The following is a 57671-nucleotide window of genomic DNA, read 5'->3' on the forward strand; positions in this document are numbered from 1 at the left end:
TTAGGTGCTACGACAGATACCGTATCACCTTCGCCAATACCGGCTTTTACCAATGCGCTAGCTAACTGACGCGTACGCTGATATGTCTGCGCCCAGTTTCGGGTTGTGTCTTGATGAATAACAGCCGTGCGTTCAGGGTACACGGCCGCAGCACGCTCGATAAACGACAGCGGACTTAACGCTGCATAGTTCGCAATGTTTTTCTCTAAACCCATTGAGTAAGGAGTGTGATTATTATGTGTCATTATTTTTCGCCTTCAATACTCTTAACTAACGATAAAAACACGGGTTTATACCTAGCCGCTGAGCGCTATATGTCTTAAATCGAGCTAAACAGCATCCATAAATCCGCTTACCCTTTCGCATGATACGCAGTTTCCCTTATTACACAACCTAACCGAAAGTCATAAGATATTCGGCTTCAAACGCGAGTATGAAAACTGGGTAACGCAATGTGGGACGCTACAGAAAACCAAGATCAGCTATCTGTTTGCCAAGAGGAAGCCGACCGTTATCGCCTGATGGCGGAGCAATCAACGGATATGATCTCACGTCATACCGCAACGCTTGATTGGACCTACATCGACGTAAACCCAGCAGTTGAAAAGATTTTGGGCTACCACCCAGAGGAGATTATTGGCACTCGCGGCTACGATCTGTTTCATCCTGATGATGCTGACAACTTAAAAAAGCGCGCAGACTCCGTCAAATATCGCGAGGGTATGTATACCAATACCTATCGCTATCGCCACAAGAAAGGCCACTACATCTGGCTCGAAACCACCAGCCGCACGATTCGTGAGGAGGACGGCACCCCCCTTGAAGTGATTTGTGTGTCCCGTGACGTAACCGAGCGCGAAATGGCACAGCAAGCCATTCGTCGTTTGGCACGCGTCGTGGAAGCATCCAGCGATATGATTATGTTCTGTAACCACAATACGATGCGCCTGACCTACATGAATGAGTCGGCCTATCACACGCTCGGTACCGAAAAAGAGAAGCCGATTGCGCTCTATCTTCCGCAAATTTTTAGCGAGGACAACTTCAACACCCTTGTACAAGATGCGCTCAGCCATGCTGCCGCTCACGGCACATGGTACGGCAGTATTCCTGTGCAAGTACCCGAAAACCACGAGCGTATCGCAGAAATTCGCGAAGTGATTGCCCATCGAAATCGCACCGAGAACATGCAAGTAGAGTACTACTCGATCATCGGCCGGGACATCACCCTCAAACGCCGCGCCGAAGAGCAAGCAAAACGACAGCAGCTTGAGATGGCGCACATGTCGCGTTTGCTGTCGGTGGGCGAGATGGCAACAGGGCTTGCTCACGAGATTAATCAGCCACTTGGCGCTATTTTAAACTATTGCCGCGGCACGCTGCGTCGTCTTGAAGAGGGGCACACCCAAGAGAACTTCGAGCAGATCACTCATTCAATGCAGTTGATCACACGGCAAGCCAAGCGAGCAGCAGAGATCGTCAAACGAATGCGCAGCTTCGTTAAACGTACCGAGTATCAACGGATTGAGTTCTCAGTAAACGAATCTTGTACAGATATTGCAGGCTTTTTGCACCAAGAAGCCATGGATCACGATATCACATTTGAGTTTGATCTAGACCCAAGCGACCCCAAACTCTTGGCTGACAAAATCCAGATAGAACAGGTATTACTTAATCTAATGCGCAACGCCATCGAGGCGTATAATGAGTCGGAACATACCGAACGCCCCGTGCGTATTTGTTCGAAGTTCAAGAGCGGCTATATTTATATTACTGTCAGCGATGAAGCCTCGGGCATTACTGTTGAAGAGCTTGGTACATTATTCGAGCCTTTCACGACGTCTAAATCCTCTGGGCTAGGCATGGGCCTGGCAATCTCACAAACAATAATAGAAACCCACGGCGGGCAGCTATGGGCAGAAAGTGACGGAAAAACCGGCACCCAGTTTCACTTTAAAGTACCGGTAAGGGCAAATTAATGACACAAAGAGTTAGTGGAACCGTTTTTATTGTCGATGACGACAACGACTTTCGTGATTCGATGAAGTGGCTACTTGAAGCCGACAATTTTCATGTGGTTGGCTTCAGCTCCGCACATGACTTCTTAGACCGCTATGACGGTGAAATGGGCTGTATGCTGCTCGATATCCGAATGCCTGAAATTAACGGGCTGGCGTTACAGCAGATTATGATCGAGCGCGGTATCAAGTTACCTATCATCATTATCAGTGGCCATGGCGATATTCCAATGGCTGTCAATGCGATGAAAAACGGCGCCTTAGACTTTATCGAAAAGCCGTTCGACGATGAGGTGCTGCTGCGCTTAGTCGAGCAAGGTTTACAGCGCGCCGATGATATGTTTAAAGACAGCAACGAGCTAAAAGTTATTCGCAGCTATTACGCCTCGCTGAGCAAACGCGAGAAAGAGGTTATGGCGCTTGTGGTCGGTGGTAAGTCAAACCGCGAAATAGCCGAAGAGCTGGGAATCAGCCCCAAAACGGTCGAGGTGCATCGTGCTCGTGTCATGAGCAAGATGCGGGCAGAAAATCTGCCCGTGCTCGTTCAACAAGCTAACCGTTTAAACGTTGCATAAATTGGCTAACCGCCGTTAAAAATGGCTCACGTGCCTCGAACTGTGGCACGTGGCCGCAACTCTCCAGAAAAAGCGGCTCAGCGCGCGGGCCGATGCCTTCGCAAATATCTGTTACTTGCTCCGGTACGCCATATTGGTCTTGTCTACCTTGTATAATTAGCGCTTCACAAAGAATGCGAGGCAGCCAAGGTCGATAATCCATTGGAGCTTTACGCTCACGCAACCACGTCTCTGACCATGCCCGAAAAATAGTGTCGGTCCGCTCGCCATGGTATTTAGCTAACCGCGCAGGCAAGTCTGTGGTTTGATAACGCTCAACCGCTTCGATAATCCCCGCTGTCGTAAGGTCGTCAATGTAGATGTGTGCCGCTGCAGTGACAACACCCACTACTTTTTCAGGCAATGTCGCGGCCCCTATCAATGCGATTGAGCCACCATCACTGTGTCCTAGCAACACACATCGCTGGATATCTAGCACCTCCAACAGGCGTGGCAGCCATACTTCTCCTTCATGTACGAGATAATCGTCATCACGCGGCAAGGAGATCGGCGTCGAGCAGCCATAACCTTGACGCTCGTAGACCAGCACATCATGGCCCGTCAACTCCGCGAGCTGCTCTGGAATATCTTTCCACATCGCAATACAGCCAAGCGCCTCGTGCAACAAGATGATAACCGGCTGATTCGGATCTTGATCGTCGTGACGACCAAACTTCACACCCAGCTCGATACCGTGTCCTACCGCTACTCGTGTCTCTTGCCAACTAACGGCCATGTTTTTCCTCTGGAATCGAATAGGTCATAGTAACGTGGGCGACCGGGTCGTCCTCACCTCTTGAGTTAATGTACACCTCGCCTACCGCGAGGCGCTTACCTACTTTTAAGAGCTCCGCTCGCGCCAGGATATCTCCGTCGGCTTTTGGCTTGCGCAAGAAGTTAATATTTAAATTAATAGTCACCGCTAATGCGACAGGCCCTATCTGGCTTAGCAAAGCAGCATACATCGCAATATCAGCCAACCCCATCATGGCGGGACCAGATACCGTACCGCCTGGTCTTAAATGAAGGTCTGACACTGGCAAGCGCATTTCAGCCCATCCATCGCCCAGTTGTTCAAGCACTCCCCACTGCTCTCCCTGCGGAAACTGCTCGTTGAGAAACGCCTGCATCTCAGCAAAGTTCATCACTTGCGTCATATGATCTATCCCGTTCGTTGAAATTCCCAAAGCGAAGATTTGGCTTTTTTATTTGTATGGCTCATACGCTAGCACTACCACGCCGGAGCGCCCTAGTTTTGCAAGCTATGTTGACTGCAATACCGCTAACGTCACCGTCGCTTTTGAAACCAAAACTTGCTGGCCATCGTCACGTTCAACAAAGACCTCAGACTCCACCACAGATAAACTTCGTCCAGGTTTTAAAACCTGACTACGGCACAATAGATAGCGGCCCTTGGCTGCCCGTAACAGGTTGATCTTAAACTCTGCTGTTAAGACAAGTTCGCCTTCTGATATCAGTGTGACTGCTGCTGTACCCGCGGTATGGTCAGCGAGTGTCGCTTGAACACCGGCGTGAACAAAACCATCTTGCTGTTGATGGCGCGTTTCAAGCGCGATTCTTGATTCGCAGAAACCATCATCCAAAGCGATCAGTTGGCAACCTAGATCACGAATAAAAGGAGCGACTTCGAACACACGTCGCGCTTCGAGAAGTTGAGTACTCATGTAGCATCCCAATTTATTAATTTTATTGTTGGGAAACCCACGGCGCTAGATGCGCCGTAGGATGGTAAAGCCGTTTTAGTTAGGCTTCATCGCGCGCTTGGTTGCGCAACATAAAGCGCTGAATTTTACCGCTAGGCGTCTTCGGCAGCTCTTGTACGAACTCAATTTCACGCGGGAAAGCGTGAGTCGACAGACGGCTACGCACGTGCTGCTTCAGCTCATCCGCTAACTCATCGGTTGGATCCCATTGTGGCTTAATGACCACGTAAGCTTTGATGATGGCACCACGCGATGCATCCGGCTTACCAACAACACCCGACTCCGCAACAGCATCATGCTCCAGCAACGTACTCTCAACATCGGCAGGACCAACACGGTATCCCGCTGTTGTAATGATGTCATCGTCACGGCCAGTAAACGAGTAGCTTCCATCACCATGGCTGATAACCACATCGCCAGTAAGGTAGTACTTGCCTTTGAACGGGTCTTTCTCATCCCATGTGTAGCCTTGGAAGAAGAACAGAGGAGAGTTCTCGACATCCACTGCCAACTGACCCACTTCACCTTCAGTGATCTCTTCAAAATTACCATCCAGCGCGACAACACGGTGCCCTGGCATTGAGAAGCCCATCGAGCCTACGCGAACAATCGACTGCTCGAGGTCGTGATGGTTGCAGCAAGTCATACCGGTTTCTGTTTGGCCGTAGTGATCCATCACATCACAGCCCAAACGACGCTTCACCCAGCTGATAACTTCAGGGTTGAGTGGCTCTCCAGCACTACTTGCTGCGCGCAGGTTAAAGCTCTCGCCCTCAGCCAAGACTTCATCGTTCGCCATCAACATACGGTAAGCGGTAGGTGCTGCAGCTAAGTTTGTGATCCCGTACTTACGCAACATATCGTAGGTAGATTCAGTGGTGAAGCCATTCTCATTGAAGTGCGTCGCATTACCGAGCAGCAGAGGCCCGACTACCGCGTAATAAAGTCCGTATGCCCAACCTGGATCTGCAACGTTCCAGTAAACATCATCCGGGCGCAGACCAATCGCATAGCGCATGTAAACATAGAAAGACATGATCGCACGTGCAGGTACGGCAACGCCTTTTGACTTACCCACTGTGCCCGATGTAAACATCTGCAGGAATGGATCATCAGCACCCACTTTAACCGGCTCAAACTCAGTCGATTGCTCAGCCATGACCTCATCGAATTTGAAATCACCTTCAGCGCCTTTACCAACAGCAACAATCGGAGGACAACCATTAACGTCGTCTAATTTGCTACGGTTTGCATCATCAGACAGCACCAGTTTCGTTTGCGCCTTCTCGACACGATACTCGATCGCACCCGGTCCGAACGCGGTAAATAGCGGCTGATAAACGGCACCCGCACGCAATGTACCTAGGATAACAACGAGCAACTCTGGCGTGCGTGGCAACAGCGCCGCGACACGGTCGCCTTTTCCAATTCCCTGTGATTTCAAGAAGTTTGCGAAGCGTGCCGATTGCTCTTTAAGCTCAGCAAAGGTGTGCTGCGATGCTTCACGCTCTACACCCTCATAGAAAAGGCCAACTTTGGCAGGATCTGTCGCCCAGCGGTCACAAATCTCTTCACACACATTGAAGCCTGATTGACGATCGCCAATCAACTGAGCTTCAAGTTTTTCAGGGGTAAATTCATCGTAAAATGACTGATAGTCCATAATGCTCATTTTGTTGTCTCACTTGTTATCGTTATTCTGTTTAACCGATTTTCATACCGGCTTAATCGAACAAGCCGCTTGCTTTAAGGGCTTGGTAATCCTTTTCGTTAATTCCTATCTCAGCCAAAACAGACTGAGTATCAGCACCCAGATCAGGTGCAGGAGAAAGGCTATCGTGGCTCATACCACTTAGAAGCGGCGTAGGACGTACCTGAATATCACCTTCGTCACCTTGCACAAACAGAGCACGCTCTTGATGGTGCAACTCTTTAGGTACTTCCTGAGGTGTCAAAACAGGTTCTACACAGGCATCAATGCCAGCAAGCTCTGATACCCAATGGCTGCGCGTTTGCTGCTTGAATAACGCCTGCAATACGCCCTTCACTTCGCTGTCGGGTTTATCATTCAGCGCTAACTGATCGAGTCTTTCGAGCAGGCGATAGCGGAACTGAGGTTCAAGGCTGCCGACTGCAATATGGTAGCCGTCCGACGTTTCGTAGTAGTCGTATATTCCGCCACCGCTGAGGAAGTGATCATCGCCAACAAAGTCTGCGTCGCTGTTAAGGCTGACTGGCATCATTAGCGGCTGCAGCGCAACACATTGGTCGCTCATGGCGATATCAATAAACTGCCCTTCTCCCGTTGTTTGACGCTGGATAACGGCAGCGAGTATCGCCATCACGGCTGGTTGCGAACCGCCGGCGACATCCGCTATCTGAACGCTGCTCAGGTGACCGTTAGACGCAGATGATATGCCGCTGAGTGCAAGGTAATTAATATCGTGGCCAGCCGCATGAGCGCGCGAGCCATGCTGCCCAAAGCCTGTGATTGCGCAGTAGATCAACTTAGGGTTGATCTGGGCCAGTGCTTCGTAGTCCAAGCCTAGACGCGCCATCACGCCCGGCCTGAACTGCTCGACGACAATATCAAACTCTTCGATCAGCGCATGAACAATCCGCCGAGCCTGCTCATGTTTCAGATTCAACGCGATAGAGCGTTTGCCACGATTTAAGTAGGCAAATGAAGCTGACTGCCGCCCTACTGAAGGCTTCATCTCACGTACAAGATCTGGGCGTGAAGGTGACTCCACGCGCAAAACCTCAGCCCCCATATCTGCCAACAACATGGTCGCGTATGGGCCGGGGAGCAGTGTCGAGAGATCTAAAACCTTAAGGCCTGCCAGTGGCTTCATTGTCATCACCCCTTAACGTAGCTCACGCAAGATTTCGCGGGCGATAACCAAACGCTGCACCTCGCTCGTGCCCTCGTAGATAGAGGTGATGCGCACATCACGGCTCATGCGCTCCAACGGATACTCCTGCATATAGCCATAGCCGCCTAATAGCTGCAGAGCGGTGTAGCAAGCTTGGTTCGCTTTTTCACTCGCAAACAACTTCGCCATAGAAGCTTCTTTAGCAAACGGTTTACCCGCTTCTTTAAGATATGCTGCATTCATCAAAAGTAGACGAGCTGCTTCTAGCTCAGTCGCGCGGTCGGCGATCATCCATTGCAGGCCTTGGAAATCAGCAATAGGTTTGCCGAACTGCTTACGCTCTAGCGTGTACTGGGTGGCATAATCCATCGCCGCTTGGCCAATACCTAACGCTAGTGATCCAATACCAATACGTCCGCCTGCTAGCTCGGCTACGGCAATGCGGAAACCGTCATTGAGTTTACCTAGCACCGCACTGTCGGGTACTTCACAGTTCTCGAAGTGTACTTCATTGGTAGCCGAGCCATGCTGGCCCATCTTCTTCTCTCCGGGGCCACAGGTGATCCCTGCAGCATCAGCATCTACCAAGAAACAGCTGATCCCTTTACCCTTCGGCGCCTCTGCATCGGTTACCGCCCAAACAACAAAGACACCAGCAAATTCAGCGCTTGTAATCCACTGTTTGGTACCGCTAATCGACCAACCGCTCTCGGTTTTAACCGCGCGAGTGCGCATTGATGCGGGGTCTGAACCTGCACCGGCTTCGGTCAAGCAGAAACTTCCTGCATAAAACTCGCCCGAGCAAATCTTCGGCAAATACTTTTGCTTTTGCTCATCGCTACCCATCGCCTGGATAACCTCGGCAACCATATTGGTCACTGACATCGTCACCGCTGTCGAGGCACATGCTTTGGCGATCTCAGTCACTGCCAAACTAAATGCAACAACACCTGCTTCGGTGCCGCCGTATTCAGCATCAATATTTAAGCCCATGAAACCTAGCTCAGCTAAGTTACGCACATGCGCTTTCGTAATCTCATAATCTTTTGTCTGATCCAGTTTCTCTGCCGTTGCTTGCAGTTCAGTCTCGGCAAAGCGTTTCGCCGTTTCCTGAATCATTTGTTGTTCTTCTGTTAGCGACAAATTCATAGGTGATTTCCATTAAGTGTTTACCCCTAATTTATATCGCCATTTTGAGTTTGGGTAAAGGGACTCGTACAGATTTCAGCCTACGATTATGGTCGACTATAGGAGTAGAAGAGATGCCAAGTTGATTGACGACAAGCAAATAAACCCGCTTCTCATTTGAAGTTCCTACTCATGACGTTAAAATGCGTCACCACACGAACTCAAGGAAGCCAATAACAATGAAAAAAATCCTAATGAGTGCCTGTTTTTTAGGTCAAAAAGTCCGTTATGACGGGCGTCACAGCCTAATAGAGCATCCGTTAATCAAGAAATGGCAAGAGGAAGGACGTTTAATACCATTCTGCCCTGAAGTCGCTGGTGGTTTACCGATTCCACGCGCACCCGCCGAGATCAAAAACCACCATCCGGTCTTGGTCGTCGACCAGAATGAGAAAGATGTCACACCGCAATTCGTAACAGGTGCAGAGCTGGCTGTAGAGCGCGCCAAGCGCGAGGGAGCATGCTGCGCACTCCTTAAGAGCCGCAGCCCATCATGTGGTAACCGCGAGGTCTATGACGGCAAATTCAGCGGAACAGTGGTCCCAGGTGCTGGGGTTACCGCAGCTGAGTTACAACGCCACGGGATACCGGTTTTCAACGAGCGAGAGATCGACCAGATCGAAGAGTTTATATCCAATCAGCTCTAATATGAGTTGGCGATTACGCCATCGATACCGCTGAAACTAAAAAACCTGCACTTGGCAGGTTTTTTATTCACTCATTAACGCTTAATCGAAGTTGATCCCTAAGCGGCGGCCAACTTCTTCGTAGCCTTCAACAACTCCACCAAGCCCCTGGCGGAAACGATCTTTATCGAGCTTTTCACGCGTCTCTTTGTCCCAAAGGCGGCAACCGTCTGGTGAGAACTCATCTCCCAGTACAACTTCACCCTTGAACAAACCAAACTCCAGTTTATGGTCAACTAACAACAGGCCTGCATCATCAAACATCTGCTTGAGTACAGCATTTACTTTAAAGGTTAGCTCTTTCGCCGTTTCGATATGCGCTTTTTCAGCCCAACCGAAAGATTCGATATGATGTTCGTTAACCATTGGATCGCCAAGCTCATCGTTCTTTAGGAAGAACTCGAACGTTGGCGGGTTTAACTCTAGGCCTTCTTCAACACCCAAACGGCGGCAGATTGAGCCTGCAGCATAGTTTCGAACAACACATTCGATCGGCATCATATCTAGCTTTTTAACAACACACTCTTGATCTGAAATCAGCTTTTCAAAGTGTGTGGGAATACCCGCTTCTTCTAGCTTGGACATGATGAACGCGTTGAACTTATTGTTGACCATTCCCTTGCGCTCAAGTTGTTCCACTTTCTTACCATCAAACGCTGAGGTGTCGTTGCGGAAAAACATGATCATGTAATCAGGGTTGTCTGTCGAGTAAACAGACTTGGCTTTACCGGAATATAGCTCTTCGCGCTTTTCCATTAATATCTCCAAAATAACTCTCTTCGATCTACCAAGCTAGCGCTTAGCAGGGATGTTGTCTTTGATAGCCCACAGGATCTCTTCAGCGACAATCGCTGGTGCGGCAAGACCCTCGTCATCTTTAACGGTGATGTAAACACCTGAGCGTGAACGCGTCATTTTCAGCTGATAACGCCCTGTGTGCTCATACGCATCTGTCTCTGCGTTGTAACTGCCTTTCTTATTACCGCCGCCAAACACGTAAACAACACGTCCGGCGAACCAAATTTTGTAGCCGTCTTGGTTAGCTGCATTATTAGGATCATCCAAAGCACGCGCTTGCCCCTCTTCTAATGGCTCTTGAGGCACTTCGTTCGCGCTGTAACGGATAACACTATCATCGTCGACGCCAAACACGCTGGCGATGGTGCCAGTATCAATTTTAATCTCTTCGCGGTCAGAGAATAGCCACTCGAAGAACCCCATCTCCTTCTTGCGATCAATAGGTGTCGAGGTTGTGTAGGTCATGTACATCATGCCAAGGGATTGATCACGCGTACCAACATCAAGATCAGCACGATCCACCGCTGTATTTAGCAGTGACCAAGACTGATCTGCCGATGAGCCAAACTTCAATACGGGATTACCACGGGAGTCGCGACCCAACTGAGGGCGTGTCTGGCTCGGCTGTTGTTGGTAGGCCAGCAACGAGCGCTCTGATGGTTTAAGCGTTGCCTTGGACAGATACCGCAGCATCTCAAACATCATATCGGACTTGTAGCCAACATCATGCGACGTGTTGTCCCAATCGACCGCAGCAACCTGCGCATCCTCAGGTAGAGCAACATGCTGCAACGCGATAGATGTGCGGCCATAGTCGGCAGCGTCAGGTTTGACGGAGAACTTCAGCTTGTTCTTCGTGCCACCTTCGATGGTTTGAAATGTCAGCCTCTTAATCCAGCTGTCGACCATGTTGTATTCAGGACCGCTCACCAAGATCCAATCGGACTCGATCTCGCCTGTCCGTGGGTTGGCACTGGCAACAGGAATGGCATTGAACTTCATGAAGTCCAAGGTTTTTTCCCATACCGCAGCGATAGGCTCATCAACAACGATCAGCTTCTCATCGCCTTGGCGTTTTAAGTTAACCGCTTCACTGCCGGTATCCGCATAGAAAAATTCAGGACGCGGTACTTCAAATGAGCCAACACGAGCAGCTGCAGTTTGGCCTGCGGTAGGCACAACCAGTAAATCTTCTGTTTGGCGCACTTTGAGGTGCGCCGGTATCTCGAGTTTCCTATCTGCGCTTGCTTTCTCGTAGTCCTGAGAGCGGTCACGTAGCAAGCCGTCTTCCCCATAGATTGGGTTTTTGTCCATCATGCTACAACCAGCGCTAACCAACATGGAAGCTGCTAGAACGAGAGGAAACAAACGCATCAGGTTACTCCTTATTCTGAAATGCCACTGTCTACCAAAGCTTGACGCACCACTGCATGATACTGGCTCGATAGGAGGGTCAAAGGTAATCGAATGCCGTCATCGATTAGGCCCATATCATACATAGCCCATTTAACAGGGATTGGATTCGCTTCAACAAAGAGCTGTGTATGCAACGGCATCAAGCGCGCCTGCAATTCACGAGCAGCTTCTGTTTCACCTGCCAAACCTAAACGGCAAAGCTCTGACATCTCAGCTGGCGCAACGTTCGCTGTCACAGAAATATTGCCGTGACCACCCGCCAGAATAAGCTCAATAGCCGTTGCATCGTCACCGGAATAGATCGCGAAATCTTTTGGTGCTTTAGCGATTAACTCACGGGCACGGTCTACATCGCCGGTCGCTTCTTTAATACCGATGATGTTGTCAATTTCCGCTAAACGCAGAACCGTCTCGGGCAACATATCGCAAGCTGTACGGCCCGGCACGTTGTAAAGAATCTGTGGCACATCAACCGCTTTCGCAATCGCTTTAAAGTGCTGATACAAACCTTCCTGAGTCGGCTTGTTGTAGTATGGCGTAACCAGTAAGCACGCCGCAGCACCCGCATTTTTTGCCTCGCGTGTTAGGTCGATAGCTTCTGTTGTTGAGTTTGCGCCAGTTCCCGCGATAACAGGGATTTTGCCTTTGACGCGCTCAACCACACGTTTGATTACCGCACAGTGCTCGTTGCAATCTAGCGTTGCTGATTCACCCGTCGTGCCAACAGCAACGATCGAGTCCGTGCCCTTCTCCAGATGAAAGTCAACAACCTTATCAAGACCGTCCCAATCGATCTCACCGTTTGCTTTCATCGGGGTCACTAGCGCTACAATACTGCCGGTAATCATTTTGTTCTCCATCTAAAAAGCCCAGATTTAAGATTTAACAGAGTGCTCAAATCTAAACTTTGATCTGATATCGTATAGGGCTCAGTATTCTAAACGATTTATGCCGAATAAGCGTAGTAGCGATAACGCTTTTTTTAACGTAAGGATGAAAACCATGTCTACACCTGAAGTTGGCCAACCCATTGCGGACACAACCGCTCAAGCCACCAGCGAGACCACCGTCACACTCTCTGAGCTGAAAGGCAAAAATGTTGTGATCTACTTTTATCCGAAGGACAACACGCCTGGCTGCACAACAGAGGGACAAAACTTCCGCGACCTCTACGCCGAGTTCGAAGTGGCTAACACGGTGATATTTGGCGTCAGTAAAGACAGCATGCGTACCCATGAGAACTTCAAGAAAAAACACGAGTTCCCATTTGAGCTGATCAGTGACCCTGAAGAGGCCTTCTGCAAGCACTTTGATGTCATTAAGTTGAAAAAACTGTACGGCAAGGAATATATGGGTATCGAGCGCAGCACCTTTTTGATCGATGCCGAAGGTATCCTGCGCAACGAGTGGCGCAAAGTTAAGGTCAAAGGTCACGTGGACGAAGTCCTGGAAGCAGTTAAAGCGCTATAGCGCCTGAATCTGCCCTAGCCCACCGACAGGCTAACGTAAAAAAACCCAGCATTTAGCTGGGCTTTTTAGTTTTACGCAGCCTCTTCCAGCTCTTTCTCATCCCTCTCTAAGGGCCCGGGCCAAGCATTGATCACCGCTTTCACGAGGGTCGCTAGTGGAATCGCGAAGAATACACCCCAAAACCCCCACAAAGTACCAAATAGAAGCACTGCAACAATGATTGCGATGGGGTGCAAGTTGACAGCCTCTGAGAACAGCAGCGGCACCAACACGTTACCATCCAAAGCTTGAATGATGCCGTAAGCGATCATTAAGTACATGAACTCACTACTCCAGCCCCACTGAAAGAAACCCACCAGAGCCACCGGCAAGGTTACCAGCGCCGCGCCGATATAAGGGATAAGCACCGAAAGCCCCACCAAAATCCCAAGTAACGCCGCATAATTGATGCCCAAGAACAGGAAGGTTACGTACGTCACCAAACCAACAATCATGATCTCAATGACTTTGCCACGAATGTAATTAGCAATCTGGTCGTCCATTTCATCCCAAATTTTGGTCATCATCTGGCGCTTGCGCGGTAGAAACGAGGTCCACCACTTCACCAGACTGCGGCCATCTTTAAGAAAGAAGAACACTAATATGGGCACCAGCACCACATAAACAAGCACTGTCACAATACTTGTTAAGGAGTTGACCGAGTAAGTAAAGACCCATTGGCTCGCAGTTGTTAGCTCACTGGTCGCCAAGTTCATGATATCGCGCACTTTGTCTTCTGAAATCCACTGTGGATACGTTTCGGGCAATACCAGCAGTAGCGCTTGAACCTCTTGCACCATATTGGGCAGATCTTTGAAAAAGGTCGATAACTGCTGCCAAGCGAGCGGTATAACCACCAGCGCCAAGGCAAGCACAAAACCGATAAAGCCGACAAAGACAATAGAGACTGATACTAAGTGAGGGACTTTACGCTCCTTTAACCAGTCCACACCGCCCTGCATCAAAAAGGCGATAATCAAACCTGCAAATACAGGGGCAAGCGGCTTCCCTAGCGTTAGGATAATAACGAGCGATACACTGAGTAGAAGGAAGAGAAACAGTGCCTCCTCATCCGAAAAGTAGCGTTCGATCCACTTCGAGAAAATTGCTCTCATAGGTAGTTATGCCTTGTATTGTTCTAGTTACCCGCGACGAATCACGTAGATATAGTCACCACCCTCGGTGAACATTTCAATCAGCTCATGGTCGGACTGATCAGTAAATGCTTTAAAGTCTCGTTGCGAGCCGCCATCCGTCGCAATCACTTTTAATAGCTCGCCGGGTAGCATCTGATTTAGCTTTTGCTTCGTTTTCAGCAGTGGCATCGGGCAATTGAGGCCGGAGGCATCAAGAAACTCGTCAACTTCAATATCTGGCATATTCTGGCCTTATATCAATACATTACGTATGTTACTTTGGCTGAAAGGTGTCTCAGCTAAAAAATGCCACGATAATGACATGGTTATCACCACCTTAAAAGCCAGTGAGATCTTTTACATGCGATTCGTTCATCTTTTTTTCTTCATCCTTGTGCTCTCAGTATCTTCCCGAGCAATTGCGAACAGCGACCTACCGGTACTCACAGACGCCGCATCCTCCACGATCTCTCTGGATCAGGAGCACCGTCTTGGCCGCGCATGGGTGCGCTCATTACGAGGAAGCGTCAAGCTCTTGGACGATCCACTCGCTGTGTCCTATCTACACGACCTCAGTTGGGAGCTGGTTGGTCATAGCCAGCTGCAAGACCGCCGCATCGACTTGGTCGTTGTTGATAATCAAACGTTTAACGCCTTCGCGGTACCGGGCGGCATTATCGGTATTCACGGCGGCCTGCTGCTTGCTGCAGAACGGGAAGACGAGCTTGCTTCGGTACTTGCACACGAGCTGGCGCACCTTAGCCAGCGCCACTATGCAGCGAGTTTAGAGGAATCACGTCGCAATCGCCCACTGGCCATCGCTAGTTTCTTAGCCAGCGTACTGATTGCAGCCGCCGACTCCCAAGCGGGCGCAGCGGCGATCTCTACATCTATTGCCGCTCAACAGTCCGCCCGTCTCTCCTTTAGCCGTCAAAACGAACGTGAGGCTGACCGAGTGGGTATGCAAACACTCGTTTCTGCTGGTATCGACCCCAGCGCGATGCCTCGTATGTTCTCCCGTATGCAAGCATCACAGCGCTTTTTAAGCAAACCACCTGAGTTTTTATTGACTCACCCCGTTACCGAAGCACGTATTGCGGACTCTCTCAACCGCGCTGAGCGGCTCGGAAAGCCAACACTGACCCGCCGCAGTATTGAGTTCGCAGCGGTTAAGGCGCGTATGGCGGTGTACTATGAATCAAACCCTCAAACTGCTTACAACCATTTCCAAGACAAACATCGCTCTAGCGGCAAGCCCGAAGACCTATACGCCTTTGCTGTCGCAGCGATCCGTTTAAGCCGTCCAGATCAAGCGAAGCAGGCACTAGCTAAGCTTCCCGATGAATGGCGAAAGCATCTATTTACACAACTCACGGGCGTTGAAGCCGATATTGCAGCTCTACGCTGGAGGCAAGCCGCGCAAACACTCGATGGCCTAGCCGCGGTATACCCGGGTAATTTTGCCGTTGAACAACGCCGCGCAGAGGCATATATGGGCGCAGGTTTAGCCGATAAAGCGGTACAGGTTCTCAATGATCTTAAACGTGAATACCCAAATGACGTTACAACCCACTACCTACTAGCAGAAGCTCTCGGGCAAGCTGGACGAAACATCGCTGTACATGAAGCCCGCATCGACTATTTTCTGCTGACCGGTCAGATCGATCGAGCCTTGACGCAAGTCCAGTATGCTCATCGTGAGCGCAACCTTACAGCCTCTGATAAAGCACGTATCGACCAACTAGAACAAGACGTCAAACAAGTACGTGCCGAAATGGAAGCGGCACTGTAAGCGAAAACGAGTGAGAGCAAGGCCTTGCATAGCCAAAACTAGCAACTGGAATTCAAACACAAACCATCTATACTGAAATCGTGACACTCCGCCTAAGAACAAGCAAAAGGAGCTGTTATGAAACATTTAATTCAAACAGTTTACTCTGTTTTCCTATGCACGGCTTTTGCCCAATCAATTAGCGCGACCGAGTTGCTGGTAGGCAAAGTCTGTCCAGTTATTTACGACAAACAAGCACTGGGCATTTTAGTGTTCTCGCGCGAGTGGTATCACGACAGTCGCCACAACGCGGCGTACACGCCACGGGATAACGCAACAGGCGTTGGCCTTGAAATACACCTTTTTCCAAGTCGGCAAGGGCATTTACAACACGGTAACTTCGCCCAATGCGACCAATATCGTGTTATTCAGGTGCGCCACACCAATGCGCGACTAATTCCACCCGAACGGTCAGTACAGATCGATGTACCTGATGGCTTCCTGCACCCGTTTTACGATGCCGCACCACTTGAGCATGGCTACAACTCACACCAAACCCCCATCGACTCGCGCGACAAACCTTGGCAGGGTCGGCACTCGCGTGCATCGGAAGTCGCCATCTACGATACCCCTTACATATCAGATGGTTATGGTATTGAAGGACAAGACATTTTCGTTGGTTTTGAAACCTGTGCAGTATGCACTCGCAACCAACGATACGACACCATTTTGGCGTGCGGTACGTGGGGCTATCAGCGGGACTATCTCGGGGGAATGACGGGATGGACAGAACCCGAGTTCCACCCAGTCAAGTGCAGTAACACACCCTCAGCGCAGTTCCAGCAAGCCTTGCATGAATCCACACGTATCGATTACAGCTACTGGCTAGACTGGCGTACAGAATAGACTTCTAAATTAGACAAAAGCCAAATAGGAACCTATCGCAAGTCGACGTAACCTCAAAGCAGAAGAATAAGAAACGGGAGCCGCTCATGCCAAACAGCCCTTTCGGTCACGATACCGCTCACACCGTGCATACGGTCATTGAGGAGGATCACCAGGAGGTTTTTCGTCGCATCGACCAGCTTGAACAGGTTCTGCGCACGCCCAGCCCTGAGCAAGAATCGTTAATTTCGCTGCACTTTCAAGCATTAGTCCAGCACCAAGCTGACCACTTTTCGCGTGAGGAAGAGCTCATGCAAGCCTACAGCTGCCCTAACTATCTGCGCCACCGCCAAGAGCATCGCCGCGTCATCCGTGAACTGCGGGCAGCCCTAGATCACTGGCAGCAATACACCGATATAGACGCCATACGCACCTATCTCGTTGATGTTTTCCCAAACTGGCTACACCGACACATAGCCACTATGGACAAGGTAGCACTTCCCTACTCGAAGGTGCTCTAGCAGTGCTTTAGCAAGCCAGACAGCGCACGGCGCACGGCACCCTCATCAGGATCCATCCCCATAAGCGCAGGTAGCATAAACCCCTGTACCAAAGCTCCCTGCAACAACATAGCCGAACCGCTCAACCTTTCTAACGGGTTCGGCGCTTGAGCCAAAACCCAGCGTTCGATTTGCGACTGATAGTCTGCAAACGCAACCTTGAGCTCATCTGATAACTTATGCTCCTCGCCAAGAAAGATGCGATAGATCGCCAGCCGTGCCGCATCTTTAACAAGTGCTTGATAAAACGCCAGAATGCGCTCCAGCCCATCACTATGTTCAGTTTCTGCTTGGCTGAAGTGCTTACTAAGCTCAGCCGCCTGCTGCTCCAGCACCGCTAATAACAACGCCAACTTACTCGGAAAATTATTGTAAACCGTCGGCTTAGATACACCGGCAACCTGCACAACAAGGTCGATAGACGTACCTTGATAACCACGCTCAGCAAATAACTCAAATGCCGTATCGACAATGAGCTGACGTTTTGATGGACGCCCTCTCGCCATAAATCCCCCATTGACGCGCAAAAAAAAAACGATTAATTTAACTAAACCGTTTAGTTAATAATTTATATCAGGATCTGATCATGAGTGATGAAGGACGTTTTGGTCAATATGGGGGAAGCTTTATTCCCGAAATACTGTTCAATAGCCAACAAGATCTGCTCAGCGCTTACCGAGAAGCGATGGTTGATCCCGAATTCAAAGCTGAAATGCTGGCACAGATGCAACAGTATTCTGGACGCCCAACACCGCTAACCCCCTGTCCGAACTTATCTCAGCAGTTGGGCGGCGCTCAAATCTATCTTAAGCGCGAAGATCTAAACCACAGCGGCGCGCACAAGATGAATAACGTGATCGGCCAAGGCTTGCTCGCGAAACGCATGGGCAAAAAACGCGTGATCGCTGAAACGGGTGCTGGTCAACATGGCGTGGCTTCCGCATTGGTTTCTGCCCGTCTAGGCCTTGAATGCACCGTTTACATGGGTGCCCACGATATTGAACGCCAGTACCCTAATGTGTTCTGGATGAAGCAACTGGGCGCAACGGTAGTACCTGTCACAACCGGCGCGGCCACTTTAAAGGATGCGCTAGATGAAGCGATGCGCGACTGGTCGAGTAGTTTTAATGACACCCACTACCTGATCGGCACAAGTTGCGGATGCGCCCCCTACCCTGAGATGGTCGCCGGATTCCAGTCGATCATTGGCGAAGAAGTGTTCAGCCAAGCGCCGGAAGTACTCGGGCGTCAACCTGATAAGATCTATGCTTGTGTTGGCGGTGGCAGTAACGCCTGCGGAATCTTCCTGCCCTACAAAGGCACAACAACCGAGCTTGTGGGTGTCGAGGCCGGCGGAATTGGTGACGGCGTAGGAGAGCACGCGATGCGCTTCAACACCGATCAAGCACGCTTCGGGATCGCACAAGGTTACGCTACTGAGTTCTTGCAAGACGAGCAAGGCCAGCTACTGCCAACGCAATCGATCTCGGCGGGTCTGGATTATGTCGGCGTTTCCCCGATTCTTGCGGATATGGTCAAGCGCAATGAGCTACGCATGACAGCCGCACGCGACGAAGCCGTACTAGACGCCTTTAAACGACTTGCCACAACAGAGGGCATTATCGCGGCACTCGAGTCCTCTCACGCTGTTGCAGCGGCAATTGCTGAGGCACCAAAGCTTTCGCGTGACGAAAAACTCGTTGTGAATTTATCAGGCCGCGGCGATAAGGACCTGTTTAACATCGCCAGCGCCCTAAAAGACGCCCCATTTAACGACTTCCTAGCAGACTATCTAGCGCGGGAGAAGCAAGCATGAGCACCCTGCAAACCTATATCAAGACTCAGCGCGAGAGCCGACCGATCCTCCTTATGACCCATGTTATCTATGGCTATCCAACGATAAAAGATAGCCTAGAGATCATGGAGACATTGCTGCGCGAAGGCACGGATATTCTTGAAGTTCAGTTTCCTTTTTCTGACCCAGTCGCCGATGGGCCAACGATCACTAACGCCTGTCACGTCGCGCTAGAGAATGCTCCTACACTTCGCCAGTGCTTGGCCGATATCAACGCCCTTGCCACACGCTACCCTGACAGCAAACTCGTACTTATGAGCTACCTTAACCCAATGTTACAATTTGGTTTTGAAGCCTTAGCCGACGCCGCAGCGCCTGCTATAAGTGGCTTAATCATCCCCGATCTGCCGATAGAGCAAGCCAGCTTCGTTGAGCCACTAAAGGCTGCGGACATTGCACCGATCTGGCTAACCATTCCACAGATGGACTCCGCTCGCTTAGCCCAAACCCTCAGCGCTGCCAGCGGTATGCTCTACTGTGTAAGCCGATCAGGTGTTACTGGTGGTGCTACTGCATTCGATGCAGTAACAGACAACTTAGATACGCTAAAACAGCAAACGTCAGTACCGCTCGGTGTTGGCTTTGGAATTAGCAAGCCGGAACATATCACGGCGCTGATTGGTCATGCGGATATCGCCATCGTGGGCTCTGCGTTACTCGACGCCTATAACGAGGCAGGCCTAACACAGCTGGTGACACGCTTTAAAAGCTTGCAAACGGCTGCACGGTAACCAACGACATGTTGGCATAAAAAATTCAGCTGGCGCAGATATTCTCGACAGCTGAATTTTGCTATTCTGTTTTGCCATTTAAACCAATTGGTTAATTTAAACGAGAGATCAAATGAGCAAGTTCTGGAGTGCAGCGATTCGTGACCTCACACCTTATGTTCCTGGTGAACAGCCTAAGGTTACTAATCTGATCAAACTTAACACCAACGAGAACCCTTTCCCCCCCTCGCCGGCTGTTGAGCAAGCACTGCATCATTACGATACTGCTCGACTCACTCTGTACCCAGACCCTGACTCGACAGAACTTAAAGAGGCACTCGCAAACTGCTACGGTGTTGAGCGTGCCCAAGTCTTTGTTGGGAACGGCTCAGACGAGGTGCTCGCACACGCGTTCATGGCATTTTTCCGCCAAGATAAGCCGTTGTTGATGCCGTCTATCACCTACAGCTTCTACGATGTGTATTGCAACCTTTACCAGATCGACTATCAACATATTCCCCTTGAGGATGACTTCTCAATTGCACTAACAAACTACACGACTGAGAACGGCGGCATCATCTTTGCAAATCCAAATGCACCCACGGGCAGGTCACTATCGTTAGATGAGATTGAAGCACTTCTGCAGCGCAATACCGAATCCGTTGTTATTGTTGATGAAGCTTACGTTGATTTTGGCGCCCAAAGCGCAGTCGCGTTAGTGGACAAATACCCGAATGTGTTGGTCATCCAAACCTTCTCTAAATCGCGCTCACTCGCAGGTATGCGAGTTGGCTTTGCCATCGGCCATACAGAGCTGATCGATGGCTTGGAGCGCGTAAAAAATAGCTTTAATTCCTATCCACTTGACGCGCTGGCACAAAAAACGGCGGTTGCTGCCCTGCAAGATCAATCCTACTTTGAGCAGTCCGTGGCGCAGATTATGACTACGCGCCAATGGACAACCGAGCAACTATCAGAGCTAGGCTTTAAGGTCATCCCATCGGCTACAAACTTTGTATTCGCTGAGCATCGCTTTATTGAGGGCGCTGAGCTAATGGGCTACCTGCGTACCAACAATATTTTAGTGCGCCACTTCAGTCGCCCAGAGATAGACAACTTCTTGCGTATCACCATTGGTACTCAGGAACAGATGGAAGCATTGGTCGCATGTCTTAAACAGCATCCAGACCTTAGCTAGACCACAGCCTGAGCGCTGAAACACCACCGCACAATTCAACATATTCGCGAGCGCTATTGAGGCGCTCGTTTTTTTGATCCCGCAACAAGGACGTCACTTTGAACGATTCCCAACGAGGCCTGCTGCTTGCGCTTGCCGCTTATGGTATTTGGGGCTGCTTCGCGCTCTTCTTCCACCTTGTTAAACACATCCCCGCTGTAGAAGTACTGGGCCACCGTGTTCTTTGGTCGCTGATTTTTGTCGCGATTGTTTTAAGCGCCACCCGCCAATGGAAAAAGGTGCGCTATGCGTTTAATGATCGCCGCTTACTTCTGCTGCTGGCAGGCTCCTCGTGCATGATCGCAATTAATTGGGTGCTATACATCTGGGCCGTGGGGGCAGGCCGCGCGGTCGAGGCGAGCTTGGGTTACTTTATTAATCCACTGGTGGCCGTCGCGCTGGCGGTGATTTTCTTGAAAGAGACGCTATTCGGTTTTCAGAAGATAGCGATCGGCTTGGCGCTTGCAGGTGTGGGCTATAAGCTAATTAGCGTCGGAGAGCTACCTTGGATATCGCTAACGCTGGCAACAACCTTCGCGTTTTACGGGTTAATCCGAAAGCAAACACAGGTGGATGCCGTATCGGGGCTATTCATCGAAACGCTGATTCTCGTACCTGCAGCATTGGCGTATTTAAGCTATTTGCTGCTTGCTGGCACCGGTTCATCGTTATCCAGTTACGATTGGGGACTACTCATACTTTCCGGCATTATTACGGCATTGCCACTCATTGCCTTTTCAGCCGCGGCGAAACACCTTAGTTTAACCGTACTCGGGTTTATGATTTATCTCGCACCGTCTCTGCAGTTATTATCTGCAGTGTTGATACTCGGCGAGCCTTTCAATCAGGATGACTGGGTCACTTTTGCTCTTATCTGGGCAGGGCTTATCGTGTTTTCAGGTGGTGCAGCACTGAAGCACCAGCGCAGCCGCACTAAACATAGCTGATTAGAGCAACAAAAAAGGAGGCTAAATAGCCTCCTTTTTTCATGACAAACGCTTAAGCCTCACTCTCGCCTTCAATTCGATTGGAACCACTTTGCTTGGCGATAAACAGGTTCTCTTCTGCACGCTTTAAGATATCTTCAGCCGAATCTTCCGCATCTTGCAGCGTTGCCGAGCCTATACACACCGTAATCTTGAGTGTGACATCTTCGAAATCGATCTCTAAGTTTTCCGCTAGACGGCGCACCCGCTCCGCTGCCAACAACGCCTGATCGTGATTAGTTTCAGGCAGAAACATCACAAATGCATCATCAGAGAAGCGCGCAAAGAAATCGGCTGTACGTTTAAAGTTTTGCATCGCTTGCACAAAGGCTTGCAACACTCGATCACCCGCATCTAAACCATGTGTGCTATTGATGTCGCTGAAGTGATCGATATCTATTTTCAGGAATGAGCATACCCAGTCATAACGTTTGGCTTGGGCAACAGACTGCTTGAGAATGGTCATCAAGGCCCGGCGGTTGTATGCGCCTGTGAGAGGATCACGCTGTGCTAATGTAATCGCTTTTTGCTCTGAACGCTTCGCATCTGCAATATCGCGAGCAATCCAGAGCAGCTCATCATCATTTACAGCAACGATACGTGTGTCCCATACCTGCGCATCAGTAAGACCGGCTTCACGCCAGTCCAATGAATGCTCAGGGTTCATCGATACTAACAGTTTTTGCGGCTCACGTGAGGCTAGCGCACTTTCGATTTGAGCATCAATATGCGCGCTAATATCCGATGAGAAAAGGCTTGAGAACGTACGGGTTAGGAGTACATCAGGATGCAACCACTGAGCATCCCCAGCTCTGACATCGGTCACCTCACCAGCGGCATTAAGGTGCACAACAATTTGCTCTAATGCGCTAGAGAGTGCATCGAAGCGCTGCTGATAGTTGCTGCCAGAGTCAGCCATAGTGTTCTCCTACCCTGTATTATCTTTTCCCTAAGTTATAGCACAGCTGTTTTTGTTTGTTAGCTATAAATTTAAATTAATCAGCGACCTAGACTAAAAGCGTTATGCCTCAGTTGCCTGATTTGCGTTGCTGTGCTTGCTGCTGACGCTCACGATCTGCCTGCTTTTTCTGACGACGTGTTTGCGTACTTTCATTGGCTTCTTCACCCAGGTGCCCCTCACCGCGTTCTCTGGCGAGGCGCATTTGTAGTTCACGCTGTCGAAAGCGCGCTAGCTGATCTTCACTATGCGTACCAAAACAGTGCGGGCAGCTAACACCCTGCTCAAACTTATCGCTTGCTTTATCCTCAGCAGTAATAGGTAGGCGGCAAGCCGCACAGGCTTCATATTGGCCTTTCTCCAACTGATGATTGACTGTCACACGGTCATCAAATACGAAGCACTCACCTTCCCATAGGGATTCCTCTTGATCCACCTCTTCGAGATATTTCAAGATACCGCCCTTGAGGTGATAAACCTCTTCAAAGCCCTGCTCAAGCATAAAGGCCGTCGACTTTTCACAGCGAATGCCACCGGTGCAAAACATCGCAACCTTCTTCTGCTTTTCAGGATTCATGTTTTCTGCAACATACGCTGGAAACTCACGGAAGGTATCTGTCTCGGGGTTCACTGCATGCTTAAAGGTACCGACTTGGACCTCATAGTCATTACGCGTATCGACAACGACGACGTCTGGGTCAGAGATGAGAGCATTCCAATCCTGTGGCTCGATATAGGTACCCACGACACGTTTTGGGTCGATGCCCTCAACGCCCAGTGTGACAATCTCCTTCTTGAGTTTCACTTTGCCACGCTTAAACGGTTGTTTTTCATGGTATGACTCTTTGTAGTCAAGATCGGCCAAACGCGGGTCTGATTTCAGCCACGTCAGCAAGCTATCAATACCTTCGCGAGATCCGGATACAGTTCCGTTAATACCTTCATTGGCCAACAGTAACGTGCCGCGAATATGGTTGCTTTGCATCACTTGTGTCAAAGGTTCGCGAATCTCTTGGAAATTATCGAGCGTCACAAATTTGTAAAGTGCGCAAACAACGATATCAGCCATGCTGGAGCTCCAGTGTAAATCAATAAAAGTGCGCAATTATAAGCGTTCAGCGCTCTGGTGTCGTTAAATCGATCACCTATTTTCGCAATGGCTATTCACCTGAGAAGCCAATAGAATGAAATCCTATATTCAGCCGACCTAATTAAAGGACATCACTATGCGTTGCCAACGCTATCTCTGCGCTTCATTGCTCGTTTGTGCCTCAACGTTAACCAGTGCTGAGGGCATTCCCGTTGAGCCGGGTTTGTGGGAGTCCACAACCGTTATTAAATCATCGATGCTGCCACAACCGATGAAAGAAACGACGCGCGAATGCGTTACCGAAACTGAGGTGACCCCAGAGCTATTTATTGATCAAGAAGACCAGTCTTGTGCTGTCTCAGATGTTAATGTCACGAGCGATACCATCACATGGAAAATGGTGTGCCAAGAGGAAGGTGGTCAAGCAAAAGGTAATGGTATACTGAAGGTTAATGGCGACGCGATGTCAGGAAAGATGCAGATGACTATGTCGGTGCAGGGAATGGAAGTGAACATGGATTCATCATGGACAGGCCAGCGAATCGGCCCTTGTCCATAATGATGGCGCCCGCGCTACGCATTTATCTAGCTGCGGGTGCATCTGCTATGCAGGGATCAACATCACTGCTGCCAGTAAACCCATGGCAAATACCGCAACGACAAAAGAGGCAACGCTGCTCTCGGCAGCTCGGTCAGTGGAGTGGTTCATATCTGCTCCTTGTTTCGCTTATTGAAGCCATTCATTAAAAGACATACAAATGATAATCAATATCATTATCGATAACAAGATATATCTTTTATGTTTTGCGTTACGCTATCAATAAACCTTTAGATCACCAGTTATCACTGCAGTATCATTTCGGGTTTATGTCACATTACCGAAGTCAATCGGCACTGGGGTTCATCTCCTTGCTAGACTCGCCTAATGCTGCAAAATTCTCAGCAAATGCGCGATATTCCGACGCCTTGTGAGCGGCTTTAGGAATCATTTCTAATAGATCTGCCATCAGTATGTAGGCTCCGTTGAGGTTGTCATAATCAGGAAAGCGTCGATGCAAGCCATTCAGCAAACGGACTCCTAGCTCGGGATTCCCATGAGTCATACAAATGCCTGCAAGCTGATGGCACCCCAACGGCGTCTCAGGCAGAAACTGCTTATCCACGTGTAGCGTTTTGCGGTAGAGATCATAGATCTGACGCTCCCGACCACGGCGAATCAAATACCCCATATATTGCGGGACTAAACGCCGCAACTGGTCTACCGAGCGGCTCGCAAAAGCAAGATCAAAATAGCGCTGGTAGAGACGCTCTGAAGGTTGACTCTTTACCGTTTTAGAAAGCTCCTCAAAAGCTCGCGAAAAGTCCCCTTCTTTGACAAAAATCGCAACCGTGGCCAGAAGGCGCTCCTCTGCACTTAGAGGAATCAGCGGTTGCTGCTCATCATCTTCGCGCCGAGCTTCATAGCCAAAACCATGCTGATTGATAAACAGGATGTATCCCATCACATGGAAAAGAACAACCATGTAGTAATCGGACACCATACTCTGTAGTGCAACGGCCACCACACTGTAGCCGTCACCAATAAGGCCATGTATCGTGGCAACCGATACCGACATCATGGCGATAAATGCCAGTAGCAAAGCGTAAGGAAACCCAATGGTTTTAACGGTATGCAGAATGTTAAGGGGGTTGATCGACGCTAAAACGCTGTCCGATAGCGCGTAGTGCATGAGCACAGCGGGAAAACACACCATATAAAACAACCCAAGCACTGCCGCCGCATACACACCAAGCTGGCTATAAACCGTAAATACGATGGCAGTCATGATGATCAGCATACCGGTCAAGCTAAGGATAAGGCGAACCCCGCCCGTAAACGCTTCAGATATGGGGGGCGCTTGCATATGGCCGTTTGCCGTGGCCACCATGCAGATGAAGCTGTATTTCATCATCGCACCGGTTAACAGCAGCACCACCACAAATGCAATAAAGCCGCCTACATTAGCTAATACAGCCGATGTCACGGCAACCCCTATGATCAACATTAGAGTCTCTTTGCTGATGGGGTATTTAAAGCTTTTATCAATGCGCCGCCAAAACGGCTCCGCGTTCGTCGCATCACCAAGAAATTCTAGGCGCGATCCGCATAGAGGGCAGCACTCGGTACCAAAAGTCTCTCCGCCGACAACGCACTCGCTGCAGCAGTTGAGTTCGCATTGGTGACAAACATATTGAGCATGCTCGGTGGGGTGGTATTTGCAAAACGACATCGTATCACTCACAGCCAGTGTCCCTGGTTCAAACGTTCAGCAATCGCTTGGTAGTTCGCACTCTTGTTCTTGTTACCCAACTTCGAGTGCAGATTAGCTAAGCGGGTTGCAAGATCAGCAAAAAGCGGAGATTTCGCTTCACGCGACTGCAACTGCTCACAAATGGCTTCAGCATACGAGCGGTCGGGAAGCTGTAAAAACTTCACACCCAACTTAGCGAGCGCATCATCATCAAGTGTCGCGAGCAGCTCTGGTGTCTCGCGCCAGAGCGCATTCAGTTGCCGCAACTGGCGCTGCGATACACTTGGCCAATTCAAAAGCCTTTTTAGTGCGTCTTCATAGGGCTTACCCAGCTGAGCTGATAGCACAATGTGCATACGGGATAACTCAAAATCATCACCAAAGCGCGATTGAAAGCGTTCGATCTCCGCTAAAGCTGACTCAAACTGAAACTTCTCCAAATATTGATAGATGAGGGCTCGTGCTTTTTGTGCAGCGGGCACCTCCTGATCTTCTTCAATATAGGCCTGATCAATCACAGGATGTTTGAGATTATTAGTGACTAAAACCAGCACTGCTCCAACGACAAATCCACCGGTATGGGCCATAAAAGCAACATTGGAATCAGGCTGGTTAACATAGTTAAGCAGCTCATTCGCTATGTACACCGGAAGTATGAACAGCGCAGGCGCGCGGAAGTAACCTGCAAACACAAAGATCCAGTAAAAAAACTCGATGCGCCGAAGGCGAAAAATACCGAGATACATCGCCATGACACCAGAGATAGCTCCTGAGGCCCCTACCAACGATGAAGGCCCTGTGTTGAAAGCGCCATATAACAGCGCGCCAGCCGTACCCGCTAACAAGTAAAAGAGCAAAAATAACCCGTGCCCTATCGAGACCTCAACCGCAAACCCACATACAGCGAGAATAAACATATTGCCCACCAGATGAAGTAGGTCTCCGTGCAGAAACTGGTAAGTAACAAGCGTCAGCGGGTTAAACTGCTGCGAGTTAAACCCATATGCGACCACACTTACCGACGCAAGTTGCTGATGCAGCTCATCACGCTGTTGCCAGTAATAGTCCCGCACCCTTGGATAGAGGGCTTCTCGCCGTTCCCCAAAGTGATCAGCAAATGCCGCGTCACTCAGCAACCAATAAGCAAGCTGGTAATGATCTCCTTGATCGTAAAAGCTCTGGAATTCGTTTAGTTGCTCAGTTTTGCCCTGTGAGGTGAGGAACTTTTGGTAGGCAGGCCACTCAAGGTCTAGGTAGTCGTCATTGACATATTGGCCAACAGAGCGATCAATCTTGAGCGAATCTCCCGATTGATAAAAGCTAAAGATGATGATGTTAAGACCAATCAGTGCAATCAATATGATCGGCGTTCGGCGCCAATCGATATGTTTTTCTGTGGGGATGATAATCATCGCCTTGCGTATCCTTTCTCGCGTCTAAACGCTTCAGCACATGAACTAAGGAAAACACGTGCGGAGACCAGCGCAACGGCCAATATCAGCACCCGTTCTCAATCCAAACTAGCATGAGGCTATGTAGCTGCAAGCCTCTCAAATAACTCATTGAATAGCAAAGGAAACAAAGCATCCATGAAAACAATAGGACTATTGGGCGGCATGAGCTGGGAATCGACTGTCACCTATTACACCCAGATTAATCAGGGCATAAAGAACGCACTAGGCGGTTTACATTCAGCCAAGATCGCCATGGTCAGCGTTGATTTCGCAGAGATAGAAGCCCTTCAACACAAGGGAGATTGGCCCGCAACCGCGGATATTCTCTCCCAAGCCGCTAAGCAGCTGGAAGCTGCGGGGGCAGACCTAATACTGATATGTACCAACACCATGCACAAAGTCGCGCCGGCCGTGCAAGAAGCAACTCAGATTCCACTACTCCATATCGCTGATGCCACCGCACAACAGCTCAAAGCAGCTGGTGTACAAAAAGTCGGCTTGCTGGGTACCCGCTTTACCATGGAGCAATACTTTTATAGAGGCCGCTTGGAAGAGAAACATGGTATCAGCGTGATTACACCTGATAGTGACAGCCGAAGCGAAGTACACCGCATCATCTATGAGGAGCTCTGCCAAGGAGAGATCAAACCCGCGTCCAAAGATTATTACTGCCGTGTGGTTGAGGATTTAAAACGCGCTGGCGCAGAGGCCGTAATCCTTGGATGCACAGAAATTGGATTGCTGATTAATGCAGCAGATGTGACTCTGCCCATTTTCGATACGACTCTAATCCATGCGGACGCAGCGGTAAGTGTCGCTTTATCTACACGTTAAGAGCCGTTATCCTCTGTAGTCCGTGCAGACTTGGCCGATAACGCTAAACTGTAATGGGTCTGGTGCGCTGTATCATGCGCCGACTTGAAACGTACCTTACGCGGTATTGTAAGCATAGGTAGTCCTATATCACATGGAGATTCTACAGCAATGAAGCGCTTTAGCTCTGTATCATTACTCACGAGCGTATTATTGGCAGCCCCGCTTGGCGCAGCAGCCAATTCGACATTATGGAATGATGTTACTACCCCGATTGTCTCCCCCCATGCAAAGCAGACAATTCAAGCAAGTGCAGCCCGATACGTTGATACAAACGTTGCTGCGCTAACTCAAATGCTCGAAGGCGAAACGGTTTCACTTGAACTACCGCTTCCAGATGGCAGCTTCGTGACCTACCAACTTAGCTATACACCGGTTACTGCGCCGGAACTCGCCGCTAAGTACCCTGCTATTCGTACCTTTAGAGGTGTGGATGTTAACGACCCACGAAACCGTGGTCGCTTTGATATCACCCCGCAGGGTTTTCACGGCATGTTCAAGCACAATGATGAGTGGGTGATGATCGATCCATCCAACATCGCGACAGAACGCCACATGGCTTACTACTCTAAACATGCCAAGGCGCTGAACCGCCGCTCTGCCGACCAATACTTCAAAGACACCGCATCGCTAGCCAATGACACCCAAGCTCTGGAGAAAACCGTCGCCGGAGATCAGCTCATTACTTATCGCATGGCGATCTCAGCGGCAGGCGAGTATACCCAGTTCCATGGCGGCACGAAGGTTGGTGGACTCGGTGCGGTAGTGACATTACTCAACCGTATCAATGAAGTTTATGAGCGAGAGCTATTGGTTCAATTTGAACTGGTTGCAGATAACGACCGCGTCATCTTTACGAATGCCAATTCAGACCCATTCGCAAATGACGATTCCGACGTTGAAACCAATGCTGGAGTTCTCGACAGTTTTATCGGCACGTCCAATTACGATATTGGCCATGTATTGAATACACAAGGCGGTGGTTTAGCCTACTTTGGAGTCTGCAGTCCGCAGCTCAAAGGGCGCGGTATGTCGGGCAGCCCGTTCCCATCAGGGGATTTTTTTTATGTTGACCTCGTAGCACACGAGATCGGCCATCAACTAGGTGCGAATCACTCGTTTAATGGCAGCTCTGGTTCATGTGGATCAAACCGCAATGATGGTACTGCTTGGGAACCGGGTAGCGGCAGTACAATCATGTCTTATGCGGGTACTTGTGCTGATCAAAACTTGCAACGAACCGCCGATCCATTCTTCCACTCAAAATCTGTAGAAGAGATGATGGATTTCATCAGCTCTCGCAGCTGCGGAACCCGGACGAATGTCCTAAACACGCCACCAACAGCCTATGCAGGCGTCGACTATACGATTCCAGCAAATACTCCGTTCATACTGGAGGGCACAGGCTCGGACGTAAACCCAACACCCGCTCTGAGCTATCAATGGGAGCAGATCGACTCTGGCGCAGCATCGACTGATTCACTCGATATGGTTGATGATGGCACACGAACATTATTCCGTTCATGGGCACCCACTAGCGACAAAACTCGTTACTTCCCTCGTCTGTCAGATTTAGTGAGCCGCACATCTACGTTGGGCGAAACCCTCCCAACCACGACACGCGCCCTCAACTTCCGCTTTACCGTGCGCGATAATGCCGGTGGAGTAGCGAGTGACGATGCACGTATCAATGTTACTAACCAAGCAGGTCCTTTCAGGCTGCTAACGGCACACAATAGTAATTACCAACCAGGCGCCAGTATGGAAGTGCGTTGGGATGTCGCGGGCACAAGTGATGCACCCGTCAACTGCAGTGCCGTCGATATTTTACTCTCCAACAGCAATGCCACCGCTTTCAACACAGTGCTGCTATCAGGTACTCCAAATGATGGATCTGAAAGCGTCACTCTGCCGAATCAAGCGGTTAGTAATGCCCGCGTCATGGTGCGTTGTGTTAACAATATCTTCTTTAATATCAGCCAAGGCGCCCTGAGCATCTCAACGAGCACAACAACAGATCCGACAACGCCTACCACACCGACAACGCCAACGGACCCTACCACACCTGATAGTAGCTCCGGTGGTGGCGGTAACCTTCCACCTTGGACGCTCCTATTGTTGGCACTTTCAGGGCTGGTACTGTCAGGCTGCAAAGGCAATACAAAACCGAATGATGAACGTTTTGACGCTGACCTAACATGGGTTGACGATGCTGACGCTAAAGCCGATGCAGCAGCTGCGATCGCAAAAAAAGACTACCGCCTTTTAGCATTTTCGGGCCGGCGTCAAACTCTACCAGGCATCCATAGCGACCTCGTCGAGCAAGCCAAAAGCCAATGTGGTTACTTACTTGTTCCTGGGACAGGTGATGCACTCAATTCCGTTGAGAAGGGCGAGCGCCGCGCTAAAGCGTTTGATTACGCTAAAGCGTTTAATCGGTTCGTACTAGCCAAATGTAAAGAAGCTGCGCAATAACATCAGTGGTTGCGCGATTCCGTCAAGAGCGATGGCGCATCTGCGTCGTCGCTCTTTTATTTTTAGCCTTCGCCCCTTGGAATGAAGCATGGGTGCGTAGGCTCTATCTATTAACAGCCGAGCCCGCAATCTGGCAGCTAGTTACCGCTCATCTTACCCACTGGTCATGGCCGCACCTGCTAAATAATTTCATCGCCGCTTTTTGCTTGATCGGACTCTACGGCCGCTACTGGTCAAACAGAGAATTGCTCTACTGTGTTGCCGGAGTATGGGCTGCGCTGACGATTTACCTAACCTTACTCTACACTCGAAGCTTTTATCTAGGCGCATCTGGACTGCTTTACAGCCTATTTTTCTATGCTGCATTACGCTTTTGGCGGCAACAGCCTGCGATAAACTCACTGGTGGTCGGATATATTATCTGGAGTATTTTAATGCCGCAGACACGGGTTAGTATCGGGGTACCCATCGCTAGTGAAGTACATATCGTGGGGATACTCGCGGCGACTGTGATGCTCACCATCAGACCGGTATGGGGTTACCTCTCGCGGCTGCACTAGCGTCTCTTGCAGCGAGATGGCAATAAAAAAGCTGGCAGGTTTTACTACCTGCCAGCTTTACAACGGGATGTTAATTCGCAACCAGAAAGGGGAAGGACCCATCGCCAGCAGACACACATGGTGTCTTGCGGCGCTTTCTCGCAACACAACTAGTATATTGCATCCTTTTATTTTATAAATATGCCTGTATTTCGATTAGAAAAAACTATGGGTTTTTAATACATGGACCGTTTACTGAGCATGGAAGTCTTTGTAGAGGTAGTAAAAACGGGCAGCTTTGTGCGTGCTAGTGAGAAATTTCATATCAGCTCCGCAATGGTTGGCAAGCATATCCGGAGGCTAGAACACCATGTTGGAACCACCCTGCTGAACCGCACTACTCGCAAGCAAAGCCTCACCGAGGTTGGCCGAACTTACTTTACCGAGTGCGAACGCCTTCTGCATGAGCACCTATTTCTAGACCAGCGCATATCAGCAATAAAGAACACGGCTTCAGGCGTGCTGCGCATCAATGCGCCCATCACCTTTGGTGCAGAAATTTTATCGCCAATGATAGGTAAGTTCTTAGATCAGCACCCACACGTCAGCATTGACTTGTCGCTAACCAATGAAAAAGTGGATGTGATGCATGACGACTACGATGTTATTTTACGCACGGGGAGATTAGAGAACGCGGCCTATATCGCTAGACAACTATGTAATATTGAAATGGTCTTTTGCGCATCACCGACCTATCTCGAGAAACACGGCACGCCCGAGTCTATCGAGGCACTGCAACATCACCAGTGCCTGGCGTTTAAGCATTGGCGCAAGCATTCGCCATTCTATTCTCCTGATGAACTGAAGCCCTTTGCATTTCCGCAAGCCCGGTTTCAAACGAACTGCGGATCTGCACTCCTAAATGCAGCTATTGCTGACTTAGGCATCATTCTACAACCTAAAATGCTCGTCAAAGACCCACTGGCAGACGGGTCTCTCGTAGAAATTCTTAGCGCTTTCGTACCGCCACCGAGACCGATTAGCTTGCTGTATCGCTCCCGAGCAGATCAAACCCTCAAAACTCAGTTGCTGATCAACTACTTAATTGACCAGTTCCGACCTAGTGGCGGATACCCTTGTATCGTATAAAGTACTATTTTGGCTTAACAGCCACCGCCTGAACCACAGACAGCGTACCCATTTGAGATGTTTGCTCGCTTTGCGGCCGCTCAAGCTCTTCTAACTGTAAAAACTGTGCATCGGGCAGCGCACGCTTAAGACGCTCAGATGCTAACGCAGGGCCAATGTCCTTCTTTAGCTTTCTTAAGTGTCTTTCCGTATAGCCTTCCAGTATGAGTACACCCCCTGGCTTTAGGGCGTTCATCATACGTTGACACATCGTTGCTTGCGCTCCGCGAGGAGGCTGATAAAAAAGCGACACAACGGCATCCCACTCTTCATATCCTAACGGGTAATGCAGAAGGTCAGCACGAATAAGCTCAATATTAAGTTCATTCTGTTCTGCCAACTGCCGTGTGGCATCAAGGGTCATCCAAGAGATATCAACCGCAGTAACATGAAAGCCTGCTAACGCAAGGTGCACTGCATCGTAACCATTCGCAGTTGTGAGACACAGAACCCTAGCTTGCTGCGGTAAGCAACCTATCTGCTGCTTTAAAAAGAGGTTAGGTTCTTTTCCAGAAGTGTAGTGATCAATATTATAATTTTCTTCCCACATCATCAGACTTCTCCACTATTAGATCTATCTGATATTTCTTAAGCAAATATTAAGCCAAAAATTAAGCTATTGATAAGCAATGCCTTTTTATGGCTAGTTTAAAGCGGGTACCCTATATTGTAAGGAAAGCTGACAGCCTATTATTAATATTTTAGGAGCTTAAAACTCAGTTTAAAGCACCGCCGCATAAGCGCTAAACGACATCATCAGAATAGATTTCAAACACAGGTGCGCTATCCCCCCAGCAAATAACATCCCGATAATCTGAGTGCTTCTCTAGCATCGGCTTTATCACCTTAAAATACGGAGAAACATCGAAGTCTCTTGGCGTATAGAGACTGGGGTGACGAGAAAAAAGGCGGCGCATCTGACCAGAATCGCGAGATACAGCATATGCGGCCGGGAGAATCGGATAATGGACTGACTGAAACGCTTGAGCAATTAACGACGAGCAGATAGCTTGAGTTGGGTCACCGCTACCCAACTGAAGAAAAGAGCGGCGCCAACGACCTGGCAGCGGCGGCAGAGGCAGTAAATAGCGCGCTAAATCGACAATATTTTTTCGATCATAGGTATCTCCTAACCTATCCATAGCGTAACAAACGACCTCATCTATTTCGCTAGCTGATAACCCAATGGGGCGGCAAATACGCGTATGCTGATCGCTGTACATGCTGAGAGGAACCGAGCGAACACCGTCATTCAGATCAGCCTCAACCAAGCAGCGCGTCTCACCATCACATGTCTCGGCACAATCACCGACACAGAGCGCAGCGTGTGACCAAGTAGATTGCGTCAAATACTTGATAACAGAACTCACGCGACTAGTGCCCTCTACCAAAAGAACATCGCCCTTTTTCAAAGAGGCTGACAAGCTATCAGGACTGCTGGTCGCTAGCTGCAAGTTCGCCTCGCGCGGTTTCGACAAATAGTCCGCTAAACATCCGCCAACGCGCTCTTTAATCGATCCCATCGCATTCCCCCCCCCGCTCGAACGCTTCTTTGGTTTCAACACCATGCTGCTGAACTTTCACTCCTCACATGCTTCTAAAGCCTAGAACAGATGTGAGGAGAGCATGACAGATACACTCAACAAGATGTCATCACTGATGCGCCACTTAACATGGATCATCGCACTAGTTTTATTGACAATCATTTTTAACAATTGGGTTAAACATCAGTATAACCCAAACTCTAACTTAGCTATCGGCCAGAGCAACGAGCCTGTAGTACTTGAGCGCAACCGCCAAGGCCACTACGTGGCAACGGGCCTCATCGAAGGTGAGCCTGTTGTTTTCCTATTAGATACAGGCGCAACCAACATCAGCGTTCCCCAACTTTTGGCTCAACGCATAGGTCTTGATCCCGGAGATAAGGTTCGTGTTGGCACGGCTAATGGAAGTATCAGTGTTTTCCGGACTGAATTAGAGAGTGTGCAGTTAGGCGGAATTGAGATGAGGGGTGTCGCAGCACACATAAATCCATTTATGGAAGGCAATACCGTGCTATTGGGTATGAGCTTTCTCAAGCATCTAGAACTACGCCAAACCAACGGCGTTTTAGAGCTGCGCGTGCCTTAGCACTAAAGAATCATGACAAACAAAAAAGGCAGCCAAGGCTGCCTTTTTACTTAACTTACTGGATTACCAGCCAGTTACTTCTTTCAGAGCGTCGCCAATCTGAGCAAGGGAGCGAACAGTTTTAACGCCAGCATCTTCCAATGCTGCGAACTTCTCATCCGCTGTACCTTTACCACCAGAAATGATCGCGCCTGCGTGACCCATACGCTTACCAGCAGGAGCCGTTACACCAGCAATGTAAGAAACCACTGGCTTCGTTACATTTGCCTTAATGAATGCAGCTGCTTCTTCTTCTGCAGTACCACCGATCTCACCGATCATAACGATCGCTTCAGTCTGAGGGTCCTTCTCGAACATCTCAAGAATATCGATGAAGTTAGAACCTGGGATTGGGTCACCACCAATACCTACGCAAGTAGACTGACCAAAACCGTAATCAGTTGTCTGCTTAACAGCTTCATACGTCAGTGTACCTGAGCGAGAAACGATACCTACTTTACCTGGCAAGTGAATGTGACCTGGCATGATACCAATCTTACACTCGCCCGGAGTGATAACACCTGGGCAGTTAGGACCGATTAGGCGAACACCCAGCTCGTCACACTTCACTTTACATTGCAGCATATCCATCACTGGAATGTGCTCAGTAATACAAACGATCAGTTTGATACCAGCGTGCGCAGCTTCCAAGATAGAGTCTTTACAGAACGGAGCTGGAACATAGATAACAGACGCTTCCGCACCTGTTGCTTCTACAGCCTCTGCAACTGTGTTGAAGACTGGCAAACCTAGGTGCTCAGTGCCACCTTTACCTGGCGTTACACCGCCAACCATCTGAGTACCGTAAGCGATCGCTTGCTCAGAGTGGAAAGTACCTTGACCACCAGTGAAACCTTGGCAGATAACTTTAGTATCTTTATTGATCAGAATGGACATGATTACTTACCCTCCGCTGCTTTAACTGCTTGCTGAGCAGCATCTGTCAGACTGGTTGCAGCAATGATATCCAAACCAGACTCAGCCAGGCGCTGTGCACCCAACTCAGCATTGTTACCTTCCAGACGTACCACAACTGGTACGCTTACGCCTACTTCTTTAACTGCGCCAATGATACCGTCAGCAATCAAATCGCAACGAACGATACCACCGAAGATGTTAACGAGTACCGCTTTAACTTTGCTATCTTCAAGGATGATCTTGAATGCTTCAGTAACACGCTCTTTCGTCGCGCCGCCACCTACATCCAAGAAGTTTGCAGGGAAGCCGCCGTGCAAAGAAACGATATCCATGGTACCCATCGCAAGGCCAGCACCGTTAACCATGCAGCCAATAGAACCATCTAGTGCAACGTAGTTAAGATCCCACTCTGCCGCACGCGCTTCACGCTCATCTTCCTGAGAAGGGTCTTGCATCTCTTGAAGGTCTTTGTGACGGTAAACAGCGTTGCCGTCGATGACAACTTTCGCGTCTAGGCAGTGCAAGTTACCCGCATCAGTAATAACAAGAGGGTTGATCTCTAACAACGCAAGATCTTTCTCTTCGAACATCTGCGCCAAGCCCAGGAAGATCTTAGTGAACTGCTTCACTTGATCACCGTTCAGACCAAGCTTAAACGCCAACTCACGTGCTTGGTATGGCTGAGCACCAGTCAACGGATCAATTGTTGCTTTAAGGATCTTTTCAGGTGTCTCTTCAGCAACTTTCTCGATTTCAACACCACCCTCTGTGGATGCCATGAAAACGATGCGACGTGTAGAGCGATCTACGACTGCACCAAGATATAGCTCTTGAGCGATATCTGTACATGTCTCAACCAAAATTTTTGATACTGGCTGGCCATTTTCGTCAGTTTGGTAAGTTACCAAATTTTTGCCTAACCAATTCGCTGCGAACTCCTTTGCAGCAGCTGGTGTATCTACCAACTTAACACCGCCCGCTTTACCGCGGCCGCCAGCGTGAACCTGAGCCTTAACAACCCATTTATCACCGCCGATTTTCTGTGCTGCTTCTTCTGCAGCTTCCGGAGTATCTACCGCGTAACCTTTCGATACTGGTAGACCATATTGAGCAAACAGTTGTTTGCCTTGGTACTCGTGAAGATTCATGCTCTAGTCCGTTGTATTGTCTCTGATAAATCCGATGTAGTTGTAGCACAACACCGGCCCACAGTTTTACGACAAGCTCTCGCAAAATCGGCCAGGCTTTTGGCCCGGCCGAAACTTAGATATTTGAATAATGCTATAGACTAACGCTTTTTGCGATTAGCCATATGGATAGCATGGTTGTCTACCGCCAACGCAGCTTCGTGAATCGCTTCACTCACTGTCGGGTGAGCGAAGACTGTCATCTGCAGATCTTCCGCACTAGAGCAGAATTCCATCGCGATGGCAGCCTGACCAATCAGCTCTGATGCGATACCACCAACGATATGCACACCAAGAATACGGTCAGTCTCTTCGTCAGCAATAACTTTAACAAAACCTTCGGTAGAGTTTGCAGCCATTGCACGGCCTGTAGCGGCAAATGGGAACTTACCTGTCTTAACTTTGACGCCGTCAGCTTTAAGTTCTTGCTCTGTTTTACCAACCCATGCTAGTTCAGGATACGTGTAAATGATGTTAGGGATGACATCGTAGTTCATTGCGGCTTTGTGACCAGCAATGATATCTGCAACCATGATTCCCTCTTCAGAAGCCTTGTGCGCAAGCATAGGACCACGTACGGAATCACCAATTGCAAATACGCCTGGAACACCTGTGCGGCAGTTTTCATCTACAAAGATAAAGCCGCGTTCGTCCAACTTAACGCCGCTATCACCTGCCAACAAACCTTGAGTTTGTGGACGACGGCCAACAGCTACGATCAGCTTGTCAACAACGATCTCTTTGTCGCCTTCGCTGTCAGTAAACTTAACCTTAACTTCTTTACCATCGATGATTTCAGTGCCTGTGCAGCGCGCACCTAGCTTGATATCAAGCTTCTGCTTCTTAAACAGCTTTGCCGCTTCCTTCGCTACATCTTTATCAGCTGCAGCTAGGAAATCGTCCATCGCTTCAAGAACAGTCACTTCTGAGCCTAAACGCGCCCATACTGAACCCATTTCCAAACCGATTACACCAGCGCCAATTACACCCAAACGCTTAGGCGTTTCATCGATATCCAACGCGCCAGCGTTATCTAGAATCAAGCCTTCAGTCAGCGGTGCTGGCGGGATTTCTACAGGTACAGAACCAGATGCTAGGATAACATTTTCAGCTTCGTATACTGCCGCTTCACCATCAGCTGCAGTTACCTCGACCTTCTTGTTCGCAAGCAACTTACCCATGCCTTGCAGCAAAGTAACGCCGTTAGCTTTGAATAGACCAGTGATACCACCTGTCAGATTCTTAACGATAGTGTTCTTACGAGACACCATCTGCTTCACATCCATCGATACGTTTTCAGCACCAATGCCGTGCACAGCAAAATCATGTGCAGCTTCGTGGAATTTATGAGTAGACTCCAGAAGCGCTTTCGAAGGGATACAACCTACATTCAGGCATGTACCGCCTAGGACCGCAGTGCCTTTGTCATCAACCCACTTTTCAACACAAGCAGTCTTCAGGCCTAGCTGCGCAGCGCGAATAGCCGCTACGTAACCGCCAGGACCTGCACCAATAACGATAACATCAAATTTCTGAGACATTCGTCTTACCTTCCTAATCGCTGAATACGGGTTGAATTAAACGTCAAGCAACATACGTGCTGGATCTTCCAGCAAGTCCTTGATCGTAACAAGGAATTGTACAGCTTCTTTACCGTCAATCATACGATGGTCGTAAGATAGTGCTAAGTACATCATAGGCAAAATCTCAACCTGGCCGTTTACAGCCATAGGACGCTCTTGAATCTTGTGCATACCCAAGATCGCTGTTTGTGGTGGGTTTAGAATTGGCGTTGACATAAGTGAGCCAAATACACCACCGTTCGTGATTGTGAATGTACCGCCTTGCATATCTTCCATGCCCAGCTTACCTTCGCGACCACGCTTACCGAAGTCAGCGATTGTTGACTCAACATCAGCAAGGCTCATAGTGTCTGTATCGCGTAATACAGGTACCATCAAACCACGGTCAGTAGATACAGCCACACCGATGTCTTGGTAACCATGGTAAACCATATCGTTGCCATCGATCGATGCGTTAACTGCTGGGAAGCGCTTCAGGGCTTCAGTGGCTGCTTTCACAAAGAAAGACATAAAGCCCAAACGCGTGCCGTTGTGAGTTTTCTCAAACAGATCTTTGTATTGCTTACGCAGCTCCATAACAGGCTTCATGTTGACTTCGTTGTACGTCGTCAGCATTGCCGCGTTTTGCTGAGCTTCAACGAGACGCTTAGCGATTGTCGCACGTAGACGCGTCATTGGAACACGCTTCTCAACGCGCTCACCAGCAACAACGTTAACGCTTGCCGCAGGTGCAGCCGGTGCTGCCGCAGCTGGAGCCGGTGCTGCCGCTGGTGCACCACCTTTAAGGAAGTTTTGTACGTCCTCTTTAGTGATACCACCGTTTTTGCCAGTACCTGGGATTTTAGAAGCGTCTAGGCCATTTTCATCAATCAGCTTACGTGCTGCCGGACCCACTTTATCGCCGTCAGTCGTTGCCGCTTCTGAAGCTTCAGCTTGAGCCGCTGGAGCAGCGCTACCCGCTTCACCTGCATTAAAGTGCGCAATGACTTCGTCACTTAATACAGTATCGCCTTCACCTTTAACAATCTCAGCAATAACACCGTCAGCAGGCGCTACTACTTCTAGAACAACTTTGTCTGTTTCGATATCAACAATTAGCTCATCTGCTGCAACTGCTTCACCTGGCTGTTTGTGCCAAGTTGCAACCGTACCGTCAGCGACAGACTCAGGAAATGTTGGTGCTTTGATTTCGATGGACATGACTATTCCTTATAAACTCGTTTGTCGCTACAGCCTTTGTGTAGCGACAAAATCTTTAACCGTTAATTGCTTCGTTTACGAGCTTCTCTTGCTGCTCGACGTGCACTGAAATGTATCCAACTGCCGGTGCGGCAGAAGCTGGGCGAGCGATGCCCTCTAAGTTGAGTACTGGATTATAAGCATGAATCACTTTACGCATGTGATGCTGCATCGAATACCAAGCACCTTGGTTCATAGGCTCTTCTTGACACCAAGCCACTGACTCTAGGTTGCTATACTCTTTAATCGCTTCAGCCAACTGATCTTCAGGGAAAGGATATAGCTGCTCAATACGAACGATCGCTACATCATCCTTCTCTAGCTCCGCTCGGCGGTTGTAAAGATCGTAGTAAACCTTACCGCCACATAAGACCAGACGCTTAACCTTTTTAGGATCAAGGTTGTCAGTCTCAGCGATAACAGGCTGGAACATACCATCTGCAAGCTCTTCTAAAGATGAAACCGCTTGCTTATGACGCAATAAGCTCTTCGGTGACATAATCACCAGAGGTTTGCGCAGTGGGCGTACCACCTGACGACGCAGAAGGTGGAAGATCTGCGCTGGCGTTGTTGGTGTACACACTTGAATGTTGTGCTCAGCGCACAACTGCAAATAACGTTCTAGACGAGCTGATGAGTGCTCAGGACCTTGACCTTCGAAACCATGAGGCAAGAGCATAGTCAAGCCACACAGACGTTGCCACTTGTGCTCACCCGAAGTAATAAACTGATCGATAACAACCTGCGCACCGTTTGCGAAATCACCAAACTGTGCTTCCCAAATAACTAATGCATTTGGCGTCGTTGTCGAGTAACCGTACTCAAATGCCAATACCGCTTCTTCCGAAAGGAAGGAATCATAAATTGTCATTTCTGGTTGCTCTGCTGACAAATTACTCAGCGGAATATAAGTTTCAGCAGTTTTTTGATCATGCAGCACAGCATGACGGTGTGAGAACGTACCACGGCCTACATCTTGACCAGTGATTCGCACAGGGTGGCCTTGAGCTAGAATCGATGCATACGCAAGTGACTCTGCCATACCCCAGTTCAATTCCATCGCGCCGGCAGCCATACGCTTACGGTCATCAATGATTTTTTGAACTTGGCGTTGAACTGAAAAGCCTTCTGGCGTTTCGCAGATTTTGCTACCCAGCTCTTGAAGCAGCTTAAAGTCAACCTTAGTTTCTGGGCAATCAAATGTCCACTGGTGTCCTAGGTAAGGTTTCCAGTCGACAAAAAGCTCCTGATTAGGCTGGTTGACGAGTGATTTAACAACGTGCTCTCCGTTTTCAAGCAAACGACGGTACTCTTTCTCCATCTCTTTGCTTTCTTCAGCAGTAACAACGCCCTGTTCGATCAACTGTTGAGCGTAAAGATCACGCGTTGTTTTCTGTTTCTTGATCTGCGCATACATCAACGGCTGCGTACCTGACGGTTCATCCGCTTCGTTATGGCCGCGACGACGGTAGCAGAACAGATCGATGACAACGTCTTTCTTGAACTCGTTGCGATAGTCAACTGCCAATTGGGTTACAAAGCGAACCGCTTCAGGATCATCACCGTTCACGTGGAAGATCGGCGCCTGAATCATCTTCGCAACATCTGTCGCGTATTCAGTAGAACGTGAGTCTTCTTTCTTGGACGTTGTGAATCCAACTTGGTTATTCACCACAAGATGAATGGTACCGCCTGTTTTATATGCACGCGTTTGAGACATTTGGAACGTCTCTAATACAACGCCTTGACCACAAAACGCTTGGTCACCGTGAATATTAACGGGCACAACACTGCCGCCTAGATCATCGTCACGGCGATCTTGACGAGCACGAACCGAGCCTTCAACAACCGGCGCAACGATCTCTAGGTGCGACGGGTTAAATGCCATCGCGATGTGTACTTCGCCACCCGGTGTCATAACGTTTGACGAAAAGCCTTGGTGGTACTTTACATCACCCGACGTATCTACCAGCTTTTTGCCTTCAAACTCGTCAAACAGGTCCGTTGGGTTTTTGCCGAAGATATTTACCAGTGTGTTTAGACGGCCACGGTGAGCCATACCGATAACAACTTCTTTGGTGCCCTGCTTACCGGCGCGCTGAATCAATGTATTCAACGAAACAATAAGAGATTCGCCCCCTTCAAGACCGAAGCGCTTAGCACCTGCATAACGGGAACCCAGATACTTCTCAAGACCCTCAGCGGCGGTTAGGCGCTCTAGGATCATCTTCTTCTTTTCGATCTCGACCTGCGGATGCGCGCGTGAAGGCTCCAAACGAGACTGAATCCAGCGTTTCTCTTGAGTATCAACAATGTGCATATACTCAGCACCAACCGTCGAGCAGTATGTCTGCTTAAGGTCAGCAAGAATCTCTTTTAGAGGGGCTTCCTCTGGGCCAAAAAACAACGAACCCAACTGGAACTTCGTATCAAAGTCCGCTTCAGAAAGCTCATGAAAGCGAGGATCGAGATCAGGCACGTCTTCGGTTTGACGCATACCGAGAGGGTCAATATTCGCGACCTGATGGCCTCGAACACGAAACGCGTTAATCATCCGCAAGACTCGAACCTGTTTCTTCTCATGTTCAGAGGAAACACTGCTAACGGCAGCTGGCTGAGCACGTTTGCTATTTTTCGCGATGTATAAGAAGTGCTCACGCACCGGAGAATGAGGAACGTCCTGTGATAGAGCTTCACCTACTTTCGGTAACCGGTCAAACTCTTCTCGCCACTCTTGTGGAATGGCACTTGGGTCCATCAGATAAGTTTCATATAGCTGCTCAACATAGGAAAGGTTGCCACCATAAAGGTGGGCGTTTTTCCAAAGCAGCTCCATTACGCCTTCTTGCATTAGTTGATCACCCTGGCTGAGGGGTTTGTCTAGCGCTGTCGGGATGCACCAGTTACCCGACATTTGGTTGGCGCTGATTCCCCTTCTTTTGTTTCCGTTATGAACTTCGCACTTCTTGTTCTAAAAATACGAAATGCGGACGGTATTGTACGCTTTTTAAAACTAGCTTTACAGCACGTACAGCACGGATTCTACATAAAGTTACAGCTTTGAAGCATAAGCCTTTTGGCTAGATAAAAAAAAGACACCCGAAGGTGTCTTTTCTTATGACAAGCAACTGAAAATCAGGTCGCTTGAGAGATAAGCATATTACGAATCTTACCGATCGCCTTCGTTGGATTCAGACCTTTAGGGCAAACATTTACGCAGTTCATAATACCGTGGCAACGGAACACACTGAACGGATCATCCAGGTCAGCCAAGCGCTCACGTGTTGCCGTATCTCGGCTATCAGCCAAGAAACGGTAAGCTTGCAATAAGCCTGATGGACCAATGAACTTATCAGGATTCCACCAGAAAGACGGGCAAGACGTAGAACAACATGCGCAAAGAATACACTCATACAGACCGTCAAGCTCAGCACGCTCTTCTGGAGACTGCAGACGCTCGATAGCAGGTGGCGGTGTATCGTTGATCAAGAATGGTTTGATCTTCTCGTACGCCTTATAGAACTGAGTCATATCCACGACTAGGTCGCGAATAACCGGCAAACCAGGCAACGGACGAAGTACTAGCTTATCGTCTTTAACAACTGCGGATAACGGCGTAATACAAGCCAAACCGTTAGTTCCGTTCATATTCATACCGTCAGAGCCACATACACCCTCACGACAAGAACGACGATAGCCCAGAGATGGATCTTTATCTTTCAATAGCTGCAACAGATCCAGAACCATGATGTCCTTACCACCAGGAATATCAATATGGATATCCTGCATGTAAGGAGCATCATCAGTTTCAGGGTTGTAGCGATAAACACTCACTAACATTTTCGAAGCTCCTTAAAATTAGTAGGTACGAACTTTTGGCGGGAATGGATCCATGGTTTTTGGTGCAAAGTTAACTGCACGCTTACCAATGCGCTTCTCACCTGGGAAGAACATAGAGTGGCACAACCAGTTCTCATCATCACGCTCTGTATAATCATTACGTGCATGAGCACCACGAGATTCTTTACGAACCTCTGCCGCGATCGCAGTCGCCTCAGCAACTTCCATCAAGTTCTCTAGCTCTAGAGCTTCAATACGAGCTGTGTTAAACGCCAAGCTCTTATCTTCAAGGTGCAGATTCTCAACCTTAGCACGCAACTCTTTCAGCAGCTCAAGACCCTTCTGCATGCTCTCACCGTCACGGAATACACCGAAGTAAAGCTGCATAGTGCTCTGTAGTTCTTTACGCACCTCAGCAACACTTTCACCGCCTGTCGAGTTATTCAGGCGATTCAAACGCTCCATTGCTGCTTCGATATTTGCTTCGGTTGCATCTTTAACTTCATAACCTTCGCGCATTTGCTGCTCAATCTGCATACCAGCAGCTCGACCAAATACAACCAAGTCAAGTAGCGAGTTACCACCCAAACGGTTAGCGCCGTGGACAGATACACATGCAACTTCACCACACGCGTAAAGACCATGAACGATATGATCATTACCGTCTTTGTCTTGCGCGATCGCTTGACCACCGATATTTGTAGCGATACCACCCATCATGTAGTGACACGTTGGTACAACTGGAATCGGTTTAACAACTGGGTCAGTCGCCGCAAACGTTTTAGACAACTCACAAATACCAGGCAAACGAGAATGAAGAACCTCTTCACCCAAGTGATCCATCTTCAAATAAACGTGATCGCCATCTTCACCACAACCACGACCTTCTAGGATTTCCATAATCATAGAGCGCGCCACAACGTCACGACCAGCAAGGTCTTTCGCGTTAGGTGCATAGCGCTCCATGAAGCGCTCGCCGTCTTTGTTGATCAGGTAACCACCTTCACCACGACAACCCTCAGTCACAAGCACACCCGCACCTGCGATACCGGTTGGGTGGAACTGCCACATCTCCATATCCTGAGCAGGAACGCCTGCACGCAGAGACATACCCATACCGTCGCCGGTATTAATCAGAGCATTGGTAGTAGAAGAGTAGATTCGACCAGCACCGCCTGTTGCAAGAACAGTCGCTTTAGCCTTGATGTATACAGTCTCGCCAGTTTCGATGCAGATAGCGATACAGCCAACAACCGCGCCATCGTCGTTCTTAACTAGATCTACTGCGTACCACTCATTAAGGAATGTAGTACCTGCTTTCATGTTGCCCTGATAAAGAGCGTGAAGCAGAGCGTGACCTGTACGGTCCGCTGCAGCACAAGTACGAGCTGCCTGACCACCTTCACCGAAATTCTTCGACTGACCACCGAAAGGACGCTGATAGATACGGCCTGTTTCAGTACGGGAGAACGGTAGACCCATGTGGTCTAACTCAAACACCGCCTGCGGGCCCACAGAACACATGTATTCGATAGCGTCTTGGTCACCGATGTAGTCGGAACCTTTAACGGTATCGTACATGTGCCAACGCCAATCATCATTTGGATCCGCACTTGCGATCGCGCAAGTGATACCACCTTGCGCAGAAACCGTGTGAGAACGTGTTGGGAATACTTTAGTTACACACGCTGTATTCAAACCACTTTGAGCCAGCTGCAGTGCAGCACGCATACCAGCGCCACCGCCACCAACTACGATCGCATCAAAAGTTAATGTGCGTAGATTACTCATCTCTTAAACACCCCACAGAATCTGAACACCCCAGACGACATAGATAAACGTCAGGAGACCACAACCCGATTGCACGACAAAGCGCACTCCAGTTGGCTTGATGTAGTCTGTTGTCACTGACCACAAGCCAATCCAAGCATGCGCAGCCAGCGAAAGCAGAGCTAAGAGAGAAAAGATACGCATTGCAGTGCCATCGAAAAGTGTTTTCCACTGTTCGTAGTTCAAATCACCGCCAAAAAGCAGATAACCCATCATGAATAGGGTATAAGCCAATAAAACAACAGCTGTAACGCGCTGAATCATCCAGTCGTACAGACCGCTGCGGCCAAAGCTCGTAATACTAGTTACCATACCCACACCCCCGCTAAAAGTACTGCGACTGCACCAGCGATAAGAGTCGCTTTCGCTGCTTTAGTGCCGCTTTCCAGTTCTTCCAGATGCCCTGCATCCATGATCAAGTGCTTAACACCCGCCAACATGTGATACAGCAATGCAGATACTAATCCCCATGCGATTAGCCTCGCGAAGAAGCCCTCTTCTAGCATGGTTTTCGCTTCGTTAAAGCCAGCCTCGGATTCAAGCGATAATCCCAATGCATACGTCATGAAGATAGCGCCAAAAAATAACGCTACTCCCGTTACGCGATGCAAAATAGATGTGATCGCAGGTAGGGGCTGCTTGATAGTTCGCAGATCTAAATTTACAGGTCTTTTTTTGTTCACGGCTCTTGTTCACACTCTTTTTTGCCTACTCTAATGAGGCAAGGTTGCTCGGAAGTGTTGTAGAGAGTTGATCCTCAGACTGAATACACACCATCTCTAAGGTCATGTGCATTCGGGCGCCGAGTATAGTCATATCAATGACATAATACAACGTAACGCTAGGCCATCTACTCCTAACGTCTACCCGCTCTTATCTACGCAGAAAAACGCAAATTGGAGCTACAACTAAAATCCTATTTCGTCTTAACCGACGTATAGGGTAGAACTTACGCCCTAATGCTGCAATGCAGAAAACCGGTTATTTGTCCAGATTGACAATGCCCATTGAATCTCTATATTGGGCAGGTCCCAAGGGACCGAGACTCTAGAAATTGAAGCTAATCAATACATAGCTTCATACATAACAAACAAAATGATAGGAGCCTCTAATGGCTGATAAGAAAGCTCGTTTGACTGTCGATGGTCTTGATGACGTGATTGAACTTCCTGTTTACTCAGGAACAGAAGGGCCTGACGTAATCGACGTTCGCCCGCTGACTGGCCAAGGCCTGTTCACTTACGACCCTGGTTTCGTTTCAACAGCTGCTTGTGAATCGAAAATCACTTACATCGATGGCGGAAAAGGCGTTCTATTGCACGGCGGCTACCCTATCGAACAGCTTGCAGAAAACTCTGACTACTTAGAAGTGTGCTACTTGCTGCTGAATGGTGAGCTACCAACTCCAGAGCAGAAGGAAGAGTTTGTCAGCACCGTGAAGCGCCACACGATGATTCACGAGCAAATGAACCACTTCTTCAATGGCTTCCGCCGTGATGCTCACCCGATGGCTATCATGGTTGCGGTTGTGGGTGCACTGTCTGCCTTCTATCACGATTCACTGGATATCGACAACGCTCATCACCGCGAAGTGTGTGCATACCGTTTGATCGCGAAGATGCCAACGCTTGCTGCTATGTGCTACAAGTACTCCATCGGCATGCCGTTCCAGTATCCACGCAACGACCTGAACTATGCAGAGAACTTCCTGCACATGATGTTCGGCAACCCGTGTGAAGAGTACAAACCAAACCCTGTACTTGCGAAAGCAATGGACAAGATATTCCTATTGCACGCTGATCACGAGCAAAATGCATCAACTTCAACTGTCCGCTTAGCCGGCTCTTCTGGTGCTAACCCGTTTGCATGTATCGCATCAGGTGTCGCTGCACTTTGGGGTCCAGCTCACGGTGGCGCTAACGAAGCAGTACTGACGATGCTAGAAGAGATTGGTGATGAAGCAAACATCCCAGACTTCATAGAGCGCGCGAAAGACCCAGAGGATAGCTTCCGCCTGATGGGCTTCGGTCACCGCGTATACCGCAACTTCGATCCACGTGCGAAAGTTATGAAGCAAACCTGTGACGAAGTACTAGCTGAACTGGGTATCGAAAACGACCCTATGCTGAAGATCGCTAAGCGCCTTGAGCAGATCGCTCTGGAAGATGAGTACTTTGTTAAGCGTAAGCTATATCCGAACGTTGACTTCTACTCAGGCATTATCTTGAAAGCGATCGGTATCCCAACCAATATGTTTACAGTGATCTTCGCACTGTCTCGTACCATTGGTTGGATCTCCCACTGGAGCGAATTCCACAGCAGCCCTAATAAGATTGGCCGTCCTCGCCAGCTTTATACAGGCCCGTCTAAACGCGATTACAAAAAGTAATCAACGTTTCAAGAAAAACCCGCTTAGTGCGGGTTTTTTTTATGCTTTAGAAAAGCACATCAGTTTGGAGCCCGTAGCCAATTAATCTCTATTGCGGTCGCTGCCCCAATCGTCACATGAGTTAAGTCTGGCGGCAGCACCGCAATCGATGGAGATACCTGCAAACGCCCAGCCATAATCTCAGCTTTACGCTGCGGGAACCGAGGCACTCTTGTAGGTTCCGCGTAACCGTCCGGCCAGATTGCAAAGTTGGTCGCAGGATCATATTTGTCGCTAGCGCCCACTGTGTGCAACAGCTCATGCGCCGCGATAATATTGTTCTGTCCTTGTTGGTGCTCATCGGCAAAGCCGTTTACCAACCCAATCAAACCCTTTTGCAAACCCAGTGAATGTCTTAACGCATGCGGGTAGTTTGGAGAGAATAGATTCAAGTAGATTCGGATATCTGGGCTAGGCCCATCCCAATTTTCATACCGCCACGACCAATAACGCATCTGTAAACTCCAGACGACACTATCAACGATACTGGGGTTCTCTGGTACCTCTGGCGGCATACTGGGCTGCTCAGGTGCCAACAACACCTTAATAGGCTTTTCGACGGGCAAAGCATATTTCACCGCTTCGCGCTGAAAGAAGTGCTCGATATCAGCAAAGTCATCCGTTCTAAGTTGCGCGATATATCTCTCGCTTTCAGCAGAACCATCCGCATTAATCGGGTAGATCACTACCCATAACTCATCTTGCCAATCCATACTGCGCGAACGCGACAGATAACTGTCTACACTGACCACCAGCAACACGAGAAGTAGCAGCAGAACGCGGATTTTCTTGAACATAGCAACTCCTTTTACCAGATCTGCGCTGCAACACCCGAAACGACAATGTAACGCAACGCCTTACCCGCAGTAATCAACAAACAGGCTGCAGCCGAGTTAATACGCAGCCATCCAGCAAGCAAACACAAGGGGTCTCCTACAACGGGCAGCCAAGAGAGCAACAATGAGAAAGCACCATATCGTGATAACCAAGCCTGAGCTTTAGGGTGCTTAGTGCCCAGCGTGCGTTCAGGAAAACGATACGCGATCCAGCGTCCCATGTAATAAGTAACAATACCGCCCAACGCATTACCTAATGTTGCTACACAAACGAGCAACCACAGTTCATAGACACCTTCTTTGACTTGCCACACGAGCAGCGCTTCAGAACCACCAGGAAACAGCGTCGATGCAATAAAGCTACTTAGGAAGAGCCCAACCAATGGTGTATCCATCAGGTGCGCAGCCCCTCTTTTACACAGTTGAGCACACCCAAGTCATACACACCTGCCAACGCATCATAGACAGGCTTTAAAGCCTGGCCAAAGCGTGTTTGGCTATCCAGTATCACTTGCTCAATATGCTTAATCTCAGTGTCTGGTAGCTCAACCACCTCTGCTACTGTCAACTCTTGAGAGCGGATACCGGCAGCAAGATGCCCATAGATCACTTTCTCCGAGAGCTTTTGCATCTTCGCGACCTGAGTAATTGACATTCCCGCTTTAAATAGCGCAATTGATTCCAACTCTTGGCCTGATTGATTGTCCGGCACTGCGTCCTCACGAATCGCTGCGAGGAAATCATCCGCATAAAGCTCCAGTTTACGCTCACCTACGCCCGACAACTTCTGCATCTGAGCATGGGTATGTGGCCGATACATCACCATCTCCATCAGCGTAGCATCATGAAAGATCACATACGGCGGCACATTTTGGTCTTGAGCTAAGCGTTTGCGCACCGCTTTGAGCGCCTCCCAAAGGGCATGATCTTCGCCATTGAGCTGGCTAGATGCAGACCGCCCTTTGGAGAAAGACTGCTCAGTTTCACGTTTATCTTCACGCAGATGTAACACCTCTTCACCCCTAAGCAGCGCGCGGCACCGCTCGGTAAGATGCAAAACACCAAAACCTTCGCCATCAACACCTAGATAACCACGCGCGACCAACTGGCGAAACACCGAGCGCCAAGCGTTACGGCCTAACTCCTTACCAATCCCCCAAGTCGATTGTCGATCATGCCCCTCAGCCTTAACTTTGTCCGTAGCGTTGCCCAACAGCACATCTACCACGTGATTAACCCCAAAGCGCTGCCCGGTACGAAAGACCGCTGATAACGCTTTACGCGCAGCCTCGGTGCCATCCCACTCAGGCACAGGCTCCAAACACGTATCACAGTTACCGCAAGGCTCATGCTCTTCATCACCAAAATAGCTCAACAAGACCTGACGCCGACAACTGGTAATTTCGCAAAGGCCCAACATAGCCTCGAGCTTTTGCCTTTCAACTTGCTTGCGGCCCTCCTCCGCAGTGGAGGACTCTAGCATTTGACGCAAAAAGATAACGTCTTGTAGGCCATACACCATCCAAGCATCAGCCGGCTGCCCATCACGCCCAGCACGTCCCGTTTCTTGATAATAAGCCTCGATACTGCGCGGCAGATCCAAATGCGCAACAAAACGCACGTTAGGCTTATCAATGCCCATCCCGAAGGCGATTGTTGCCACCATAATGACGCCCTCTTCATTGAGAAAGCGCTGCTGATGGTGCGCGCGCAAGTCAGCCGATAAACCAGCGTGATAAGGTAGCGCGGCAAAACCCCGCTCATTGAGCCAAGCCGCAGTCTCCTCGACCCGCTTACGCGATAGGCAATACACGATACCGGCATCATTGGAGTGCTCACTTTTGAGGAAGCGCAGCAGTTGTTCTCGGGCACGATTTTTCTGCGCAATGCGATAACGGATGTTTGGTCGGTCAAACCCCTGTACGAACGTGCTGGCATTGTGAAGATGTAGCCGCTCAACGATCTCCTCTTGAGTACGCTTATCAGCGGTGGCAGTGAGCGCAATTTTAGGAACACTCGGGAAACGCTCCCCAAGCGCAGCCAACTGCAAATACTCCGGCCTGAAATCATGCCCCCATTGAGATACACAGTGCGCTTCATCGATGGCAAATAGCGCGATATCACAGGACTCCAACAGACTCAGAGTACGCGGCTGCAGTAGACGCTCAGGCGCAATATACAGAAGGTCCAGCTGGCGCTGGCGCAAACTCATCTCAACATCTTGCTGGCTAACGTAGTCGAGACTTGAATTCAGGCACGCAACACGCACCCCAAGCTGCCTTAGCGCAGCCACTTGATCTTCCATTAACGCTATGAGCGGAGAGATAACTACCGCAGTACCCTGCCGCAGTAACGCTGGCAACTGATAACACAGCGACTTCCCGCCACCTGTTGGCATGATCACCAGTACATCATCACCAGCAACAACGCGCTCAATCACCGCATCTTGAGGAGGACGGAACTGATCGTAGCCAAAGACTTCTTTTAGAACATGTAGCGCTTTATCTGTCATGGATGGGGATTATCCGCAAAGCGGAATAACCTGTCACCCGAAATTATCGCTGGCGTTGGTCGCCACAAGGGGTAAAATGCTTGCCAACATGATCTAATCGAGCGAGACACACTTTTATGCAAAACAACCAACCACTTAACGATGCCGAACTGGATGCTTTAGAAGCGTTTATTTTCAGTGATGCAGTTTCTGAAGACTCACTGGATTTGATTGGTATCCACGGTTTTTTGTGTGCACTGTCTATTAGCCCGAATCCAGCGCCTGAAGCCAAATGGTTAGACGTTGTCTTCGACGGCCAACCCGCTTGGAAGTCAGATGACCAACGCGCAGAAGTAACCGGCTGGCTGACACGCTGGAAGAACGCTATTTTGGTTGATATCAACGATCAAGAAGAGCTAGAGATGCCGTGTGACTTGGTGCTAGATCGTAACGGGGACGAAGACCCATTGCTTGAGATCTGGGCACAAGCATTTATGGAAGGTGTATTCCTAAATGAAGAGGACTGGTTCGCTGCGGAAAATGAAGAGTCAGTCGCTGAGTTGCTACTGCCTATTATGGTAGCGTCAGACCTATTCGATGAGCAGGAATTCAAAGAGATCCGCCGCAACCGTAAAGTCGCAAATCAAATGGCAAATGAGATCCCAGATCTGCTCGTTGACCTTTACTTGGTCTTCCACTCTCCTGAAAAGTAAGACCTCCACAAAGCGCAAGGCTGGGAGTCACCCACGCCTTGCGTCATGACGATCTTAGTCAGCTGTCACCATAATCGCTTCAACTTCGATATCCACATCTTTCGGCAACGCTTTTACTGCGTATGCTGCACGCGCAGGATAAGGCTCAGAGAAGTAACGCGACATTACCTCATTCACCGTTGCAAAGTTAGCAAGATCCGTTAGCAATACAGTCACCTTTACGAAGTCGCCTAAGTCACCACCAGATGCTTCTGCAATCGCTTTCAAGTTGTCAAAAACACGCACCGCTTGCTCTTCGAAAGAGCTATTCATCACTTCCATTGTTTCTGGGTTCAGCGGGATCTGACCAGAGATATACACCGTGTTGCCAGCTTTAACTGCTTGCGAATAAGTTCCAATTGCAGCAGGCGCTTTGTCCGTCGAGATGTAGCTACGATTCATTATTATTCCTCATTTTTATAAGGCTTGTTGAAATAGATTGCGTCTGGCACTGAACGCTAATGCACCGCTTGGGCGCTGTCTAGTGTTACAGTAAATTTTACTGCTAGTTTTCTAAAAAAAGCGCCCTTCGTTGGACAGGTTCTATCCAACCTAGCGTGGCAAACTTATAAAAATGCGACCTACTGAAAACTCCGCCAGATCGTCACGATAGCGACTAAAGTGCCTATTTAGCGCAAAACTACGAGATGTAACGCCAAACGTTACATTAATGACGCGATCATCGCCGAATTCGTATCACAACGTTTTTATCTAAAACGTCACAACTAGCCAACTTGGTTCTATTTATCGCACTTCCGTACTAAAATAGAAAAAATCACCAAAATTAAAAAAAATATCAAAAATAACGAACATAAAAGATATTACATAAAAATGAGAAAGCTCGATCGAATAGACCGTAATATTTTGACCACTTTGCAAAAGGATGGACGCATCTCTTACACCGACTTAGCAGACCGTGTTGGGCTCTCCACCACGCCCTGTATTGAGCGGGTAAAACGCCTAGAAAAAGATGGTTACATCCAAGGCTATTATGCGCGCCTCAATCCAGAGGTACTGGGGTACAACATGCTGGTATTTGTTGAGATATCACTCTCCTACCAGTCACCAGATGCATTCGAAACCTTCAACGAAGCGGTTAAGCAGCTGCCTTACATCATGGAATGCCATCTTGTTTCCGGCGACTCAGACTACCTACTCAAGGCACGGATTAAGGATATGTCTGAATATCGTGCGTTGCTGGGCGACATGCTACTCACCCTGCCCGGCGTGAAAAACTCGAAAAGCTACATTGTGATGGAAGAGGTCAAAGAAACCTCCAGCATCCCCGTGCCCACGCTTAACAGCTAAGACAAAAACCATGCAACGACTCGACATGCTGTTGGTCGCAAAGGGGATTTGCGAGACACGCACCACCGCGCAAAAAGCCATTAAAGAGGGGCGCGTATCCGTAGTGGCCAACGGCCAGCAAGAGGTAGTAAAAAAGCCAGGTATCAAATTCGTAGATGACGTGGAGATCGTCTACGAAGCGGGTGCCGAAGATGGTTTTGCTTCCCGCGGCGCCTTAAAACTTGAAGGCGCATTAAATCAGTTCGATATCTCTGTCGCGGGTGCCATTGCAATCGATGTGGGCCAGTCCACCGGAGGCTTCACCGATAGTCTTCTGCAACAAGGCGCAGCTCATGTTGTGGGCGTTGAAGTGGGCCATGACCAGCTTCACCCCAAGCTTAGAGAAGATGAACGCGTGAGTTGCTACGAGGGCATGAATGCGCGCAATCTACCCAGCTCTTTGCTAGATCATACCCAAGGACACGGCTTCGACATCGCCGTTATGGATGTCTCCTTTATCTCTCAGACTAAAATCATTCCATCACTGAGCCCTCTTATCCGCCAGGGTGGCCAGCTGATTAGTCTGGTAAAGCCACAGTTTGAGGTGGGCAAAGCAAACCTAGGCAAAGGGGGTATCGTTAAAAATACTGCGCTGTTTGCACAGGTGGAAAACTTGATCAAGCAGTGCTGTAGCGATCACAACTGGCAGGTAAACGGCTTCATCCCCAGCCCGATCAAAGGTGGAGATGGTAACCAAGAGTTCTTGCTTTGGGCGATTAAGCGATGAGACTCACGAAAAAACTGTCGGCCCAATCAAACGACTTAACCGCCATCGAAATGTTAGCGCAAGCAACACCGTTATCGAAGGCTAAGCTGAAAGATGCAATGACCAAAGGCGCCGTACTGCTGCGCCGCCGAAAAGCCATAAAGCGGTTACGCAAAGCTCAATTCTCCCTTGTGAAAGGTGATGAACTGCACTTGCACTACGATGAAGCGCTCTTGAGCCTTCAGCCGCCTGTGCTCGAGCCTATTGCGGATTTGCAGGGATACAGCGTCTGGAATAAGCCCGCCGGTGTTATGTCACAGGGGAATGACTTCGGTGACCACATGTCGCTGCTGCGAATCGCCGAGCGCTACTTCAATAGCAAACGTCCAGTTTTTCTGATCCACAGGCTAGACCGCGAAACCAGCGGCTTAGTGCTCATCGCACACAATAAAGCCGTCGCGTCCGCCCTGTCGCGGTTAATACAAGAGCGCAAAGTCGTAAAACACTATCAAGCGCTTGTATTCGGCCAAGCACCTGAAAAGGCAACGATCGATCGCGCATTAGATGGCAAGGCATCGGTAACGCATATATCTGCGCTTCGATATGATCAGGCGGCGAACACCAGCTTGATCAATATCGAGTTAGAGACCGGCCGCAAGCATCAAATTCGCCGCCACCTTAATCACATAGGCCACCCGATAATGGGCGATCCGCGTTATGGCCAAGGCAATAAGAACAGCGCTGGTCTCATGCTCGCGGCCAACCGCCTGTCTTTTCAGTGCCCTGTCAGCGGCACGTTGGTGAGTTATGAAATAGACGCGCCGTTCAGCCAAGCATAAAAAAAGAGCCATCCTTGGCTCTTTTCCTGATTTTCACCGCTCAATCAGTGCTTACAAATTGTGACGGCGATTAAACGACGAACTTGCGGACAAGCCCTTGCAGTTCGAGCGACATCTCCGCCAGCCTATCAGCTGAACTACGGATCTGATCACCCGCCGAAACAACATCATCAGCGTTATGATCAATGACCGTAAGGCTATGACTTGCGTCTTCGATTACAGCAGCCTGCTCCTCAGAAGCTGCGGCGATCTGGTTCGACATATCGGTGATATGGCTTACCGAGCCCACAATCTCATCAAGTGATATTTCAACATGGTTTGTGTGCTCAACGGTATCCCTCATTTTCGCAAGATTTTGCTCCACCAACTTAAATGCCACCCCAACTTCTCGTTGCAGCTCCTGAATGATTTCAGCAATTTCCGTTGTTGAATTTTGGGTACGCTGAGCCAAGGTTCTCACCTCATCCGCAACGACGGCGAAACCACGGCCTTGCTCACCGGCTCGTGCGGCCTCAATTGCGGCATTTAAGGAGAGCAAACCGATCTGATCCGAAACCCCATTGATCACATCAATCACATTTGAAATGTTGACGCTGCTATCGTTTAAGCGCCCTACAACATCACTTAAATGCTGAATATCCGTCGAGAGATTGTTAACTGACATCACGGATGCTTTGACCGTATCTCGTCCACTACTCGCCAACGAGCTGGCGCGGCCCGAACGCTCGGCCGCTGCCACAGTGCTACCCGCAACCTGTTTCACCGAAACCGATAGCTCCTCGACCGCTGCAGCAACTTGTGTTGTGCGAGCACGCTGATCCTCTAACTTCGCCGCGCTATGGTTAACCGCCTCACGAGTCTCATCAGCGATATTGACTAACATGGCACAGCTGGAGTTGAGCTGACGGATCGCATCGCTGAAATGATCTAGCGTGTCGTTAAGTGAGCGCGCAACCTGACCAAGTTCATCATCACCATATACAGTCACTCTGCAGGTTAGATCTTTGTGATCACTAACCCGCTCCATCACTTGCGATAAAGCGTCCATCTGACGATGCAAGCCTCGAATGATCAACCAACTCATGAGAGCAACGATGACCAATGTAGCCAGGAGAATGGCCGCAAAAAGAGCTAGACGCTCAACCTGCTGGTCCCGGTACGTGGTCGCTGCACTGATAAGGTCAACGGCAAGCTGATCTTCGGTTTTTTTCAACAGATTGATACGCTCGGTTGCAGCCTTAAACCACTGCGTACCCTCACGATCAAAGCCGCCGGTACTCGCTTTTGCCATCGCGACATCACGGTAACTTTTGACGGCTCTCGCTTCTGAAGAGCTCTGCACCTTACGCAACAAGGCTTGATGCTCCGGTGTTGCTAAATCGAAAAACTGGTTGGCAAATACGGCTTGCTCCGTCACTAATGTCACGAAGCGCGCAAACATGCCATCTCCAAAGGCATCTCGGGCGAACGTGTTACTCAACACCGCTCGCTCTATGCCGGCTCGCTCCTTGCTTTGCTGAAAGTTGGCATAAGCTAGCGTCGCACGTACTAACCCAACATCATTGCTGTAAGCGGCAGCCTTAACACCACTCGACAATAGGTTCGCATTTGCGCCGGTGTAAAAGCTGATCGCCTCTTTTGTCCCTACTGACAACGACGAAACTCGCTGACGCATCGCCGTAAGCGATCCCATATCATTCCGCGCTTTAGACAACATGTCGTTGAGCGCTTTACCTTCAAAACTATGGGCGGCAATAAATGTGCGCCACGCACCCAATGCAGCGTCTGTATTCGATCGCTGTTTACTCAGTACATCGCTGAACTTGGTTCCTCCGGAGCCTAAAAAGCCCGCAGTCGCACCGCGCTCTTTTTGCAGCTCATGTACCAACGCACTGTTTACCGTTATCAGCTCAATATTAATCGCTAGACGACCACTGGCATCCACGGCCTTGTAACTTTTGACAACTTGCTGTGTTAGCAGCAAACAACTTATCAAAACAGGCAGGAAGACCAGCAGCATCAACTTCTGTTTGAATTGCATATTCCCTAGCATACACGCTTCCTCAATCACGGATCACTGTTCAAAGTTTAGCCAATATCGAGACATATACTAGTTTATGTGCTTAATACACTTGGCAGTGAGCGCCTAAGTAAAAAGGTCGCATCAACTGTCATTAAGATCTGTATAGACCTACACTGCGTACAATTGTCTAACATTCTGATTACATGAGTTTTTTATGTCAGCGGACGTCACTATCGTTTGGTTTCGCCAGGATCTGCGCCTAGACGATAACCCCAGTCTTCGATATGCCATCGAGCGTGGCACGATTATTCCTGTCTTTATTTTGGATGACGTCAACGCGGGTGCTGATGCACATGGGGCAGCCAGCAGAGCATGGCTAAAACAGTCACTTGCCTCTCTAAACGAAAGCTTAAAGGGGCATTTGTTGTGCTTTAAAGGTGCAGCAGATGAGATAATCAATCAGCTAGTCGCGGCCACAGGTGCCTCAGCCATTGTTTGGAATCGCTGCTACGAGCATTGGCGCATCCAACGCGACAGCCAGATAAAAAATACACTGCAGAGTAAAGGGGTTGAGGTCAAAAGCTTTAACGGCTCGCTGCTGTGGGAGCCTTGGGAAGTCAGCAAAGCCGATGGTACGCCGTATCGT

56 protein-coding genes (2 of these 56 only partly in view) are annotated in these 57671 nt (G+C 49.3%); 23 read left to right on the plus strand and 33 right to left on the minus strand.

Going from position 1 to position 57671, the window contains the following annotated elements; genetic code table 11:
- Window positions 1–245, minus strand: the 5' portion of a protein-coding gene (locus E4L36_RS02615; RefSeq protein WP_136679018.1) for an acyl-CoA synthetase. 1390 nt of this gene lie to the left of the window's left edge; the window shows 245 of its 1635 coding nt (coding positions 1–245); it begins with the start codon at window positions 243–245; its stop codon lies off the left edge, out of view.
- 207 nt (window positions 246–452) lie between these two features.
- On the opposite strand from E4L36_RS02615, the gene E4L36_RS02620 reads away from it, so the two are divergent.
- On the plus strand, window positions 453–1979 hold the full coding sequence (locus tag E4L36_RS02620) for a PAS domain S-box protein (protein WP_136679020.1): 1527 nt from the start codon (window positions 453–455) through the stop codon (window positions 1977–1979).
- Window positions 1979–2593 carry a response regulator gene (locus E4L36_RS02625; protein ID WP_127692783.1) on the plus strand — a complete coding sequence of 205 codons (615 nt, stop codon included), beginning with the start codon at window positions 1979–1981 and terminating at the stop codon, window positions 2591–2593. Before E4L36_RS02620 ends, E4L36_RS02625 begins: the two co-directional genes overlap by 1 nt.
- Here the strand turns inward: E4L36_RS02625 and E4L36_RS02630 are convergent.
- The 6 genes from E4L36_RS02630 to E4L36_RS02655 form a co-directional block, all read right to left on the minus strand.
- Window positions 2571–3368 carry an alpha/beta hydrolase gene (locus tag E4L36_RS02630; RefSeq protein ID WP_136679022.1) on the minus strand — a complete coding sequence of 266 codons (798 nt, stop codon included), beginning with the start codon at window positions 3366–3368 and terminating at the stop codon, window positions 2571–2573. The two genes, E4L36_RS02625 and E4L36_RS02630, sit on opposite strands and share 23 nt — an antisense overlap.
- On the minus strand, window positions 3358–3789 hold the full coding sequence (locus E4L36_RS02635) for a PaaI family thioesterase (protein ID WP_136679024.1): 432 nt from the start codon (window positions 3787–3789) through the stop codon (window positions 3358–3360). The genes E4L36_RS02630 and E4L36_RS02635 overlap by 11 nt, the downstream gene beginning before the upstream one ends.
- 105 nt (window positions 3790–3894) lie before the next feature.
- The gene (locus E4L36_RS02640; protein ID WP_127692780.1) at window positions 3895–4317 is read right to left on the minus strand and encodes a PaaI family thioesterase; all 423 of its coding nucleotides are present in this window, start codon (window positions 4315–4317) and stop codon (window positions 3895–3897) included.
- A 79-nt stretch (window positions 4318–4396) separates the two neighbouring features.
- On the minus strand, window positions 4397–6028 hold the full coding sequence (locus E4L36_RS02645) for an AMP-binding protein (protein ID WP_127692779.1): 1632 nt from the start codon (window positions 6026–6028) through the stop codon (window positions 4397–4399).
- 52 nt (window positions 6029–6080) lie between these two features.
- Complete coding sequence (locus tag E4L36_RS02650) at window positions 6081–7211, minus strand: CaiB/BaiF CoA-transferase family protein (protein WP_136679025.1); 1131 nt, start codon at window positions 7209–7211, stop codon at window positions 6081–6083.
- A 12-nt stretch (window positions 7212–7223) separates the two neighbouring features.
- Entirely contained in the window at window positions 7224–8381 is a 1158-nt protein-coding gene (locus tag E4L36_RS02655) for an acyl-CoA dehydrogenase family protein (protein WP_127692777.1), read from the minus strand.
- Window positions 8382–8599: 218 nt separating this feature from the next.
- On the opposite strand from E4L36_RS02655, the gene E4L36_RS02660 reads away from it, so the two are divergent.
- The gene (locus E4L36_RS02660; RefSeq protein WP_136679027.1) at window positions 8600–9067 is read left to right on the plus strand and encodes a DUF523 domain-containing protein; all 468 of its coding nucleotides are present in this window, start codon (window positions 8600–8602) and stop codon (window positions 9065–9067) included.
- 81 nt (window positions 9068–9148) lie between these two features.
- Here the strand turns inward: E4L36_RS02660 and purC are convergent, their stop codons facing one another.
- Genes purC through dapA form a run of 3 tightly spaced genes read right to left on the minus strand, consistent with a single transcriptional unit; the run spans window position 9149 to window position 12168 of the window.
- Window positions 9149–9862 carry a phosphoribosylaminoimidazolesuccinocarboxamide synthase gene (gene purC, locus E4L36_RS02665; RefSeq protein WP_136679029.1) on the minus strand — a complete coding sequence of 238 codons (714 nt, stop codon included), beginning with the start codon at window positions 9860–9862 and terminating at the stop codon, window positions 9149–9151.
- 36 nt (window positions 9863–9898) lie between these two features.
- The gene (bamC, locus tag E4L36_RS02670; protein WP_136679032.1) at window positions 9899–11278 is read right to left on the minus strand and encodes an outer membrane protein assembly factor BamC; all 1380 of its coding nucleotides are present in this window, start codon (window positions 11276–11278) and stop codon (window positions 9899–9901) included.
- A gap of 11 nt (window positions 11279–11289) precedes the next feature.
- A complete protein-coding gene (gene dapA / locus E4L36_RS02675; protein ID WP_136679271.1) occupies window positions 11290–12168 on the minus strand; it encodes a 4-hydroxy-tetrahydrodipicolinate synthase in 879 nt (292 codons plus the stop codon).
- A 154-nt stretch (window positions 12169–12322) separates the two neighbouring features.
- On the opposite strand from dapA, the gene E4L36_RS02680 reads away from it, so the two are divergent.
- Window positions 12323–12790 (plus strand): peroxiredoxin, encoded by a 468-nt coding sequence (locus E4L36_RS02680; RefSeq protein ID WP_136679034.1) that lies wholly within the window; start codon window positions 12323–12325, stop codon window positions 12788–12790.
- Window positions 12791–12861: 71 nt separating this feature from the next.
- On the opposite strand, the gene E4L36_RS02685 is transcribed toward E4L36_RS02680, so the two are convergent.
- Together E4L36_RS02685 and E4L36_RS02690 are read right to left on the minus strand one after the other, a co-directional pair.
- Complete coding sequence (locus E4L36_RS02685) at window positions 12862–13944, minus strand: AI-2E family transporter (protein WP_136679036.1); 1083 nt, start codon at window positions 13942–13944, stop codon at window positions 12862–12864.
- A gap of 27 nt (window positions 13945–13971) precedes the next feature.
- A complete protein-coding gene (locus E4L36_RS02690; RefSeq protein ID WP_136679037.1) occupies window positions 13972–14208 on the minus strand; it encodes a sulfurtransferase TusA family protein in 237 nt (78 codons plus the stop codon).
- 118 nt (window positions 14209–14326) lie between these two features.
- Between E4L36_RS02690 and E4L36_RS02695 the strand changes: the two genes are divergently transcribed.
- The 3 genes from E4L36_RS02695 (at window position 14327) to E4L36_RS02705 (ending at window position 17142) form a co-directional block, all read left to right on the plus strand.
- Entirely contained in the window at window positions 14327–15757 is a 1431-nt protein-coding gene (locus tag E4L36_RS02695) for a M48 family metalloprotease (RefSeq protein WP_136679039.1), read from the plus strand.
- 117 nt (window positions 15758–15874) lie between these two features.
- On the plus strand, window positions 15875–16642 hold the full coding sequence (locus E4L36_RS02700; protein WP_136679041.1) for a hypothetical protein: 768 nt from the start codon (window positions 15875–15877) through the stop codon (window positions 16640–16642).
- 86 nt (window positions 16643–16728) lie between these two features.
- The gene (locus tag E4L36_RS02705) at window positions 16729–17142 is read left to right on the plus strand and encodes a hemerythrin family protein (protein WP_136679042.1); all 414 of its coding nucleotides are present in this window, start codon (window positions 16729–16731) and stop codon (window positions 17140–17142) included.
- Here the strand turns inward: E4L36_RS02705 and E4L36_RS02710 are convergent.
- Window positions 17139–17687, minus strand: coding sequence for a TetR/AcrR family transcriptional regulator (locus E4L36_RS02710; protein WP_136679044.1), 549 nt, complete (start codon window positions 17685–17687; stop codon window positions 17139–17141). The genes E4L36_RS02705 and E4L36_RS02710 overlap by 4 nt on opposite strands.
- Window positions 17688–17767: 80 nt before the next feature.
- Here E4L36_RS02710 and trpB point away from each other — a divergent pair, with 80 nt between their 5' ends.
- The 4 genes from trpB (at window position 17768) to rarD (ending at window position 21930) form a co-directional block, all read left to right on the plus strand.
- Window positions 17768–18997, plus strand: coding sequence for a tryptophan synthase subunit beta (gene trpB, locus E4L36_RS02715; protein WP_136679046.1), 1230 nt, complete (start codon window positions 17768–17770; stop codon window positions 18995–18997).
- A complete protein-coding gene (trpA, locus tag E4L36_RS02720; RefSeq protein WP_136679048.1) occupies window positions 18994–19767 on the plus strand; it encodes a tryptophan synthase subunit alpha in 774 nt (257 codons plus the stop codon). Before trpB ends, trpA begins: the two co-directional genes overlap by 4 nt.
- A gap of 112 nt (window positions 19768–19879) precedes the next feature.
- Entirely contained in the window at window positions 19880–20944 is a 1065-nt protein-coding gene (hisC, locus tag E4L36_RS02725) for a histidinol-phosphate transaminase (RefSeq protein WP_136679050.1), read from the plus strand.
- A 98-nt stretch (window positions 20945–21042) separates the two neighbouring features.
- A complete protein-coding gene (rarD, locus tag E4L36_RS02730) occupies window positions 21043–21930 on the plus strand; it encodes an EamA family transporter RarD (protein ID WP_136679052.1) in 888 nt (295 codons plus the stop codon).
- Between the two features lie 52 nt (window positions 21931–21982).
- On the opposite strand, the gene E4L36_RS02735 is transcribed toward rarD, so the two are convergent.
- Both E4L36_RS02735 and E4L36_RS02740 read right to left on the minus strand, forming a co-directional pair.
- Window positions 21983–22888: a sensor domain-containing diguanylate cyclase gene (locus tag E4L36_RS02735; protein ID WP_136679055.1), complete on the minus strand. Its 906-nt coding sequence runs from the start codon at window positions 22886–22888 to the stop codon at window positions 21983–21985.
- A gap of 109 nt (window positions 22889–22997) precedes the next feature.
- On the minus strand, window positions 22998–23996 hold the full coding sequence (locus E4L36_RS02740; protein ID WP_136679058.1) for a rhodanese-related sulfurtransferase: 999 nt from the start codon (window positions 23994–23996) through the stop codon (window positions 22998–23000).
- Between the two features lie 157 nt (window positions 23997–24153).
- Here E4L36_RS02740 and E4L36_RS02745 point away from each other — a divergent pair, with 157 nt between their 5' ends.
- Window positions 24154–24576: a DUF3617 family protein gene (locus E4L36_RS02745; RefSeq protein WP_136679060.1), complete on the plus strand. Its 423-nt coding sequence runs from the start codon at window positions 24154–24156 to the stop codon at window positions 24574–24576.
- A gap of 325 nt (window positions 24577–24901) precedes the next feature.
- Here the strand turns inward: E4L36_RS02745 and E4L36_RS02750 are convergent, their stop codons facing one another.
- Both E4L36_RS02750 and E4L36_RS02755 read right to left on the minus strand, forming a co-directional pair.
- Entirely contained in the window at window positions 24902–26299 is a 1398-nt protein-coding gene (locus E4L36_RS02750; RefSeq protein WP_136679063.1) for a B-box zinc finger protein, read from the minus strand.
- A complete protein-coding gene (locus tag E4L36_RS02755; protein ID WP_136679065.1) occupies window positions 26296–27720 on the minus strand; it encodes a rhomboid family intramembrane serine protease in 1425 nt (474 codons plus the stop codon). Before E4L36_RS02755 ends, E4L36_RS02750 begins: the two co-directional genes overlap by 4 nt.
- Before the next feature lie 177 nt (window positions 27721–27897).
- Here E4L36_RS02755 and E4L36_RS02760 point away from each other — a divergent pair, with 177 nt between their 5' ends.
- The 4 genes from E4L36_RS02760 to E4L36_RS02775 all read left to right on the plus strand — a co-directional run bounded on the left by E4L36_RS02760 (window position 27898) and on the right by E4L36_RS02775 (window position 32798).
- Window positions 27898–28596: an aspartate/glutamate racemase family protein gene (locus E4L36_RS02760; protein WP_136679067.1), complete on the plus strand. Its 699-nt coding sequence runs from the start codon at window positions 27898–27900 to the stop codon at window positions 28594–28596.
- A 150-nt stretch (window positions 28597–28746) separates the two neighbouring features.
- Window positions 28747–31110, plus strand: coding sequence for a reprolysin-like metallopeptidase (locus E4L36_RS02765; protein ID WP_136679069.1), 2364 nt, complete (start codon window positions 28747–28749; stop codon window positions 31108–31110).
- Window positions 31111–31202: 92 nt separating this feature from the next.
- Window positions 31203–31670 carry a rhomboid family intramembrane serine protease gene (locus tag E4L36_RS02770; protein ID WP_169051454.1) on the plus strand — a complete coding sequence of 156 codons (468 nt, stop codon included), beginning with the start codon at window positions 31203–31205 and terminating at the stop codon, window positions 31668–31670.
- A 222-nt stretch (window positions 31671–31892) separates the two neighbouring features.
- A complete protein-coding gene (locus tag E4L36_RS02775) occupies window positions 31893–32798 on the plus strand; it encodes a LysR family transcriptional regulator (RefSeq protein ID WP_136679073.1) in 906 nt (301 codons plus the stop codon).
- A gap of 4 nt (window positions 32799–32802) precedes the next feature.
- Here the strand turns inward: E4L36_RS02775 and E4L36_RS02780 are convergent, their stop codons facing one another.
- Complete coding sequence (locus E4L36_RS02780; protein WP_136679075.1) at window positions 32803–33390, minus strand: class I SAM-dependent methyltransferase; 588 nt, start codon at window positions 33388–33390, stop codon at window positions 32803–32805.
- A gap of 190 nt (window positions 33391–33580) precedes the next feature.
- A complete protein-coding gene (locus tag E4L36_RS02785; RefSeq protein ID WP_136679077.1) occupies window positions 33581–34360 on the minus strand; it encodes a YiiX/YebB-like N1pC/P60 family cysteine hydrolase in 780 nt (259 codons plus the stop codon).
- Between the two features lie 103 nt (window positions 34361–34463).
- On the opposite strand from E4L36_RS02785, the gene E4L36_RS02790 reads away from it, so the two are divergent.
- Window positions 34464–34967: a TIGR02281 family clan AA aspartic protease gene (locus E4L36_RS02790; RefSeq protein WP_136679080.1), complete on the plus strand. Its 504-nt coding sequence runs from the start codon at window positions 34464–34466 to the stop codon at window positions 34965–34967.
- A gap of 63 nt (window positions 34968–35030) precedes the next feature.
- Here E4L36_RS02790 and sucD read toward each other — a convergent pair whose 3' ends face one another.
- From sucD to sdhC, 9 genes are all read right to left on the minus strand, one after another.
- Entirely contained in the window at window positions 35031–35903 is an 873-nt protein-coding gene (sucD, locus tag E4L36_RS02795) for a succinate--CoA ligase subunit alpha (RefSeq protein WP_127692751.1), read from the minus strand.
- Window positions 35904–35905: 2 nt separating this feature from the next.
- Window positions 35906–37072 carry an ADP-forming succinate--CoA ligase subunit beta gene (gene sucC / locus E4L36_RS02800; protein WP_127692750.1) on the minus strand — a complete coding sequence of 389 codons (1167 nt, stop codon included), beginning with the start codon at window positions 37070–37072 and terminating at the stop codon, window positions 35906–35908.
- Window positions 37073–37212: 140 nt separating this feature from the next.
- On the minus strand, window positions 37213–38652 hold the full coding sequence (gene lpdA, locus E4L36_RS02805) for a dihydrolipoyl dehydrogenase (RefSeq protein WP_127692749.1): 1440 nt from the start codon (window positions 38650–38652) through the stop codon (window positions 37213–37215).
- Window positions 38653–38688: 36 nt separating this feature from the next.
- Window positions 38689–39894: a 2-oxoglutarate dehydrogenase complex dihydrolipoyllysine-residue succinyltransferase gene (gene odhB, locus E4L36_RS02810; protein ID WP_136679081.1), complete on the minus strand. Its 1206-nt coding sequence runs from the start codon at window positions 39892–39894 to the stop codon at window positions 38689–38691.
- Window positions 39895–39949: 55 nt separating this feature from the next.
- A complete protein-coding gene (locus tag E4L36_RS02815; RefSeq protein ID WP_136679083.1) occupies window positions 39950–42784 on the minus strand; it encodes a 2-oxoglutarate dehydrogenase E1 component in 2835 nt (944 codons plus the stop codon).
- Between the two features lie 284 nt (window positions 42785–43068).
- Complete coding sequence (locus E4L36_RS02820) at window positions 43069–43773, minus strand: succinate dehydrogenase iron-sulfur subunit (RefSeq protein ID WP_127692746.1); 705 nt, start codon at window positions 43771–43773, stop codon at window positions 43069–43071.
- Between the two features lie 18 nt (window positions 43774–43791).
- The gene (sdhA, locus tag E4L36_RS02825) at window positions 43792–45564 is read right to left on the minus strand and encodes a succinate dehydrogenase flavoprotein subunit (RefSeq protein WP_136679085.1); all 1773 of its coding nucleotides are present in this window, start codon (window positions 45562–45564) and stop codon (window positions 43792–43794) included.
- 3 nt (window positions 45565–45567) lie between these two features.
- Window positions 45568–45915, minus strand: coding sequence for a succinate dehydrogenase, hydrophobic membrane anchor protein (gene sdhD / locus E4L36_RS02830; protein WP_127692744.1), 348 nt, complete (start codon window positions 45913–45915; stop codon window positions 45568–45570).
- Window positions 45909–46286 (minus strand): succinate dehydrogenase, cytochrome b556 subunit, encoded by a 378-nt coding sequence (gene sdhC / locus E4L36_RS02835; protein ID WP_127692743.1) that lies wholly within the window; start codon window positions 46284–46286, stop codon window positions 45909–45911. The genes sdhD and sdhC overlap by 7 nt, the downstream gene beginning before the upstream one ends.
- A 428-nt stretch (window positions 46287–46714) precedes the next feature.
- On the opposite strand from sdhC, the gene gltA reads away from it, so the two are divergent.
- Window positions 46715–47992 (plus strand): citrate synthase, encoded by a 1278-nt coding sequence (gene gltA, locus E4L36_RS02840; RefSeq protein WP_136679087.1) that lies wholly within the window; start codon window positions 46715–46717, stop codon window positions 47990–47992.
- Between the two features lie 59 nt (window positions 47993–48051).
- Here gltA and E4L36_RS02845 read toward each other — a convergent pair whose 3' ends face one another.
- The 3 genes from E4L36_RS02845 to recQ are packed head-to-tail and all read right to left on the minus strand — an operon-like array spanning window position 48052 to window position 51379.
- Window positions 48052–48828: a hypothetical protein gene (locus E4L36_RS02845; RefSeq protein ID WP_136679089.1), complete on the minus strand. Its 777-nt coding sequence runs from the start codon at window positions 48826–48828 to the stop codon at window positions 48052–48054.
- An 11-nt stretch (window positions 48829–48839) separates the two neighbouring features.
- Window positions 48840–49262 carry a YqaA family protein gene (locus tag E4L36_RS02850; RefSeq protein WP_136679091.1) on the minus strand — a complete coding sequence of 141 codons (423 nt, stop codon included), beginning with the start codon at window positions 49260–49262 and terminating at the stop codon, window positions 48840–48842.
- A complete protein-coding gene (gene recQ, locus E4L36_RS02855) occupies window positions 49262–51379 on the minus strand; it encodes a DNA helicase RecQ (protein WP_136679093.1) in 2118 nt (705 codons plus the stop codon). Before recQ ends, E4L36_RS02850 begins: the two co-directional genes overlap by 1 nt.
- Window positions 51380–51495: 116 nt before the next feature.
- On the opposite strand from recQ, the gene E4L36_RS02860 reads away from it, so the two are divergent.
- A complete protein-coding gene (locus E4L36_RS02860) occupies window positions 51496–52071 on the plus strand; it encodes a YecA family protein (protein WP_127692738.1) in 576 nt (191 codons plus the stop codon).
- Between the two features lie 54 nt (window positions 52072–52125).
- On the opposite strand, the gene E4L36_RS02865 is transcribed toward E4L36_RS02860, so the two are convergent.
- Window positions 52126–52515, minus strand: a complete 390-nt coding sequence (locus E4L36_RS02865; protein WP_240656914.1) for a RidA family protein — start codon at window positions 52513–52515, stop codon at window positions 52126–52128.
- 426 nt (window positions 52516–52941) lie between these two features.
- On the opposite strand from E4L36_RS02865, the gene lrp reads away from it, so the two are divergent.
- The 3 genes from lrp to E4L36_RS02880 are packed head-to-tail and all read left to right on the plus strand — an operon-like array spanning window position 52942 to window position 55002.
- Window positions 52942–53418, plus strand: a complete 477-nt coding sequence (gene lrp, locus E4L36_RS02870; protein ID WP_136679096.1) for a leucine-responsive transcriptional regulator Lrp — start codon at window positions 52942–52944, stop codon at window positions 53416–53418.
- Between the two features lie 10 nt (window positions 53419–53428).
- Window positions 53429–54184, plus strand: a complete 756-nt coding sequence (locus E4L36_RS02875) for a TlyA family RNA methyltransferase (protein WP_136679097.1) — start codon at window positions 53429–53431, stop codon at window positions 54182–54184.
- Window positions 54181–55002, plus strand: coding sequence for an RluA family pseudouridine synthase (locus E4L36_RS02880; protein WP_136679099.1), 822 nt, complete (start codon window positions 54181–54183; stop codon window positions 55000–55002). The genes E4L36_RS02875 and E4L36_RS02880 overlap by 4 nt, the downstream gene beginning before the upstream one ends.
- 70 nt (window positions 55003–55072) lie before the next feature.
- On the opposite strand, the gene E4L36_RS02885 is transcribed toward E4L36_RS02880, so the two are convergent.
- Window positions 55073–57055: a methyl-accepting chemotaxis protein gene (locus E4L36_RS02885; RefSeq protein ID WP_136679102.1), complete on the minus strand. Its 1983-nt coding sequence runs from the start codon at window positions 57053–57055 to the stop codon at window positions 55073–55075.
- A gap of 184 nt (window positions 57056–57239) precedes the next feature.
- On the opposite strand from E4L36_RS02885, the gene E4L36_RS02890 reads away from it, so the two are divergent.
- On the plus strand, window positions 57240–57671 hold the 5' portion of the coding sequence (locus tag E4L36_RS02890; protein WP_136679104.1) for a deoxyribodipyrimidine photo-lyase. It continues 996 nt past the right edge of the window; 432 of the gene's 1428 nt are visible here — the first part of the coding sequence; it begins with the start codon at window positions 57240–57242; its stop codon lies beyond the right edge, outside the window.

Source organism: Neptunomonas sp. XY-337 (assembly GCF_004959845.1).
Lineage (GTDB): Bacteria > Pseudomonadota > Gammaproteobacteria > Pseudomonadales > Balneatricaceae > Neptunomonas > Neptunomonas marina.

What these genes read in the sequence shown, in the direction of transcription:
- E4L36_RS02755 (WP_136679065.1), bottom strand. Translation starts at nt 27,720, where the DNA reads ATGATTATCATCCCCACAGAAAAACATATCGATTGGCGCCGAACGCCG.
- E4L36_RS02880 (WP_136679099.1), top strand. Translation starts at nt 54,181, where the DNA reads ATGAGACTCACGAAAAAACTGTCGGCCCAATCAAACGACTTAACCGCC.
- bamC (WP_136679032.1), bottom strand. Translation starts at nt 11,278, where the DNA reads ATGCGTTTGTTTCCTCTCGTTCTAGCAGCTTCCATGTTGGTTAGCGCT.
- E4L36_RS02845 (WP_136679089.1), bottom strand. Translation starts at nt 48,828, where the DNA reads ATGTTCAAGAAAATCCGCGTTCTGCTGCTACTTCTCGTGTTGCTGGTG.
- E4L36_RS02820 (WP_127692746.1), bottom strand. Translation starts at nt 43,773, where the DNA reads ATGTTAGTGAGTGTTTATCGCTACAACCCTGAAACTGATGATGCTCCT.
- lpdA (WP_127692749.1), bottom strand. Translation starts at nt 38,652, where the DNA reads ATGTCTCAGAAATTTGATGTTATCGTTATTGGTGCAGGTCCTGGCGGT.
- E4L36_RS02850 (WP_136679091.1), bottom strand. Translation starts at nt 49,262, where the DNA reads ATGGATACACCATTGGTTGGGCTCTTCCTAAGTAGCTTTATTGCATCG.
- trpA (WP_136679048.1), top strand. Translation starts at nt 18,994, where the DNA reads ATGAGCACCCTGCAAACCTATATCAAGACTCAGCGCGAGAGCCGACCG.
- hisC (WP_136679050.1), top strand. Translation starts at nt 19,880, where the DNA reads ATGAGCAAGTTCTGGAGTGCAGCGATTCGTGACCTCACACCTTATGTT.
- E4L36_RS02660 (WP_136679027.1), top strand. Translation starts at nt 8,600, where the DNA reads ATGAAAAAAATCCTAATGAGTGCCTGTTTTTTAGGTCAAAAAGTCCGT.
- purC (WP_136679029.1), bottom strand. Translation starts at nt 9,862, where the DNA reads ATGGAAAAGCGCGAAGAGCTATATTCCGGTAAAGCCAAGTCTGTTTAC.
- recQ (WP_136679093.1), bottom strand. Translation starts at nt 51,379, where the DNA reads ATGACAGATAAAGCGCTACATGTTCTAAAAGAAGTCTTTGGCTACGAT.
- E4L36_RS02635 (WP_136679024.1), bottom strand. Translation starts at nt 3,789, where the DNA reads ATGACGCAAGTGATGAACTTTGCTGAGATGCAGGCGTTTCTCAACGAG.
- dapA (WP_136679271.1), bottom strand. Translation starts at nt 12,168, where the DNA reads ATGATTACCGGCAGTATTGTAGCGCTAGTGACCCCGATGAAAGCAAAC.
- E4L36_RS02875 (WP_136679097.1), top strand. Translation starts at nt 53,429, where the DNA reads ATGCAACGACTCGACATGCTGTTGGTCGCAAAGGGGATTTGCGAGACA.
- E4L36_RS02680 (WP_136679034.1), top strand. Translation starts at nt 12,323, where the DNA reads ATGTCTACACCTGAAGTTGGCCAACCCATTGCGGACACAACCGCTCAA.
- sdhA (WP_136679085.1), bottom strand. Translation starts at nt 45,564, where the DNA reads ATGAGTAATCTACGCACATTAACTTTTGATGCGATCGTAGTTGGTGGC.
- E4L36_RS02765 (WP_136679069.1), top strand. Translation starts at nt 28,747, where the DNA reads ATGAAGCGCTTTAGCTCTGTATCATTACTCACGAGCGTATTATTGGCA.
- E4L36_RS02735 (WP_136679055.1), bottom strand. Translation starts at nt 22,888, where the DNA reads ATGGCTGACTCTGGCAGCAACTATCAGCAGCGCTTCGATGCACTCTCT.
- sucC (WP_127692750.1), bottom strand. Translation starts at nt 37,072, where the DNA reads ATGAATCTTCACGAGTACCAAGGCAAACAACTGTTTGCTCAATATGGT.
- lrp (WP_136679096.1), top strand. Translation starts at nt 52,942, where the DNA reads ATGAGAAAGCTCGATCGAATAGACCGTAATATTTTGACCACTTTGCAA.
- E4L36_RS02780 (WP_136679075.1), bottom strand. Translation starts at nt 33,390, where the DNA reads ATGATGTGGGAAGAAAATTATAATATTGATCACTACACTTCTGGAAAA.
- E4L36_RS02695 (WP_136679039.1), top strand. Translation starts at nt 14,327, where the DNA reads ATGCGATTCGTTCATCTTTTTTTCTTCATCCTTGTGCTCTCAGTATCT.
- E4L36_RS02620 (WP_136679020.1), top strand. Translation starts at nt 453, where the DNA reads ATGTGGGACGCTACAGAAAACCAAGATCAGCTATCTGTTTGCCAAGAG.
- E4L36_RS02815 (WP_136679083.1), bottom strand. Translation starts at nt 42,784, where the DNA reads ATGCAAGAAGGCGTAATGGAGCTGCTTTGGAAAAACGCCCACCTTTAT.
- E4L36_RS02785 (WP_136679077.1), bottom strand. Translation starts at nt 34,360, where the DNA reads ATGGGATCGATTAAAGAGCGCGTTGGCGGATGTTTAGCGGACTATTTG.
- E4L36_RS02655 (WP_127692777.1), bottom strand. Translation starts at nt 8,381, where the DNA reads ATGAATTTGTCGCTAACAGAAGAACAACAAATGATTCAGGAAACGGCG.
- E4L36_RS02705 (WP_136679042.1), top strand. Translation starts at nt 16,729, where the DNA reads ATGCCAAACAGCCCTTTCGGTCACGATACCGCTCACACCGTGCATACG.
- E4L36_RS02690 (WP_136679037.1), bottom strand. Translation starts at nt 14,208, where the DNA reads ATGCCAGATATTGAAGTTGACGAGTTTCTTGATGCCTCCGGCCTCAAT.
- E4L36_RS02760 (WP_136679067.1), top strand. Translation starts at nt 27,898, where the DNA reads ATGAAAACAATAGGACTATTGGGCGGCATGAGCTGGGAATCGACTGTC.
- odhB (WP_136679081.1), bottom strand. Translation starts at nt 39,894, where the DNA reads ATGTCCATCGAAATCAAAGCACCAACATTTCCTGAGTCTGTCGCTGAC.
- E4L36_RS02640 (WP_127692780.1), bottom strand. Translation starts at nt 4,317, where the DNA reads ATGAGTACTCAACTTCTCGAAGCGCGACGTGTGTTCGAAGTCGCTCCT.
- E4L36_RS02885 (WP_136679102.1), bottom strand. Translation starts at nt 57,055, where the DNA reads ATGCTAGGGAATATGCAATTCAAACAGAAGTTGATGCTGCTGGTCTTC.
- E4L36_RS02700 (WP_136679041.1), top strand. Translation starts at nt 15,875, where the DNA reads ATGAAACATTTAATTCAAACAGTTTACTCTGTTTTCCTATGCACGGCT.
- E4L36_RS02710 (WP_136679044.1), bottom strand. Translation starts at nt 17,687, where the DNA reads ATGGCGAGAGGGCGTCCATCAAAACGTCAGCTCATTGTCGATACGGCA.
- E4L36_RS02860 (WP_127692738.1), top strand. Translation starts at nt 51,496, where the DNA reads ATGCAAAACAACCAACCACTTAACGATGCCGAACTGGATGCTTTAGAA.
- E4L36_RS02650 (WP_136679025.1), bottom strand. Translation starts at nt 7,211, where the DNA reads ATGAAGCCACTGGCAGGCCTTAAGGTTTTAGATCTCTCGACACTGCTC.
- sucD (WP_127692751.1), bottom strand. Translation starts at nt 35,903, where the DNA reads ATGTCCATTCTGATCAATAAAGATACTAAAGTTATCTGCCAAGGTTTC.
- gltA (WP_136679087.1), top strand. Translation starts at nt 46,715, where the DNA reads ATGGCTGATAAGAAAGCTCGTTTGACTGTCGATGGTCTTGATGACGTG.
- E4L36_RS02645 (WP_127692779.1), bottom strand. Translation starts at nt 6,028, where the DNA reads ATGAGCATTATGGACTATCAGTCATTTTACGATGAATTTACCCCTGAA.
- E4L36_RS02775 (WP_136679073.1), top strand. Translation starts at nt 31,893, where the DNA reads ATGGACCGTTTACTGAGCATGGAAGTCTTTGTAGAGGTAGTAAAAACG.
- sdhD (WP_127692744.1), bottom strand. Translation starts at nt 45,915, where the DNA reads ATGGTAACTAGTATTACGAGCTTTGGCCGCAGCGGTCTGTACGACTGG.
- E4L36_RS02685 (WP_136679036.1), bottom strand. Translation starts at nt 13,944, where the DNA reads ATGAGAGCAATTTTCTCGAAGTGGATCGAACGCTACTTTTCGGATGAG.
- E4L36_RS02630 (WP_136679022.1), bottom strand. Translation starts at nt 3,368, where the DNA reads ATGGCCGTTAGTTGGCAAGAGACACGAGTAGCGGTAGGACACGGTATC.
- E4L36_RS02745 (WP_136679060.1), top strand. Translation starts at nt 24,154, where the DNA reads ATGCGTTGCCAACGCTATCTCTGCGCTTCATTGCTCGTTTGTGCCTCA.
- E4L36_RS02625 (WP_127692783.1), top strand. Translation starts at nt 1,979, where the DNA reads ATGACACAAAGAGTTAGTGGAACCGTTTTTATTGTCGATGACGACAAC.
- trpB (WP_136679046.1), top strand. Translation starts at nt 17,768, where the DNA reads ATGAGTGATGAAGGACGTTTTGGTCAATATGGGGGAAGCTTTATTCCC.
- E4L36_RS02790 (WP_136679080.1), top strand. Translation starts at nt 34,464, where the DNA reads ATGACAGATACACTCAACAAGATGTCATCACTGATGCGCCACTTAACA.
- E4L36_RS02740 (WP_136679058.1), bottom strand. Translation starts at nt 23,996, where the DNA reads ATGGCTGATATCGTTGTTTGCGCACTTTACAAATTTGTGACGCTCGAT.